A 54594-nucleotide genomic window follows, 5' to 3' on the forward strand; every position below is an offset into this window, starting at 1 on the left:
TTTTTTCATGCCCGCACCCGCCAGCACGAACGGGGCGCGAAGCCCCACCCGCCGGCACTCAGTGCAGAGCCGCCTCCCCACGGGACGTGACCATGCGGGTGAACAGGCGGTTCGCGTTGCCCAGGGACATCAGGTGGGCGTAGATCCAGCCGAGGAAGCCGGTCTTGTGCAGCTCCAGCACCTGGGCATCGTCCAGGGCGAGGAACTTCGCCTCGTCCACCGCCAGAAAGTCCGACAGCACGAAGGTCTCCCCGCTGGGGTGGGTCAGTTGCAGGGTGCGCTTGGCCAGCAGCCCCAGTTCCTCGAGCTTGAGGACGAACAGCCGGGTGCGCTCCATCTCGGCGGAGAAGTTCTGCAGGAAGTCGATCATCTCGTCGAGGAACGCGCTGTTGCCGCCCTCCTCCACGAACAGCTCACGGCCCTCGCCCTCGTTCCAGCCTTCATAGGCCGCGTCGAAGCACACGGTGAAATTGTGAGCATCGTCCTGGGCCAGCACGAACGGGTAGCGCCGCACGAAGGCCGGGATGTAGGTGTCCGCCTGCCAGCGCAGCTGCGCGTCGAGGTAGCTGTTGGTGCCCTCCTTCAAACCGAGCAGGGCGATGGGCACCAGACGCTCGCCTTCGCCGATGAACAGGATCGGGTAGTGCAGCGCCGCCTGGAAGAATTCCAGGCCGGCCAGGGGCACCAGGTGGGTGGAACCGGCAAAGCCGCAATGCTCCACGGCACGCAGCTTGAGCGCCTTGTGCTCATCGCGGTTGAGCGCCTGGATGTCCTTGTAGAGCAGCAGGGTGGTCATGGGTATCTCCGTTGCATCACTCAATGCAGTGTCAACCGGGCCAGCGACTGCCCGCAGCCAGGTCCGGCACCACGTCCTTGAAGGGTGGCGACCACAGGGCCGGCACTGAAAGACCGGCCCCGGTTGAAGCGGACAGCGACACGTTGCAGGCCAGCACCGGCAAGACCGAGCACCACGGCCCGGCCGTGATCGAACAACGCGAACGGTTCGCCGACGCCCACCCTAGCGCCGAAGCATTGCAAGATTGCACGCCAAAACCCGAAGCGAAATACCCGCTCGAAAACTCTGCCTCAGCAAACGGCCTTTCCCGTGTCTCCGCCAACAAGCAGTGGGAAACAAGGCCGCCTATACCCGCCAGGTAGGCTTCACACCGATTCAGCAGGAACAGATGGTGTTGAGCTATGTGCAACAACATGGGCAGATCAAACGCGCCAAGGTCATGGGGTTATGCCGTATATCGACCGACCAGGCTGCCAGGCTGCTGAAGAAGCTGAAAGATAGAGGCGCCATTATCCAAAGCGGCAAGAACCGGGGAGCGACGTACACAATCGGCACTTCCCTATAAGTCGGAATGAGCGGAAATGAACTCGTACAACACAGCGATGAAAGAGCGGCGGTCTTCGACTGGAGCCATCACCAGTCGAACCCCTCTACTACCGTCCGGCTAGAAGAGCGGAAGCGTCACCGGTCAGGAAAAAATGGTGGAGCCGCAGTCACCCAGTTGATCGCGCCGTAAGCAGCCCCGGCATTCAGCCCGTTCAGCTCCTGAGTGGTAAGCCAGACTCCGTGGGCATCCACACAAAAGCGCTCGCCGTTGCTCAGTGATACAGCGAGCGAGATGGCATGCAGGTCTCGCGCTTTCAGCAACCGATTCGGCACAACCTGTGTAAGCAGAATGTGCTCCTCAGGCAGCAGGGCCGCCTCCTGCTCATCTGCACGGAGCAACTTGAAATAACGACGTCCAAGCGCGTTCTGGCACAGCAGCAGTTGGTAAGACGCCGTGTCGTCAATGTCGGAAACAGACCAAATTTTCATGCGGAAATCCTCCGTTCCGCCCTACCTCAACTCCACCACCCTCGCCTCGCTATCCGGGTAGTAGATCGTCAGGGCGTTGTCGTTGGCGTCGGTGACCAGCCAGGGGTGGGTGAGGTAGGTGTCGAAGCGCTGGCGTTGGCCGGCGCGCAGTTCCTTGTAGAGGACACGTTGGCCTTCGTAGTTGAGCCAGTACAGCTTGCGAGTGGCGCGGCTGTGGTTGATGAAGGTAATGACGGTCGTCTGCTCGCCGCTGATGGAGTAGGCGAGGTTCTTGGTTTCGGCTTCGTGCAGGGTGGAGGCCAGCAGGGGATGGCTGGCCAGCATCAGCAGTGCGAGGCACCAGGCGCGTTTCATCGGGGCTGTCCTTGGGCGCGGGATGCGCCGGGTCGGGAGGGCAGCATATGCGCTGCCGAAGTCGCCCGGCGTGCAGGCCGCCACAAGTGCGTGGGGCGCCCGGCGCTTCAGTCGTGCGGGTTGAGGGGCAGCAGGGTGCGGATGGTGTCCCAGAAGATTTCGTCCGGGAAGTCGCCGCCGTTGACGGCGTCCATGACGAGGAAGTGGCCACTCTCATACACCCCGGCCATCGGCACGACGAGCCCGAGCACGTGGTAGATGCCCCAGGTGGACGTCGACTCGGCGGCCCAGCGCAGTTCCATGACCACGGTCTGACCGAGATAGTCCAGCGCGGCAGCGGCGTTGGACACGGGAAGTGCCTGCATCCGAGATCCCTCCTTGGGTACGCGCCCAGGCTGGCCTTCACCCGCAAGGGGCGGGTTTACCTCCACAGCCCTTGGCTTTTATTGCACTATGTTCAACTTTTCGGGGTACGCCGCTCCCGGTACACGCCAGGAATCTGCGTACATTACAACGGACAATACACTTTGTACGGTATTTTTGTACAGTACAAAAGTAACGCTATAGATCGATATGGAATCAATAGACGATCGGATCAGAGCTCTCGTCGACATCACCGGCCTGGATGAGCTGGTGAGAACGACGGAAATCAGCGGCACCCGCTGGAGAACGGTTCGCTACGACAAGCGCACCCGCATCAGTACCCAGGAAATGACGGCCCTCGTGCAGCTCTACCCGCAGTACGCGCTGTGGCTCGCCAGCGGCGAGATCATCCCCGAGAAGGGCCAGACCAGCCCGGCCTACGACGCCCAGCAACAACCCAACGTGCTCCATTGACCCGCTCCGCCGACCGGGCCCGTCTGCTCATCAAGCAGATCGGCCCCAAGAAACTCAGCGTGTTGAGCGGCACCGATCACAGCCGTTGGCTTAACGTCAGCAAAGGCGCGGTGCGCGTCAGCAGCGAAGAACTCGACGTGCTGGTGCAGCTCTACCCGCATTACGCCCTGTGGCTCGCCAGCGGCGAAATCATCCCCGAGAAGGGCCAGACCAGCCCGGCCCACGACGCCCAGGCCGCCGACCCCGCCGAGTAATCCCCCTCCTCCTCCTGCGCCGTTGCGCCATCCGACAGGCTGCGCGCGGCGCTGGGTTACCATGCGCGCCTTTTCGTTCTGCTGGCGGCTGGCCCCTATGTCTTCCAACGCGCTCTACACCGACCTTTCCGCCTACTACGACCTGATGTGCGCGGACATCGACTACCCGGCCCAGAGCCATTGCGTGCGGCGCCTGCACCAGTTGTTCGGCACCTCGGGGCGGCGGCACCTGGACCTGGCCTGCGGGACGGGGCCCCATGTGCGGCACTTTCTCGACTTCGGCTACGCCAGCGCCGGCCTGGACATCAACCAGCCGATGCTGGACCTGGCCCAACTGCGCTGCCCCGAGGCGCAGTTCAGCCGGCAGGACATGGCCAGCTTCACGGTGGACGCGCCCCAGGACCTGATCACCTGCTTCCTCTACTCCCTGCACTACAACCCCGGCCTGGCGCCGTTGCGGGCCTGCCTGGAGCGGGTGCACGGGGCGCTGGCGACGGGCGGGGTGTTCTGCTTCAACACGGTGGACAAGCGGCAGATCGACAACCAGTCCTTCGTGCGCCATTCGGTGCTGCACCAGGGCAGCGCCTTCACCTTCGGTTCCGGCTGGTTCTACCGGGGCGAGGGGGAGCAGCAGGCGCTGCGCCTGTGCATCGAGAAGACCACCGACGGCGTCACCGAACGCTGGGAAGACGAGCACCCGATGGTCGCCACCGGCTTCGACGAGTTGCAGCAGCTGTTGGCGCCGCACTTCGAGGTGCAGGTGTTCGAGCACGACTACGAGCGCATCACCCCCTGGGACGGCCGCTCCGGCAATGCACTGTTCGTCTGCGTGAAGCGCTGAGCGCGCCTCACGCTGCACGCCGGCTGGCCGGGCCGCAACCGGCCTGCCAGACTGCGCGCCTCTCCCCTCTCCCCTCTCCAGGCCCTGCCATGTCCACCACCGCGACCCGCCGCTGGTTCGGCGACCGTTTCAGTGAGCTGCATCCCCAACTCCAGCACCTACACAGCCACGGCGGGCGCCTGCTGGGCGAGGTGACCATCACCTATGGCCAGGGGCTGGCGGGGGTGCTGGGGCGGCGCCTGGCGAAGAAGATGCGCTTCCCCGGCCCCGGCCCGCACCGCCTGGAGGTGACCATCGCCCACCAGGACGCGGCGCTGCTGTGGTCCCGCAGCTTCGACGGGCAGGCGCCGCTCACCTCCCACTTCGCGCCGGTGGGCTGCCTGGCCGAGGGCGGCCATTGGGTGGAGTCCACCGGGCCGCTGAGCCTGCGGCTGACGGTGGACGTGATCGACGGCGGCTGGTTCTGGCGCTGCCTGGGCATCCGCCTGTGGGGCCTGCCGGTGCCCCGCGCGCTGCTGCCGCGCACCGATGCCTACAAGCGCATCGAGGGCGGCCGCTACCGCTTCCATGTGGCCTTCTCGCTGCCGCTGCTGGGGCCGCTGGTGACCTACGAGGGGTTGCTGGAAGCGGCGGGCTGAATCGCGGTTGAAGCGGCGGGCCGGCAGCGAGGGCCGGCCCACCGGGCTCAGCGGGCCGGCAGCGCCAGCACGTGGCCGATGCGCGGGTCGGCGCGGCCGGCGAGCACGTCGCGGTAGACCTGTTCCACCGCCTCGGCGCCGGCGCCTTCCTGCACCTGCAACCAGTGCCCAGCGAAGGTGAGGAACTGCGTCCAGCAATCCGCCAGGCGTGCCTGGAAGCCGGGGCCGCCCCATTCCTTGAGGCGCTTTTCGGCCTGGCTGGGGGCGAAGAACAGCGTCGGCCGGGGGCCGGGCAGGTCACGGGGCAGGCCGCCGCGCTGGTCCCAGTGGGCGGCGCCCACCAGGCAGCTGTAGCGCAACTGCTCGCCCAGCAGGCGGTGCAGGTGGCCGAGCAGTTCGCCGTTGCCGGCGAAGTCCACGGTCAGGGTCGGGACCTCGGCGCCCAGCTCGGCCACCTCGTCATAGCCGATCACCCGGTCGTAGCAGCCCAGGCCCTCGACGAAGGCGCGGTTGCCGGCGGAGGTCAGCCCCACCACTTCATACCCGCCACGGGCCTCGCGCTGGCGGTGCAGCCGTTCGGCCAGGCCGATGGCGGTCTTGCTGGAGGCGCTGGTGAGCACCACGCGGCGGGCGCCGAACAACTGGCTGTCGGCGAGGAAATCGTCCAGCAGGAAGGCCGTGGTGAACAGCGGGCGCAGCAGCATCTGCAGCGCTTCGCTGCCGGTGGCGTAGAGCGGGTCGCGGGCGCAGCGCAGGTACTGGTTGTAGATCACCGGCAGCGGCCGGCGGTGCTCGGCGCCGTCGAGGAAGCCGCCTTCGCGCACCTGGGCCGGCTGCACCACCAGGTGGCTGGACATGGGGAAGTAGCCGTAGACGCGCTCGCCCACGGCGATGCCGTCGCAGGCGCTGGCCTCCACCTCGGCGAAGCCCCACACCGGGACCTTGCCCCAGCCCTCGGGGGCGGGGAAGAAGCGCCAGTAGTGCAGGCTCTCGCCCATGGCGGCGTAGGTGACGTTGTTGGCGGTGAAGGCGAAGTGGTCGAGGCGCAGGCGCACCTGCCCCGGCGCCAGGGCTTCGGCCAGCGGGCTGGCCTGGCACTGGCAGCGGGTGAGGTCGTGGCGGTCGACGAGGAAGTCGAGTGGCTCGGCCATGCTCAGTCCTCGAGGCGGAAGGTGAGGCCGGCGTGGGCGGTGAGCCGCCGGATCAGCGCCTCGCCCATGGCCGGGGCGGTGGTCCAGATGCCGCCGGGGGTCTGGGTGGCGTCACGCAGCAGGCACAGGGCGCTCTCGGTGATCATCCGCGAGGTGGAGCCGTAGCCGGGGTCGCGCTGGCCGCTGACGCCGGCGCGCAGGGTGCGTCCGTCTGCCGTTTCGCCGACGAACAGCAGGTCGTAATGGCCGCTCTCGCGCTCTTCGCGGGTCGGGCCTTCGCCCGGTTTGGGGGCGCTGTCGCTGGCCAGGGAGCGGTCCGCCGCCACGGCTTCGGCGATGGCCTTGCCCTTGTCGCCGGGGCCGGTGAGGAGCATTTCGTCGTAGACGAAGTCGGCGCCGTAGGCGTGCCCGAGGAGGAAGTTGGAGCGGTGCACGTTGCGCGTGTTGATGGCCGCCATGATGAAGGGCGCGGCCCAACTGCCGAGGGCTTCGTCGTAGGCGGGGCGGTCCCCGGCCGGTTGCGCCGGGCCGTTGAAGCCGGGGGCCAGGGCGAAGGGGTTGACCAGCAGTTGCAGCACCGAGGGGTCGGCCTTGGCGGCGGCCAGGGTGGCCTTGAGGCTGGCGGCGGTGCCGCCGGAGAAGGTGCCCTTGAGCTGGCGCACGCGCCCCTTGATGCGTTGTAGCGGGACGCCGAAGCGCGCCTTGGCGGCCTGCTGGAGGAAGAACACGCCGAGGTCGAAGGGGATGGAGTCGAACCCGCAGGAGAACACGATGCGCGCCCCGCTCTGCTGCGCGGCGGCGCTGTGGGCGTCGATCATGTGGCGCATCCAGGCCGGCTCGCCGCAGAGGTCGACGTAGTCCACCCCGGCCTCGGCGCAGGCCGCCACCAGGGGCTCGCCGTAGAGCTGGTAGGGGCCGACGGTGGTGAGCACGGCGCGGGTGCGCGCCACCAGGGCGCGCAGGCTGGCGGCGTCAGTGGTGTCGGCCACCACCAGGGGGGTGTCCGCCGGGGCGCCGATCTCGTCGCGCACCGCCGCCAGCTTGGCCAGGTCACGCCCGGCCATGGCCCAGCGCAGGGCGCTGTCGTCGCCGTAGGCCTGCACGAGGTATTCGGCCACCAGCCGGCCGGTGTAGCCGGAGGCGCCGAAGACAATCAGGTCGAACTCAGCGGTCTTTTTCATCGCGGTGTCCTTGCACGGGAGGGAACCCCAGACGCTAGGCGCGACCCCGGGTGCCGTCAATTTCAAGGAACGGGCGGAATCACGGGGCATAAGCGCGGGCGAGTACGGTGGGTCTTGCGGTAAATATATGGACTTCCATATATTCGCCCTTCCATATATTCGGACCCTGCCGCCATGATCGCCCCACCCGACCTGTTCAAATGCCTGGCCGACCCGACGCGGGCCCGCGCGACGCTGCTCATCGCCCAGGAGGGCGAGCTGTGCGTGTGCGAGCTGGTGTGCGCGCTGGGGGACAGCCAGCCAAAGATCAGCCGCCACCTGGCGCAACTGCGCGCCGCCGGGCTGCTGCTGGATCGCCGCCAGGGCCAGTGGGTGTACTACCGGCTCAACCCGGCCCTCCCCGCCTGGGTGGGCGAGCTGCTGCAGGTGGCGCGGCGCGGCGCGGCCGAGTGGCTGGCGGCGGACGCGGCGCGGCTGCACGGCATGGAAGGGCGTCCGGGGCAGGCCGCCGCCTGCTGCCCGGCGTGCTGAGGGGCTGACCATGCTGATTGCCTTGGCGGTCTTCCTCTTCACCCTCGTACTGGTCATCTGGCAGCCGCGCGGGCTCGGCGTCGGCTGGAGCGCGAGCCTGGGGGCGCTGATCGCCCTGGCGGTGGGCGCGGTGTCGCTGCAGGACATTCCCACCGTGTGGGCCATCGTCTGGAATGCCACGGCCACCTTCATCGCGGTGATCGTCATCAGCCTGCTGCTGGACGAGGCCGGCTTCTTCGAGTGGGCGGCGCTGCACGTGGCGCGCTGGGCCAAGGGCAGCGGAGCGCGCCTGTTCGCCTACTGCATCCTGCTGGGGGCGGCGGTGTCGGCGCTGTTCGCCAACGACGGCGCGGCGCTGATCCTCACGCCCATCGTCATGTCGATGCTGCTGGCGCTGCGCTTCTCCCCGGCCACCACCCTGGCCTTCGTGATGGCGGCGGGCTTCATCGCCGACACCGCGAGCCTGCCGCTGGTGGTGTCGAACCTGGTGAACATCGTCTCGGCCGACTTCTTCGGCCTGGGCTTCGCCGAGTACGCCTCGGTGATGGTGCCGGTGAACCTGGCCAGCGTGGCGGCGACCCTGGCGGTGCTGTACCTGTTCTTCCGCCGCGACATCCCCGCGCGCTACCCGATGGAGGCGCTGAAGGCCCCGGAGGCGGCCATCCGCGACCGCGCCACCTTCGTCACCGGCGGCTGGATGCTGCTGGTGCTGCTGATCGGGCTGTTCGCCCTGGAGCCGCTCGGCGTGCCCATCAGCGCGGTGGCGGCGGCCTGTGCGCTGCTGCTGTTCATCGTCGCCGCGCGGGGCCATGTGATCGCCACGCGCAAGGTGCTGCGCGAGGCGCCGTGGCAGGTGGTGGTGTTCTCCCTGGGCATGTACCTGGTGGTCTACGGGCTGAAGAACGCCGGCCTCACCGACGGCGTCACCGCCCTGCTCGACCGCTTCGCCGACTACGGCGTGTGGGGCGCAGCGCTGGGCACCGGGCTGCTCTCGGCGGGCCTGTCGTCGGTGATGAACAACATGCCCAGCGTGCTGGTGGGGGCGCTGTCGATCCAGGCCAGCGCCAGCGAGGGCGTGGTGCGCGAGGCGATGATCTACGCCAACGTCATCGGCTGCGACCTGGGGCCGAAGATCACCCCCATCGGCAGCCTCGCCACCCTGCTCTGGCTCCATGTGCTGGCGCGCAAGGGCGTGCGCATCACCTGGGGCTACTACTTCCGCGTGGGCATCCTGCTGACCCTGCCGGTGCTGCTCATCACCCTCTCCGCCCTGGCCTTGCGCCTGGGGCTCTGACCTTGCGAGAACCCGCCATGCGTGTCCTGTTCATGTGCACCGCCAACAGTTGCCGCAGCATCCTCTCCGAGGCGCTGTTCAACCACCTCGCGCCGGAAGGCTTCGAGGCAGTGAGCGCCGGCAGCCACCCCAAAGGCCAGGTGCTGCCGCGCAGCCTGACCACCCTCGCCCGCGCCGGCATCGCCACCGACGGTTTGAGCAGCAAGGGCAACGACGCCTTCGAACACAGCCCGCCGGACATCGTGGTGACGGTGTGCGACAACGCCGCCGGCGAAGCCTGCCCGGTGTACTTCGGCCCCGCGCTGAAGACCCACTGGGGCCTGGCCGACCCATCCGACGTTCAGGGCAGCGACGCCGAGGTGGACGCCGCCTTCGACGCCACCCTGCAACGCATCGAAGCCCGCTGCCGCGCCTTCTTCGCCCTGCCCTTCACCCAACTCGACCGCCCCGCCCTGCAAGCCGAACTCGACCGCATCGGCCGGCTTTGAAGCCGGCCGGGTGGATGGAAAAAACGTCATCCCCAAATCGCATCCCCCGGGCCCGCGTAGGGTGGATCACGCTTCATCGATCCACCGCCTCCCTGGGCTGAAGCCCAGGCTACGGGGTGCTACCACGGGGCTTGGGGAGCACGGACTCAGCCGCGATTGGTGGATGGAAAGAGCGCCAGCCACCCTACGCACTACGAAGGCATTGCCGCGCAGTTCGTAGGATGTGCTGAGGTACGAAGCGCATCGCGCCGAGGCATGAAAACGCCCCGTGGTGGCCCAGGGGCGTTGCGGTGGGGCGGTGTCAGAGCCGGCCCAGTTCGTAGGATGTGCTGAGGCCACGAAGCGCATCACGCCGAGGTACGGGTCGCGGATCACGCTTCACCGATACCGCGATGACCGCCGGGCTTCAGCTCACGAGGAGCTGGGTTGGCATCAGCGCGCAAACACCGCCGGCTCGCCAGAACCGCAGGTAACGGGTCAGGTCGATGTCCAGGTCGAAAAGGGGTTGGGCGATGTACCAGGTCAGGTAGTAATCGGCGGCCAGCCCATAAAGCGCTTCATGCAGCCCATAGGCTGCATCGGTATGCAGCGTCTTTCGTGAACGGATTTCGTCCCCGAGCCGGTCGAACACCCAAAGCTCGGGAATGTCCTGCATTCGTGCGGCATGAACCTCGTCGCGGGTGGCGGCAACAACCTTCGCGGCACGGCAGATCGCCGCCAGCTCCTCGTCTCCAACGGCCTCGCATACCCGTGCCAGCTCGCGCAACCAAGCCTCTCCGAGTGACAGACGTTCGGCCAGACTGCTCTCCTTTCGGGGCAGCAGGTAGAGCGCATTCTCCAGCGTCCCTGACGAGATGACGTCCCAGGCTCTTCGGCTCATTTCGTCCGCGTCGGGGAAGTAGCGAAATACCTGGCGAATGGCTTCGGGGTCACGGCATGCCTTGAGCAAGCCGAGAAAGTGGCTCTTGTCGAACGACGCCCGCCCTTCGCAGAAGACGCACCAGTCCTCCAGTAAGGAAGTCATGGGCGGCACCCTGCGAGCCTGCGCACAGGCCGCTCACTCCTGATCGAGGTAGGCAATCCGTGTAGCGCCTCCGCTTTGCAGGATGAGGCCCGCGCGAACGTCCGGAAGCAGGACTGCGCGGGAGCGTTCAGTGTTGGCCTTGTAGCGCCAGGCGACGCCGTTGCGGAGGTCTACCAGTTCGATGCGACCCCGTGTCGACTCGGTTCCTGCAAGCACCATCCAGGGCTCACCAGGGGTATGAGAGGCCCAGTTGAGGGTCTGCAGGGAAATGGGGAACCGACGCAGCGGCTTCAGCTCCTGAGGGTCCCATTCCACCACCTCACCCAATACGTCACGCCCGGCACCTTCCGGGATACGGTTCGCTGCCACCAGGCGCCGGTCGTCATCGAACCACGCCAGGCCGAGTACATCGCTGCGAGGCGCACTGTTGTAGGGGTCAGCCTGCTTGATGATTTCCAGCCTGGGCACTTCGTCTTCACCCACGACCAGACGCAAGGTGAATACCTTGCCGTCGCCACCACCCACCGCGATCAAGCCGTTTGTGGCGTTGACGGCCAGTGCCGTGATCAGGCTGGTTTTCAACGGCAAGCGGGTACCCACTCCTTTCCGCTGAGCGAAGTCATAGAGCAGCAGGTCGGACGTGTCGCTGATCAGGAAGAGGTGTTTCTGCGGCAGCGCAGCCAACGGGCCTGGCGCCCATAAGCCCGACACGGTAGCTCGCAGCTCTCCGGTGGCGGCATCCCAGATGCGAACGCCGGAGCTTGGGTCAAGGACATGGTTATCAAAGCGCGAGGCACTCAGCACGATGCCATCGTCATGGCCAAAGGCCAGGAACTCCGGACGCGCCGGATGCCCCTGAACGGCCATGCGGCGACCGGATTCGCGAGTACTCCAGATTTCCACACGCCCGCTCTCACGCCCTACAGCCAACACGCCGAGCTGCGCATCGAACTGAGCGGTCGAGGCAGAGTCATCTCCACGCTTGTTCACATCGATGAATGTCTGGATGAAGGCCGGGTCCACGGGTTGGCTGCAGGCCAGTAGCCCTGCGCCCAACAGACCTCCCAGGACCAGCCGCCATGACAGGCGCGCGACACGTCGACACCAGGTCTTACATTGCATATCCCTTGCTCCACGCTTTCCCTGAAGGTCGCGACACTATCACGCTCGCTGGCCGTCACAGCGGAACCTTTACACCTTTCCGCGCCATCGCTGATCCGCCCTCCACAACACGTCTCCGGGCTTGGGTATCGCGGGGACCGATGCGGTTCGCCGAGCCCACCGCATCCTACGGATTCGCCTGTGCCTGGGGTGTGACGACGGTGTTCCGTCCACCTGCCTGCTGTGGAACAGCCGATCAACAGCCTGCCCTGCGGGGCAACAGGCCGGTGACCACGGCGGAGCTGTGGAAAACATCCTGAACGCCACGGAACACGGGGCTCTGGAGCCTGCGGCACGGCCCCTGCAAAAGGGAGGTGGACGACCGCTACGGTCCCTTGTCACCCCAGGAGCCCTTCCATGACTGCCCAGCAAAAGACCCTTCCCGCCGCCCTGTCTACCGGTACCGACTACGAGGCGCTGGCCCAGCGCTTCCGCCCGATCTTCGCGCGCATCGCCGAGGGCGCGGTGGCCCGCGAGCGCGAGCGCACCCTGCCCTACGAACCCATCCGCTGGCTGAAGGAGGCCGGCTTCGGCGCGGTGCGCATCCCGGTGGCCTTCGGCGGTGCGGGGGCTTCGCTGCCGCAGCTGTTCCAGTTGCTGATCGAGCTGGCCGAGGCGGACTCCAACGTGCCCCAGGCGCTGCGTGGCCACTTCGCCTTCGTCGAGGACCGCCTCAACGCCCAGGCCCACGCGCCCCAGGCCGTGTGGTTCGAGCGCTTCGTCGCCGGTGATCTGGTGGGCTGCGCCTGGACCGAGGTGGGCGCGGTGAAGATCGGCGACGTGATCACCCGGGTCAGCCGCAAGGGCGACCAGTGGGTGGTCAACGGCACCAAGTACTACAGCACCGGCAGCCTGTTCTCCGACTGGATCGACCTGTTCGCCCGCCGCGACGACAACGGCCGCGACGTGATCGCCGCCATCAGCACCCACCAGGCCGGCGTGCAGCAGCAGGACGACTGGGACGGCTTCGGCCAGCGCACCACCGGCAGCGGCACCTCGGTGTTCACGGATGCGGTGGTGGAGGAAGCCAACCTGATCGACTTCGCCGAGCGCTTCCGCTACCAGACGGCGTTCTACCAGCTGGTGCTGCTGGCGGTGCTGGCCGGTTCCGGGCGTGGCGCCCTGCGGGACTTCGCCGGCGAGGTGAGCCGCCGTACCCGGGTGTTCAGCCACGGCAACGCCTCGGCGGTGAGCGAGGACCCGCAGGTGCAGCAGGTGATCGGCAAGGCCTCCGGCCAGGTCTACGCCGCCGAGGCGGCCACCCTGCGCGCGGCCGAGGCCGCCCAGCGGGCCTACCTGGCGCACTTCGCCGGGGACGACGAGGCCGAGCGCCTGGCCAACGTGCATGCCGAACTGGAGTCGGCCCAGGCCCAGGTGGCCGCTGTGGAGCTGGTGCTGCGCGCCACCAGCGACCTGTTCAACGCCCTCGGCGCCTCGGCCACCAGCGTCAGCCGTCAGCTCGACCGCCACTGGCGCAACGCCCGCACGGCGGCCTCCCACAACCCGGTGATCTACAAGGAGCGCATCGTCGGCGACTGGCACGTCAACGGCACCGAACCGCCCTACGTGTGGCAGATCGGTGGCGGCAGCCGCCAGGGGTGAGCACGCCGGGCGTCGCCGTGCCTGGAGTTGGTCGCTGGCCACGCTGCGGCGCTTCGCCTGTAAACCACTGCCTGGGCGTGATGGGCTTTGCATGGCGAAGCCCATCCTACGGTTCTAAACATCCAGCTCGAACCGGGTGGCCAGGCGGTCGATGCACTGGCGCTGGAACGCTCGGGCTTCGGCGCTGGGTTGCTGCCCTTCGAGCATCGGCAGGAAGGGGTCGCTGACGGCGGTGCGCACGCCGGCCAGCACTTCGATCACCGCATGCCCGCAGAACGGTACGTAGGCTTCGGCATACCCGCCTTCGTGAACCATCACCAAGCGCCCGTTGCACAACCGATCGGCCGCGTCACGGACCAGGGTGGTCAGGCTGCGGAAGGATTCGCTGTGCAGCAGCATCCTCGCCAGCGGGTCGACGCCGTTGGCATCAAGGCCGCAGGCCACCACGATCAGCTCCGGGCGGAAACGCTCCAGCGCCGGGAGGATGAGGCGCTCCATGGCATAGCGGTAGGCGTCGTCACCCGATCCCGGTAGCAGCGGGATGTTCAGGTTGTAGCCCAGGCCACGGCCCTGGCCACGTTCGTCGGGGTGGCCCTGCCCGAGCGGGAAGCAGTTTTCCTGGTGGATGGAAAGGGTCAGAACGTCGTCGCGTTCGTAGAAGATGGTCTGGGTGCCGTTGCCGTGGTGCACGTCCCAGTCCAGTACCGCGACCCGTTTCACGCCGTGGCGGGCGCGGGCGGTTTCCACGGCGATGGCAATGTTGGCCAGGTAGCAGAAGCCCAGCCCACGGTCCGGCAGGCAATGGTGCCCCGGCGGGCGCGACAGGGCGTAGGCGTTATCCAGTTCGCCGCGCAGCACGGCATCGACAGCGGCGACGGCCAGGCCGGCGGACAACCGGGCGATCTCGTAGGTGCCCGGCCCCACCTGGGCCTCTTCGCCCAATTCACCGTGGCCGGCATCGCTCATGGCCTTGAAACGCTGCAGGTAATCGGCCGGATGGACCCGCAACAGGTCCTCCTCGGCGGCCATGGGGGCACTGCTCAGGCGCAGGCGCTGGCTGAGGCCGGACACGTCCATCAGGCTTTTCAAGCGCCGTTTGCTCTCGGGTGATTCGGCATGGCCGGCGCTGCTCGGTGGTTGCAGCCAGCCCCCGAACGGCAGCACCAGGGCATGCAGGCCGGCAGCGTGCCAGAAGCAGTGTTCATCGAAGAAGAAACCGGTGCGACGGCTCATTGGGCACCTCCATCACGGGCGGCGGGTTGCAGCCGCAAGGCACCGCTGCGCCGGCTGAACAGGTAGTAGACCGGCGAAACCACGGCCAGGCCCACCAGCCAGGCAATGTCGGCACCGCCCATGGCATCGGCGGCAGGGCCGGTGTAGAGCCCGCTGGACATGAACGGCACCTGGATCAGAATGCCCAGTACGTAGCAGTTCACCGCGACCCAGTTGAAGCGGCCATAGACTCCGCCATCGCGGCGGAAGAAGGACGGCATGTCATAGCGGCCATGGGCGATCAGGTAGTAATCCACCAGATTGATCGCGCTCCAGGGCACCAGCACGTAGAGCAGCAGCAGGATGAAGCTGGTGTAGTGGCCGAGAAAATCGTCCTGCCCGAACAGGGCGATGCCCAGAGCCAGGCTGAACAGCAGGCTGGCGATCACCACCCGCGCGCCAGCCCCGGCGGACCAGCGCGGCACCAGGGTCTGCCCGACGGTGATGGTGGACAAGGCGCCGCAATAGAGATTGAGCGAGTTGGTGGCAGCAATACCGATGGACAGCACCGCCACCAGCAGGGTGCTCAGCCCACCGGTCATGGTGACCAGGCCGGCCACCAGGTCGGTGCCTTCGATGCTCAGGCCGACCACCACCCCCATCAGCATCGGCAGCAGGGTGCCCAGGCAGCAGCCGAGGTAGCTGGCCCAGAAGGCACGACGCGGTCCGGTGTCGGCCGGGAGGTAGCGCGAGTAGTCGGACACGTAGGGGGCATAGGCCAGTTGCCAGAGGGCGGCAATGGACAGGGTGCCGAGGAAGCCTGCGGGGCTGGTCTGGTTGCGCTGCAGGAAGTCGTCCGGCAAGCCGTGGACGAACAGGATCCAACCGAAGGCCAGCACCAGCACGCTGCCGGAGATGACGCTCATCAACCCCGTGTAGGCATGGATCAGGCGGTAGCCGAAGGCAGCGGCGGTGAGGCTGATGATGCCGATCAGGAGTATGCCCTGGCTGGGGGAGACCAGCGGGAAGCGACTGCTCAGCGACTGGCCGCCCAGCACCAGGTTGGAGGCGAAGAAGCCCAGGTACATCACCACCATCAGGCCGACCACCAGCAGCGAGCCGAAGGAGCCGAACTGGCTGCGAGTCTGGACCATCTGCGGGATGCCCAGTTGCGGGCCCTGGGCGGCATGCAGGGCCATGAACACCCCACCGATGAAGGTGCCGATCACCAGGGCCGCCACGGCGGAAAAGAACGGCAGCCCGAACACGGTCACGGCCAGCCCGCCAGTCACCACGGTCAGCAGGATGAGGTTGCAGCCGAACCATAGGGTGAACAGGCTGCCGGCACTACCATGGCGCTGGTTCTCGGGGATGGGTTGGATGGTGCTGGACTCCAGGGTATCCAGCGGTTTGCTCGAATCGGTCATGCCATGTCTCCAGGCGCGGGGAGGCCTGCTGCCGGCGCCGCATGGAAGGTCGGTACGTGGAGTAGGTGGGGCTGTAAGCGGAAGGTATCCGCCAGCCGGGTCATTCAATGAGCTGGGGCCCGACGGCTGGCCCGTGCGACCGCCGGGTGGCGGTGCGCGGACCAGCCCCATCAGGGCGGTGGCATCAGAGCCGGCCCAGTTCCTGGGCGGTGCGGTCGAGGGCTTTGCGGGTCTTGTCCACCAGTTCGTCCAGTTCGGCGCGGGTGGCCACCAGGGCGGGGGCCATGATCATGCGGCCGAGGGTGGAGCGGATGATGACGCCTTCTTCGAAGCCGAGGGTGCGGCAGCGCCAGGCGATGTCGTTCTCGTTGTCGAAGCGCTTGCGGGTGGCCTTGTCTTCGGCGAGCTGCAGGGCGGCGACCAGGCCGGTGCCCTGGATGTCGCCCACCAGCGGGTGGTTGCCGAATACTTCGCGCAGGCACTGCTGCAGGTAGGGGCCGGTGTCGGCCTTGACCTGGCGGACCACCCCTTCGTCACGCAGGGCCTTGAGGTTGGCGATGGCCACGGCGGCGGCCACCGGGTGGCCGGAGTAGGTCAGGCCGTGGGCGAAAACGCCGCCCCGCTCCACCAGGACTTCGGCCATGCGCTTGCTCAGCACCAGGCCACCCATGGGGATGTAGCCGCTGGTGAGGCCCTTGGCGATGGAGAGGGTGTCCGGCTGGAAGCCGAAGTGCTGGTGGGCGAACCATTCGCCGGTGCGGCCGAAGCCACCGATCACTTCGTCGGCGCACAGCAGCACGTCGTACTTCCGGCAGATGCGCTGGATCTCGGGCCAGTAGGACTCGGGCGGAAAGATCATGCCGCCGGCGCCCTGGAAGGGTTCGGCGACGAAGGCAGCGACCTTGTCGGCACCCAGTTCGAGGATCTTCTCTTCCAGTTGGCGGGCGGCGCGCAGGCCGAATTCCTCGGGGCTGAGGTCGCCGCCCTGGGCGTACCAGTAGGGTTCGTCGATGTGTTCGAAGTCCGGCAGCATGCCGCCCATTTCGTGCATGAACTTCATGCCGCCGAGGGCGGTGGAGCCGAGGGTGGAGCCGTGGTAGCCGTTCCAGCGGCCGATCATGATGCGCTTCTCGGGCTTGCCGAGGATCTGCCAGTAGCGGCGCACGGTGCGGATCAGCACCTCGTTGGCCTCGGAGCCGGAGTTGGTGTAGACGGCGTGGCTGTAGTGGCCGGGCAGCAGGCTGAAGAGCAGTTCGGAGAGTTCGATCACCGCCGGGTGGGTGGTGTGGAAGAACATGTTGTAGTACGGCAACTGCTCCAGTTGCTGCGAGGCGGCGGCGGCGAGGTCCTTGCGGCCGTAGCCGAGGTTGGTGCACCACAGGCCGGACATGCCATCCAGGTAGCGCTTGCCGTCGTTGTCCCAGAGGTGCAGGCGGTCGCCGCCGACGATCACGCGCGGCCCTTCGGCGTTGAGCGCCTTCTGGTCGAGGAAGGCGTGGATGTGGTGGGCCGCGTCAGCCGCCTGGTAGTCGCGGGTGTCACGTTGGGCCTGGAATGGGGCGTTCATGTCGGTGTCTCCTTTCTCCCCTTGCGGGGGCGTTGCGGGTTCTTGTTGTGCGGGACGGCTCACTGGGCCGCCGGCAGGGGCTCGGGGCGGAACAGCGGCTTGCCCATCACCCATTTGATCCAGGCCACGGCGATCAGCGACACCAGGCCCAGCACCACGCCGGCGATGCCGAAGATCTTCCCGGTCATGTCCGGGCTCGGCGAGGCGTAGGCGATGGCATAGAGCATGCCGCCGATGCCGAACAGCTGCGGCAGCGGGTAGAACGGCGTGCGGAACGGCCGGGCGATGGCCGGGTAGCGGCGGCGCAGGGCGATCACGTCGAGGTGGACGATGATGTACGCCAGCAGCCAGGCCAGTGCGGCGGCCAGCAGCAGGAGGTTGATGGAGGCGGCGTCCTGGCCCATGGCGAGGATCGGCAGGCCGGTGATGGCGGCGACGAACAGCACCGCCACCCAGGGGGTGCGGGCACGCGGGCTGAGCCGCTTGAACTGCGGGAACGCCTGGCCGTTCTGGGCCATGCCGTAGAGCATGCGCGGGATGGCCGCCAGCGAGGTGTTGAGGGTGCTGCAGGTGGCGGTGACGGCGGCGATCACCAGGAACACCTCGCCGGACTCGCCGAACACCGTGGTGGCGAACAGGTAGTGCGGCAGGGCGTCGGTGGTCAGCGCTTCGGCCGGCAGCATGAACAGCGCGCCCAGGCAGTACAGGGCGATGGTGAGGAAGATGACGGTGAGGCCGATGATCATCGAGCGCGGGATGTTGCGTTCGGGGCGCTTGGTCTCCTCCACCAGCGGGCAGACGAACTCGGCACCGACGAAGCCCCACACCGCCAGGGCGGTGAGGGTCAGCACGCCGGCGCCCATGGGGTTCCAGTCACCGTGCAGCACGCTGCTGGCGGTGGTGCCCGGGGCGCCCTTGGCGATCGCGGCGATGCCCAGCACCAGCAGGACGATGACCATCACCACCGCCAGGGCGGTCTGCAGCCTGGCGAAGATGTCGATGCCCAGAAGGTTGAGCACGGTGAACAGGCCGAGCACGCCGAAGGCGACGCTGAAGGGCGGGAACACGCCGGGGTAGACCTTGCCGATGATCAGGTCGAGCAGCAGCAGCTCGGCGGAGAGGGCGAACATCGCCACCACCACGTAGCCGGAGAAGGTGGCGAGGATGGCCGGGAAGTGCCCCAGGGCCACTTCGGTGTAGCTGGACAGGCCGCCGGCGCGGGGGATCATCAGCGCCAGTTCGGAGAACGAGAAGGCGTAGCTCAGCGCCAGCAGCCAGGCCAGCCCCAGCGGTATCAGGAAGCCCAGGCCGGAGAGCCCGGCGCCCTGCAGCATCAGCACCATCACGCCCTGGGACACCACCAGGCCGATGGCCACGGCGAGCAACGCGCCGAGCCCCAGCACCCGACGGAACCCGCCGACTTCCTCCTGCCCCTGCACGGGTATGGACACACTTGCACTCATGACACCCTCCGATCTTGTCGTTGTTATGCGCCCGCCGGCCGGCGGGTCGGTGATGCAGGGCGCGGGCCGGCCGCGCCCTTGTGATCTCAGCGCGCGGCCCAGGCGTTGAAGCGCTCCTCCAGCTCCTCGCCGTGGTTGACCCAGAACTCGGCGCTGACCAGTTGGGCGTCGGCCAGGTTGGCCGGGGCGGTGGGCAACTGGGCGCGGGTGGCCTCCGGCAGGGCATCCAGGGCGGCCTTGTTCACCGGGCCGTAGGGGATGCGGGTGGAGAACGCCTGCTGGTTCGGTGCCTGGCTGGCGAAGGCGATGAAGCGCTCGGCGGCGGCCTTGTTCGGGCTGCCACGGACGATGGCCCAGTGGTCCGGGTCGTAGAGGTTGCCGGCCCAGACGATGGCAAGCGCGGAGCCTTCCTGCTGGGCGGCGGCGATGCGCCCGTTGTAGGCAGCGGACATCACCACGTCGCCGGCCACCAGCCACTGCGGCGGCTGGGCGCCGGCTTCCCACCACTGGATGCTGGGCTTGATCTGGTCGAGCTTGCGGAAGGCGCGGGCGACGCCTTCGGGGGTCTCCAGCACGCGGTAGAGGTCGGCGGGCTTGACGCCGTCGGCCAGCAGTGCGGCTTCCAGGGTGTACTTGGCGCCCTTGCGCAGGCCGCGCTTGCCGGGGAAGCGCTGCAGGTCCCAGAAGTCGGCCCAGGAGGTGGGGGCGCTGCTCAGCCGGCTGGCGTCGTAGGCCAGCACCATGGACCAGACGTAGCTGGCCACGCCGCACTCGCTGACGGTGTTGGGGATGTACTGGCCGGGATCGCCGATCACCGCCGGGTCGAGGCGCTCGAACAGGCCTTCCTCGCAGCCGCGCAGCAGTTCGGGGGACTCCACTTCGACCACGTCCCAGGTGACCTGGCCGATGTCGACCATGGCCTTCACCCTGGACAGTTCGCCGTTGTATTCGCCGGCCACCACGCGCGCGGCGCCGCTGGCTTCGAAGGGGCGGAAGTAGGCCGCGTCCTGGGCGGCCTTGGTGGCGCCGCCGAAGGAGATGACGGTGAGGCTGGCCGGGGCGGCCAGCACGGAACCGCTGAGGCCGGCCAGGGCGCTCAGGGCAAAAGCGGTACGACGCAAGGACATGCGCATGGAAACTCCCTCACTGCTTGTTGGGTTGTTGTCAGTTACGGAGGCAGTCATGACCCCGCGCGAACGCGGGGTGGATCGGGGCCGGTCGTCTGGGGCGACCTTGGTCCCCGCGCGGGCGGGGCCTACGCGGGGCCGGGGCGCAGCTGGAACCAGGTGGTCTTCAGCTGGCAGTACTTGTCGAAGGCGTGCAGCGACAGGTCGCGGCCGAAGCCGGACTGGCGGCCGCCGCCGAAGGGCACGCTGACGTCGAGGGCGTCGACGGTGTTCACCGACACGGTGCCGGCCTTGAGGGCGCGGGCCACGCGGTGGGCGCGGTGCAGGTCGTCGCTCCAGACCGAGGCGGCGAGGCCGTAGACGCTGTCGTTGGCCAGGCGGATGGCGTCGTCTTCATGGTCGAAGGTGCTGATGGCCAGCACCGGGCCGAAGACTTCCTCGCGGGCGAGGACGGTGTCGGGGGCGACGTCGGCGAACAGGGTCGGTTCGATGAAGTTGCTGGAGCCGTTGAAGGTCAGTTGGCGGCCGCCGGCGAGCAGCCGGGCGCCCTGGCCCTGGGCCTGTTCGATGAAGCCCAGGATGCGACGGGTCTGGCTGCTGTCGACGATGGCGCCGGCGCGGCTGGCCGGGTCCAGCGGGTCGCCGGGCATCCAGTCGCGGGCCTTGGCCAGCAGGCGTTCGATGAATGCGTCGCGGATGCTGCGCTGCACGTAGAGGCGCGAGTTGGCCGAGCACACTTCGCCCTGGTTGAAGAAGATGCCGAAGGCGGCCTTCTCGGCGGCGAGGTCGAGGTCGCGGCAGTCGTCGAACACCAGGTTGGGGCTCTTGCCGCCGCACTCCAGCCAGACCTGCTTGAGGTTGGACTGGGCCGAATAGCCCATGAAGTACTTGCCCACCTGGGTGGAGCCGGTGAACACCAGGCAGTCCACGTCCGGGTGCAGGCCCAGGGCGCGGCCGGCCTGCTCGCCGAGGCCGGGCACCACGTTCAGCACGCCTTCGGGAATGCCCGCCTCCAGGGCCAGCTCGCCCAGGCGCAGGGCCGAGGCGGGGGACTGTTCAGCAGGCTTGAGCACCACGCTGTTGCCGGCGGCCAGGGCCGGGGCCAGCTTCCAGGCGGCCATGTCGAGGGGGAAGTTCCAGGGCACCACGGCGGCGACCACGCCCAGCGCTTCGCGGGTGATGGTGGCCAGGGCGGTGGGCGCGGTGGGCGCCACCTGGTCGTAGAGTTTGTCGAGGGATTCGGCGTACCAGGCGAAGACGTTGGCGGCGCCGGGCACGTCGATGCTGTAGGCGTCCATCACCGGCTTGCCCATGTCCAGCGAGTCCAGCAGGGCCAGCTCCTCGCGGTGGGCCAGCATCAGCTCGGCGAGGCGCAGCAGGACCTTCTTGCGCTCGGCCGGCGCCATGCGCGCCCAGGGGCCGTGCTCGAAGGCCTGGCGGGCGCTGCGCACGGCGAGGTCGACGTCCGCCGTGTCGCAGGCGGCGACGCGGGCCAGCAACTGGTTGGTCGCGGGGTTGATGGAATCGAAGGTGGCGCCGGAAGCGGCACTCACCAGGCGGCCGCCGATCAGGGCCTTGTCGATGATGGATTGCCGGGCCGCTCGCTGCTGCCAATAACCGAGGTCGTACACGCTGCACCCCCTGTCGACCGTCTTCGCGGTCTGGTTGTCGTTCGGGTCGGGGCAGATGGTGCGCCAGCGGGGGCATGAGGAAAATTATTAAAAATATGCTCGCTGGCCATGAAAAAGCTCACCAGCCGATCGGCCCACCCGCTGCGGCCTGGGGTATGGTGCTGGCCTTCCGCTCCACCGGCGAGACGCGGCCGGCCCAGGTGACACGGGCCGTCGAGATCGGGCTGTTGAAAACGAGGAGGAGTCACATGGCGACCTACACCCTGCGGCAACTGAGGTACTTCGTGACCACGGTGGAGTCCGGCAGCGTGGCCGAGGCGTCACGCAAGCTCTACATCGCCCAGCCGTCCATCTCCACGGCCATCAAGGGGCTGGAGGAGAGCTTCGGCGTGCAACTGTTCATCCGCCACCACGCCCAGGGCGTGTCGCTGACACCCAGCGGCTCGCGCTTCTACGAGAAGGCCCTGGAGCTGCTGCGGGTGGCGCGGGAATTCGAGCAGAACGCCCTGGCGGACAACGACATCGTCGCCGGGCAGATCGACATCGGCTGCTTCGAGACGGTGGCGCCGCTCTACCTGCCGCAACTGATCGCGGGGTTCCGCGCGCTGTACCCGGGGGTGGACATCCGCATCCGCGATGGCGAGCAGCAGGAACTGGTGCAGGGGCTCACCGCCGGCACCTTCGACCTGGCCCTCCTCTACGACCACGAGCTGGACAGCACCATCGCCACCGAGCCGCTGATGGCGCCGCAGAAGCCCTACGCGCTGCTGCCGGAGCACCACCGCTTCGCCTGCCAGGCCCAGGTGTCGCTGCGCGACCTGAGCCTGGAGCCGATGATCCTGCTGGACGTGCAGCCGAGCCGCACCTATTTCGTCAGCCTGTTCCACGAGCTGGGGCTGACGCCCAACATCGTCTTCAGCTCGCCTTCCATCGAGATGGTGCGCGGCATGGTGGGCCAGGGCTTCGGCTTCTCCCTGCTGGTCACCCGCCCCCATTCGGCATGCACCTACGACGGCCAGCGGGTGGTGTGCGTGGACATCACCGAACCGGTGGCCACCTCCGGCCTGGTGGCCGCGCGCCTCAAGCGCGCCCAGTTGACCAAGCCGGCCCAACTGTTCGTGGACTTCTGCCGCGAACGCCTGGGCCAACTGGCCCAGGCGCACGAGGCAACCGCGTCTCAGCCCTGATTGCCACGCCCACCGAAACGGGCGAAGCGCTTGTTGAAGTGGGCAATGCGCCCCTCCGCCGCCACCTGGCGCTGCTGGCCGGTGTAGACCGGGTGCGACGCGCTGGACACGTCCAGCGCCACGTAGGGGTACGTCTGGCCATCGCTGTGCACATAGGTGCGGTCGGTTTCCACGGTGGAACCGATGAGGAAGAACGCATTGGCCGAGGTGTCGTGGAACAGCACAGGCCGGTAGTCGGGATGAATGCCGGGTTTCATGGAGCCTCCGATGCAAATGTTATAAAGTTACTCATCCTGAACTTGTCGAGAATGATTTTCAATAGCCATGAAAGCGCATCGTGAGCACCCGCTGCGCCGATGCCCTGTCTGGAGTGATTCAGCGGAACTGGCGCATCGGCCAGGCTCCATGACAACCCGGCAACCCCCACCGAAGACGGCTTGATCAACAGTCATGAACATCCCGCGCCTCGCCTTCCTGACCAGCCTCCCCCTCTTCCTGCTGCCGACCCTGTCCCAAGCCGCCCTCCCCATCCCCCTGGGCCCCCTCCCCCACTGCACCCGCAGCGCCACCCTGATGCACTGCAACGATGGCCAGGGCGGCTTCTATGGCATGGCCATCCAGGGCGATGACCTCTACCTGCGCGGCCACGATGGCCTCACCGGCCTCGGCTGGGCGCAGACCAGCACACGTTTCGGCCGTCTGCTGCTGCTCAGCGGCATCAGCAGCGACGGCACCGTGTGGTTCGGCTTCGGCCGGCGCATGGGCTGGAACGTGCTGAACCGCCTCTCCACCTCTGCCGGTGACCGCATACGGCTCTCCTGCAACCGCCTGAAGGGCTGCGACTGAGCCCTGGGCCGTGCATCACCGCCGGGCCCCATGGACGCCCGCCACGCCGGCCGGTGCAGCAGCGACAAAACCGGCACCGATCCCGCCGTGCGGCTTGTCGGCGGGCCCGCGCTTGCGGTATCAGTGCATTCGCCCGCCCCTGAACTCCCTGGAAACACCATGACTGTCCTGGTTCCCGCCCACAGCCCCGCCGCCACCGGCAAACCTGCCGGCCGCATCCGCCAGAAGAACGAAGAGATCATCCTCGCCGCCGCCGAGGAGGAGTTCGCCAAGCACGGTTTCAAAGGCACCAGCATGAACGCCATCGCACTGCGCGCCGACCTGCCCAAGGCCAACCTGCACTACTACTTCAGCAACAAGCTGGGGCTCTACGTGGCGGTGCTGAGCAACATCCTCGAGCTGTGGGACAGCACCTTCAACACCCTCACCGCCGAGGACGACCCGGCCGAAGCGCTGGCCCGCTACATCCGCGCCAAGCTGGAGTTCTCCCGCCGCTACCCGCTGGCCTCGAAGATCTTCGCCATGGAAGTGATCAGCGGCGGCAACTGCCTCGACAAGTATTTCAACCAGGACTACCGCGACTGGTTCCGTGAGCGCGCCGCCGTGTTCGAGGCCTGGGTGGCCGCCGGCAAGCTGGACCCGGTGGACCCGATGCACCTGATCTTCCTGCTCTGGGGCAGCACCCAGCACTACGCCGACTTCGGCTCGCAGATCTGCCGCGTCAGCGGCCGCAAGCGCCTGACCAAGGACGACTACGAAGTCGCCGCCCAGACCCTCACCCACATCATCCTCAAGGGCTGCGGCCTGACGCCGCCGGCCAGCGCCTGATGCCCTTCACCCTGGCCGGGCCCTGCGAGTACCGCGAGGACATCCGCAAGAGCCGCTTCATCGCCCTCGCCGCGCCGGTCACCAGCGCGGCAGAGGCCCAGGCCTTCATCGCCACCCACAGCGACCCCGCCGCCAGCCACAACTGCTGGGCCTGGAAGGTGGGCGCGCAGTACCGCTTCAGCGACGACGGCGAACCCGGCGGCACCGCCGGGCGACCGATGCTCGCCGCCATCGAGGGCCAGGACATGGACCGCGTGGCGGTGCTGGTGATCCGCTGGTACGGCGGCATCCAGCTCGGCACCGGCGGCCTGGCGCGGGCCTACGGCGGCAGCGCCGCCAAGTGCCTGCAGGGCGGCGAACGCATCGAGCTGCTGGCGCTGCTGCGCCTGCGCGGGCACGTGGCCTTTGCCGAGCTGGCGCCGTTCAAGGCGCGCCTGGCCGAGCACCAGGCGCGGCTGGAAGACGAGGCCTACGACGCCGAAGGCGCCTGGCTGGAGCTGGCCCTGCCGGCGGAACGCCAGGCGGCCCTGCAGCAGGTGCTGGCCGACCTCAGCCGGGGCCGCAGCCAATTGCAACCGGTGGAGGAGGAGGCGCCGTGAGCGGCCGCCTGCGCATCCACTCCCCGGCCATCCTCTACTTCGACATGGTCCGGCGTTGCCACTCCATCCGCGAGGCGGCGCGCCGCCTCAACGTCGCCTCGTCGGCGGTGAACCGGCAGATCCTCAAGCTGGAGGACGAGCTGGGCACGCCGCTGTTCGAACGCCTGCCCGGCGGCCTGCGCCTGACCCCGGCCGGCGAGACCCTGTCGCGCCACGTCACCGTGGTGCTGCAGGACCTGGAACGGGTGCGCTCGGAACTGGACGCCATGCAGGGCCTGAGCACTGGCCACGTGGAGATCGCCACCGTCGAAGGCGTCACCCTCGACCTGCTGCCCCGCGTGCTCGACGCCATGCACACGCGCCATCCGCGCATCACCGTGGGCGTCACCACCCTGGGCTCCCAGGCCATCCCCGAGGCGGTGCTCAGCGGCGACGCCGACCTGGGCCTGGCCTTCGGCCTGCAACGCAGCGCCGAGCTGCAGCAGTTGTGCCTGGGGCACTTCCGCCTGGGCGCCATCGTCCCCGCCGGCCATCCCCTGGCCCGGAGCCAGGAGGTGGCCTTCGCCGCCTGTGCCGAACACCGGCTGATCCTCGCCAAACGCGAGCTGTCCCTGCACCACCAGATCGGCCCGCTGTTCCGCCGCCTGCGCCAGCCGGGCCTGCCGGTGCTGGAAAGCAGCTCCCTGGAGCTGGCCCGGCAGATGGTCAGGCGCGGACTGGGCATCGCCTTCCAGACCCGCATCGGCCTGGAGGCCGACCTCGCCAGCGGCGAGCTGCTGCACCTGCCGCTGACCGACCAGGGCGGCCTGCACAGCGACCTCGGCCTGTACATGCGCGCCGGGCGTCACCTGCCGGTGGCGGTGGACGCCTTCGCCCGGCTGATGGCCGAGGAGATCGCCCGCCGCGAGGGCGAGGAACCACCGCGCCTCTGAGCCGCCCCCGGTCAGCACCGCGTCGAACGGGTGCCGGCGCCGGCTTTCGGCGTCAGCCCATGCCCTCTGCCCACCCGCTCGACTTCTGCCCTTCACGCCAGCCTGCGCCCTTGAGCGCGCGGAACGCCCGCCGGGCTGGAGGCCGCGAAAATACTGACTTTCAGGTCAATTCAGCGCTGCCGTTCCGGCATCAGCCCGAGCGAAATACTGTTCTTTGGCGCACACCGGGCTTGTGCCGATACTGCGTCGCTCGGTGTCCGTACCGAACGGTCGATACCCACTCCACAGGAGCCACAACAATGAAAAAAGCACTGCAGGGAGCGTCGTTGGCACTGGCCTTCGTCATGGCCGGGGAGGCCAGCGCACTGGAATGGATGAACAACAGCCTGGGCTTCCGCTACGGCCAGCAGTTCACCAACCCCAACAACCCGGACAAGTTCGCCAAGCGCATCTACAGCTTCACCCACGCCAGCGGCTACCAGTACGGCAGCAACTTCTTCAACCTCGACGTGTTCCTCTCCGACAACCGCGACCCGCGCAAGGGCACCGACAACGGCGGCAGCGAGGTCTACGCCACTTACCGCCACCAACTGTTCGCCTCGCGGGTGTTCGACCAGCCCCTGGGCACCGGCCTGGTCAAGGACTACGCCTTCACCGCCGGCTTCGACGCCAGCCGCAACAACAACCGCGCCTCGGCGAAGAAGCGCGCCCTGGTGTTCGGCCCCACCCTCAAGTTCAACACCGTCGGTGTGCTCGACCTGAGCCTGCTCTACTACCGCGAGCGCAACCACAGCGGCATCCCCGGCGTGCGTCACGAGAACCTCACCTTCGACGGCACCTACAACCTCAACCTGACCTGGCTGCGGCCGTTCAAGGTGGGCGACCACGCGGCCAAGTTCCAGGGCTTCGTCAACCACATCGGGGAGAAGGGCGAGGACTACAACAACCGCGACACCGCCCCGGAAACCCTCATGCGCACCGCCCTGATGGTGGCCGCCCGCCCGGGCGACCGGGTGCAGCCCAACCTGTGGTTCGGCGTCGGCTACGAGTATTGGCACAACAAGTTCGGCGTGGACGGCGGGCGTGGCAGCCGCACCTCCACCCCGACCCTCAACCTCGAACTCAGCTTCTGAGCCCTCCCCGGCCCCGTGGTTCGGGTTTCAACCCGGGGCGCCTTCGCCGGCCATGCCCCGGGCTGAAGCCCGGGCTACGGGTGCCACCCGCAACGCCGTGGCGCAGACCGTAGCCCGGACTGTAGCCCGGACTTCAGTCCGGGGATTCCACACACCAGGCCCTGGGCCTCAACCTGAAAAACCTTCGCCAGCCCACCCCGGGCTGAAGCCCGGGCTACAGGTGCCACCCGCAACGCCGAGGCCCGGACTGTAGCCCGGACTTCAGTCCGGGGATTCCACACACCAGGCCCTGGGCTTCAACCTGATAACCCTTCGCCAGCCCACCCCCGGGCTGAAGCCCGGGCTACGGGTGCCACCCGCAACGCCGAGGCCCGGACCGTAGCCCGGACTTCAGTCCGGGGATTCCACACTCCGGGCCTTGAGCTTCAACCTGAAAACCCTTCGCCAGCCCATCCCTGGGCTGAAGCCCGGGCTACGGGTGCCACCCGCAACGCCGAGGCATAGGCCGTAGCCCGGACTTCAGTCCGGGGATTCCACACTCCGGGCCCTGGGGGCTTCAACCTGGAAATCCTTCGCCAGCCCATCCCTGGGCTGAAGCCCAGGCTACGGGTGCCACCCGCAACGCCGTGGCATAGGCCGTAGCCCGGACTTCAGTCCGGGGATTCCACACACCGAGCCTTGAGCTTCAACCTGGAAATCCTGCGCCAGCCAGTCCCTGGGCTGAAGCCCAGGCTACGGGTGCCGCCTGCCGCTTCCGGTGATCCGGAACCGCCCACAAAAGCCGGGGACAAGCCTGTGGATAACCTTTGCAAAGGTGGCGCCGGGCTATGTGCCGTGGTGCCTGCCGCCGGCTGATCAAATAACGACCACCCTGCCCTGCGCCCAAATGGCGCACGCAAGGGCTTGACAGGCATGGATTAATTTCGCTTGGGAATAAGGCACCGCGCCAGCATCCCGTCGAGGTGCCCCGTGCTCGCCCACAATAACCGTGGACAGACCTGTGGATAACCTTGGGAATAACTGCGCCGGCCCTGCTGCGCCAAGGCCTGCGCCGCCCTGATCGAAAAACCGCCACAACGGTGCGCCAGCCCACCGTCCACGCCCCATTTGCGTGCAACCTCCGCGCGGCCCTGACACTCCGTCGTCACGCCGCCTCAAGGTCGGCGCGCTTTCTGACCCGGTGGCCAGCTTTTTGCTTTGGCAGGGCCAGCTGATTGATCGAGTGAAGCCCCCATGACCGCCTCCCCTCCCCGCCTGGAACTCCTGGGCATCACCAAGCGCTACCCCGGCTGCCTGGCCAACGACCGCGTCGACCTGGCCATCGCCCCCGGGGAGATCCATGCCCTGCTGGGCGAGAACGGTGCCGGCAAGAGCACACTGATGAAGATCATCTACGGCGTGGTGCAGCCCGATGCCGGCGAGATCCGCTGGCAGGGCGAGACGCGGCGGGTGCGCGACCCGGCCCAGGCCCGCGCCCTGGGCATCGGCATGGTGTTCCAGCACTTCTCGCTGTTCGAGACCCTCACCGTGGCCGAGAACATCGCCCTGGCGCTGGGCCGCGAGGCGGGCACGCCCAGGCAGCTGGAGGCGCGCATCCGCGAGGTGTCGCAGCGCTATGGCATGGCCCTGGAACCGGGGCGGCTGGTGCATGCGCTGTCCATCGGCGAGCGCCAGCGGGTGGAGATCGTCCGCTGCCTGATGCAGGACATCCGCCTGCTGATCCTCGATGAGCCCACCTCGGTGCTGACCCCGCAGGAAGCCGAGGAGCTGTTCGTCACCCTGCGCCGGCTGGCGGCCGAGGGCTGCAGCATCCTCTTCATCAGCCACAAGCTGGCCGAGGTGCGGGCGCTCTGCCACAGCGCCACGGTGCTGCGCGGTGGCCGTGTCTCCGGCCAGTGCATCCCGGCCGTGTGCAGCGACCTGGAACTGGCGCGGCTGATGGTGGGCGATGCCGAGGGGCTGGTGGCGCAGTACCCCAAGGTCAGCGGCGGCGCGCCCTTCCTGCACCTGGAGGGCCTCGACTGGCACAACCCCGACCCGTTCGGCGTGTCGCTGAAAGCCATCGGCCTGGAGGTGCGCAGCGGCGAGATCGTCGGCATCGCCGGGGTGGCCGGCAACGGCCAGGACGAGCTGCTGGCGCTGCTCTCCGGTGAGGCCCGGCTGCCGCCGGCCAAGGCGGCGGCGGTGCGTTTCGCCGGGCAGGCGGTGGGCCAGTTGCCGCCGGATGCGCGGCGCGCCCGGGGCCTGGCCTTCGTGCCCGCCGAGCGCCTGGGGCACGGCGCGGTGCCGGAACTGTCCCTGGCGGACAACGCGCTGCTCACCGCCTCGCGCCAGGGCCTGCTGCGCCACGGCCTGGTGCGCCGGGGCCGGGTGCTGGCCTTCGCCGAGGAAGTGATCCGCCGCTTCGCGGTGAAGACCCCGGACGCCCACAGCGCCGCCCGCAGCCTCTCCGGCGGCAACCTGCAGAAGTTCATCCTCGGCCGCGAGATCCTCCAGCAACCCAGGCTGCTGGTGGCCGCGCACCCCACCTGGGGCGTGGACGTGGGCGCGGCGGCGGCCATCCACCGCGCGCTGATCGCGCTGCGGGATGCCGGCGCGGCGATCCTGGTGATCTCCGAGGACCTGGACGAGCTGTTCCAGATCAGCGACCGCATCGGTGCGCTGTGCAGCGGCGAGCTGTCGGCGCTCAAGCCGGTGCCAGACACCACCGCCCAGGAGGTCGGCCGCTGGATGGCCGGCCGCTTCGATTCGCCCCAAGCCGCCTGACCCGGAGCCCCCATGCTGTTATCCCTCGTTCCCCGCACCCAGCCCTCGCGCGCGATGCTGGTGCTCTCCCCGGTGCTGGCCGGCCTGCTGACACTGGCCTGCGGCTCGCTGCTGTTCCTGGCCCTGGGCAAGGACCCGCTGGAAACCCTGCACACCCTGCTGATCGCCCCGGTGAGCGACCTCTACGGCGTCTCCGAGCTGCTGGTGAAGGCGCTGCCCATCCTGCTCTGCGCCCTGGGCCTGGCCGTGGCCTACCAGGCGCGTGTGTGGAACATCGGCGCCGAGGGCCAGTTGCTGGTCGGCGCCCTGGCCGGCAGCGCGCTGGCGGTCCACGTCATCGATTGGGAAAGCCGCTGGGCGCTGGTGCTGGTGCTGGCCGCCGGCACCCTCGCCGGGGCCGTCTGGGGCGCGCTGGCGGCCTGGCTGCGCACGCGCTTCAACGCCAACGAGATCCTCACCACCATCATGCTCAACTACGTGGCGCTGAACCTGCTGCTGTATGCGGTGCACGGGCCGCTGAAGGACCCGGGCGGCTTCAACTTCCCCGAGTCGGCCATGTTCGGCGACGCCACCCGCCTGCCGCCGGTGTTCGAGGACCTGCGCCTGCACATCGGCCTGTACTTCGCCCTGCTGGCGCTGGTGGCGGTGTGGGTGCTGCTGCACAGGAGCTTCCTTGGCTTCCAGATCAAGGTGCTGGGCCTGGACAGGCGCGCGGCCGGCTTCGTCGGCTTCCGCGAGCGGCGCCTGGTGTGGCTGGTGCTGCTGCTCAGCGGCGGCCTGGCGGGCCTGGCCGGGGTCGGCGAGGTCACCGGGCCCATCGGCCAGTTGGTGCCGCAGGTGTCGCCTGGCTACGGCTACGCGGCCATTACCGTGGCCTTCCTCGGTCGCCTGAACCCGTTCGGCATCCTCGCCGCCGGCCTGCTGATGGCGCTGCTCTATCTGGGTGGCGAGAACGCGCAGATGGCCCTGAACCTGCCGCAGTCCCTCACCCAGCTGTTCCAGGGAATGATGCTGTTCTTCCTGCTCGCCTGCGACCTGCTGATCCTCTACCGCCCGCGCCTGACGGCCCGCTGGACGCTGCGCACGACGGCCCGCGCACGCGGAGCCCTGGCATGACCCTCTCCTCTCTTCCTGACGCGCGGCTCGCCGCCCGAGGCTTCTGACCCATGGATCTCGATCTGCTGACCAACATCCTCTTCGCCATGGTCCGCTGCGGCACGCCGCTGCTGCTGGTGGCCCTGGGCGAGCTGGTGTGTGAAAAGAGCGGTGTGCTCAACCTCGGCCAGGAGGGAATGATGCTGTTCGGCGCGGTGGTGGGCTTCATCGCCGCCATCGGCACCGGCAGCCTCTGGCTCGGGGTGCTCGCGGCGATGGCCGCCGGGGTGCTGCTGGCGGCGCTGTTCGCCCTGGTGGCGCTGGGCTGCAACGCCAACCAGGTGGCCACTGGGCTGGCGCTGACCATCTTCGGCATCGGCCTGTCGTCCTTCGTCGGCGCGGCCTGGGTGGGCAAGCCGCTGGCAGGCTTCGAGCCGCTGGCGATCCCGCTGCTGAGTGCGCTGCCGGTGCTGGGCAAGGTGCTGTTCAGCCAGGACCTGATGGTCTACCTGTCCTTCGTGCTGTTCGCGCTGATCGCCTGGGCCCTGCTGAAGAGCCGCATCGGTCTGGTGCTGCAGGCGGTGGGCGAGAACCCCGACGCGGCCAGCGCGATGGGCCTGCCGGTGCTGCGGGTGCGCACCCTGGCGGTGTTGTTCGGCGGGGCGATGGCGGGCATGGCCGGGGCCTACCTGTCCCTGGCGTACACGCCGATGTGGGCGGAGAACATGACCGCCGGGCGCGGCTGGATCGCCCTGGCGCTGGTGGTGTTCGCCAGTTGGCGGGTGTTCCGCGTGCTGCTGGGCGCCTACCTGTTCGGCCTGGCCAGCATCCTGCACCTGGTGGCCCAGGGCGTGGGGCTCGCCATCCCGGCCAACCTGCTGGCGATGCTGCCCTACGTGGCGACCATCCTGGTGCTGGTGCTGCTCTCCCGCGATGCGCTGCGCACCCGCCTGTTCGCCCCGGTGTCCCTCGGCCAGCCCTGGAAGGGCGGGCACTGAGGGCGCGGTGGTTCAGGCCCACAGGTGCTCGGCCAGGCGCAGCAGCATGGTGTCGCAGGCTTCCAGTTGGGCGAGGGTGACGAATTCGTCGGGCTTGTGGCCCTGGTCCATGCTGCCGGGGCCGCAGACCACGGTGGGGATGCCGGCCTCGTGGAACAGCCCGCCTTCGGTGCCGAAGGCCACGGTGCCGAAGTCCCGCGAGCCGCTGATCAGCGCCACCAGTTCGGCCGCTTCGCTGGCGGCGTCGGTGGCCAGGCCCGGGTAGCTGCCCAGGGGCTCGAAGCGGATGCCGGTGCCCGGCTGCACGGCCTGCATGCGCGGCACCAGCTCGGTCTGGGCGTAACGGTCCAGGCGCGTCGCCACCTGCTGGGCGTCGAAGCCCGGCAGGGCGCGCACCTCGAAGTCGAAGCGGCATTCGGCGGGGACGATGTTCAACGCCCGGCCGCCCTCGATCAGCCCGGTCTGCACGGTGGTATACGGCGGGTCGAAACGCGGGTCGTGGTGCTCGGGGCGGGCCAGCTCTTCGCCGATCTCGCCGAGGTGGCCGATCAGCCGCGCGGCGTATTCGATGGCATTCACCCCCTGCGGCGCGTAGGCGGAATGGCAGGCGGCGCCGTGCACCTGGCAGCGCATGGCCAGCTTGCCCTTGTGGCCGAGCACCGGGCGCAGTTCGGTGGGCTCGCCGATCAGGCACAGGCGCGGCCGGTTGGGCCGCTGGGCGAGGGCGTCGAGCATAGAACGCACGCCCAGGCAGCCCACTTCCTCGTCGTAGGAGAACGCCAGGTGCACCGGCAGGCGCAGCGGCTGGGCGAGGAAGGCCGGGACGGCGGCCAGCACCGAGGCGATGAAGCCCTTCATGTCGGCGGTGCCGCGCCCGTAGAGGCGGCCCTCGCTTTCGCTGAGGCGGAACGGGTCGCGGGTCCAGGCCTGGCCGTCCACCGGGACCACGTCGGTGTGCCCGGACAGCACCACCCCGCCCCGGTCGGTGGGGCCGAGGGTGGCGAAGAGGTTGGCCTTGGTGCCCTCGGCATTGAGGAACAGCTCGCTGGTCACGCCCTGGCCGGCGAGGTAGTCACGGATGAAGCCGATCAGCGCCAGGTTGGAGTCGCGGCTGACGGTGGGGAACGCCACCAGCCGCTCCAGCAGGTCGAGGCTGGTGGCGTCACTCATCCCCGGGCACTCCGTAGCTGGGCGCCGCCGTCGGGTCCAGGGCGCGGGTGATGTAGTCCTGCTGCTGCGGGGCATAGGCCTGCCAGAGCCCGGCGAGCACGCCGATGGGGTCGTGCTCGGCCCAGTCCACCCGCAGGTCGACGAGGGGCCAGGTGAGGTCGCCCATCACCTTGAGCGCTGCCGAGTGCACCGGGCCGGCTTCGCCCCCGGCGGCCATGGCCGCCTGCATGGCGCCGAGCAGGCGCTCGGCCAGTTGCCCTTCGGAGGTTTCGAAGGCGCGCACCATGGCGTCGATCACCGCCGGGTCGGACAGCAGGTTGCCGGCGGCCACGCACTGCTCGCCGGCCACGGCATTGTGCAGGCCGAGGGCTTCGCTGCCGCTGAACAGCGCGGTGCGGCCCTGGCCGTCGATGACCGTCACCTGGCGGTACTGGCTCCAGCCGTTGGCGCCCAGGGCCCGGTCGAGGGCGGCCTGGGGCGTGAGGTGCTGGGCGTCCAGCAGGTCGAGGATCTGCGGCCCCAGGGCCGGCAGGGTGACGTTCTGCGTGGCCACCGCCCCCACCCCGGCACGCACCCAGGGGCAGCGCGCGCCGACGGCGATGCTGGAGGAACTGATGGCGATGCCCAGTTGCCCGGTTTCCGCGCAACGGCCGACGATGGAAAAGGTCATGGGAGCTCCTTAGCGGGTGGCCTGCCAGTCATCGGGGATCACGGCGATCACGTCGATCTCCATCAGCCACTGGGGCTGGCCGAGGGCCGAGACCACCAGGCCGGTGGAGATGGGGAACACGCCCTTGAGCCACTTGCCCACCTCCTGGTAGACCGGCTCGCGGTAGCGCGGGTCGATCAGGTAGGTGGTGGTCTTGACGATGTGGGAGAGGTCGCTGCCGGCCTCTTCGAGCAGTTGCTTGACGTTCTTCATGGCCTGCTCGGCCTGGGCCCGGGGGTCGCCCAGGCCCACCAGGTTGCCGTCGAAATCGGTGCCCACCTGGCCGCGCACGTAGACGGTGTTGCCGGCGCGGACGGCCTGGCAGAGGTCGTTGTCCAGGGTCTGGTTGGGGTAGGTGTCGCGGGTGTTGAACATGCGGATGCGGGTATGGGTCGGCATGGCGGTGTCCTTGGCGTCGGGTTCGGGGCTCAGCCCTGACGGCGCTGGGCGGCGTCGTGGTAGGCGAGGTACTTGCGCTGGGTGGCGATCTGGTCGGCCACGTGCTTGGCATCGTGCCAGACGCCCCAGATGAACGAGGAACCCCGGCGCGACAGCCAAGGCAGGCCGAGGAAGTAGACCCCCGGTTCGCTGGACACGCCGCGCTGGTGGCGGGGCTTGCCCTGGGCGTCGAAGGCGTCCACCTGCAGCCAGCTGTAGTCGGTGGCGAAGCCAGTGGCCCAGATGATGGCGCCGATGCCGGCGGCGGCCAGGTCCAGTTCGAGGATCGGCTCGCGCACGCAGGCCGGGTCGGGGCGCATGCGGCGGGCTTCGGGCTCGGTCGGCAGGTCCAGGCCGTTGCGCTCGATGTAGGCATCGGCGGCGTCCAGCAGGGCCAGGTAGTTCTCGTCGCCCCGGGCGAGGTTGTCGGCCAGGTCGCTGGCGAAGCGGACGGTGCCGCCGTCGAAGGCCTGGGTCAGCCCCACCAGGGTGATGCCCTGTTCGGCGAGGGCGCGGAAGTCCACGGTGTGGCCGCCCCGGGCGCCGCTGACGGCGATGGTGACGTGTTCGCGGCCGGGCTTCATGGCCTGCTGGTCCCACTCGCCGAGCACCCCCAGCCACCAGCAGAAGTCGCGGCCACGGTAGCTGCGCGGCGGTCGGTCGTGGGCGCCGACGGAGAGGTAGACCTGCTTGCCGGCGCGCTGCAGCTCATCGGCGATCTGCACGCCGGAAGAGCCGGCGCCCACCACCAGCACGGCGCCTGCGGGCAGTTGGCCGGGGTTGCGGTAGTCGGCGGAGTGCAGTTGCACCAGGGTCTCGCTGCGCGGGGCGATGGCGGGGATCACCGGGCGCTGGAAGGGGCCGGTGGCGGCGACGACATGACGGGCCTGGATCACGCCGTCGGAGGTCTCCACGCGGAACCCCGGCTGGCCGGCATTACGCACCACGCGGGTGACTTCGACGCCGGTGCGCACCGGCACTTCGAAGCGCTGCACGTAGGCTTCGAAGTAGTCCGCCACCTGCTCCTTGGTGGCGAAGGCGTCGGGGGACATGCCCTCGAATTCCATGCCGGGGAAACGGTCGTGCCAGACCGGGCCGTTGGCCACCAGGGAATCCCAGCGCTGGGAGCGCCAGCGTTCGGTGATGCGGTCGCGCTCCAGCACCAGGTGGGGCACGCCGAGCCGGGTCAGGTGCTCGCTCATGGCGATGCCGGCCTGGCCCGCGCCGACGATCAGGGTGTCGATTTCAGTCTGTCCAACGGTCATGGTCGGTGTCCTTCTGCTGGGCGGTTTTCGGCTCTTGGAATTGCAGGCCGCTCAGGGCCGGCGGAGAACGATGGACAAGGCGCAGAGGGATGAACCGGGCAGGCGGGCACGAGGCCGTTGGAGGCTGGAATCACGCACGCTGCACCCCGGCTCGACCGTCTGTGCGGTCTGGCTTTCGTTCGGGTCGGGCAGATGGTGCGCCAGCTTCCAGGCCAGGAAAATTATTAAAAATATGCTCGCTGCCCATGAAAAAACTCGGCAACGGCGCGGGGTTGGGGCGGCGGTGTAGGCGCGTTTGATGCGGTTCGCGTAGCTCACCGCATCCTGCGGGTGAGGCACGGAGCGGCCGTGGGATGGGCTGCGCTGTGCGAAGCCCATCGGGGCGGGGGCGGCGTGGGGCGATGCGGTTCGCCGAGCTCACCGCATCCTACGGGGGCACGGAGCGGCCGTGGGATGGGCTGCGCTGTGCGAAGCCCATCGGGGCGGGGCACGGAGCGGGCGGGTCAACCTTCGTCGGCGACGGGGCGGCGCAGGGTGAAGGCGCCACGCAGCTCGCCTTCACGGAAGCCGGTGGCCTGGTCGTCGGGGTAGCGCTCGCGGATCAGGCGGGCCAGCTTCGGCTCGACCTGGGTGCCGTGGCAAGCGAGGCAGGGCACGCCGGTGGCGATGGGCTTCATCACCCGCACTTCACCATCGACCACCTCGGCGCGCTGCATGCCGGCCAGGGGTTCACCGGCCTGGGCGCGGCGGGCGAAGTCCTCCAGTACCTGGCGCTCCCAGGCGTCCGGGACGTTGGCCGGGTTGCGCACCTTGAGGGCGGTGCGGCCGACGCGCCAGCCGTCCTGCCCGTGGGCCTCGGCGATGCCGGGGGCGAGGGTCTGGCAGGCCGTCACGGCCTGGGCCGGGCCGCCCTGGCGCATGGCGCCCTGGACGGTCTCCAGCAGGTGCTTCTGGAACGCCGGGATCAGCGCGGCACCTTCGGCAATGCGGGCGTCGAGGCTCTCGGCCTGGGCGCTGGCGCACAGCCCCAGGCAGGCGGCGAACAGGGGGTAACGCATGACGAACTCCTTGGCCGCGTCGCAGCAGCGATCCTTAGCGGCGGTGGTGAAAGGACGCAAACGCTCAGCGGCGCGTGCAGGTGTTGATGCCCAGCAGCGGGTAGGCCGGGCAGAAACGGAACAGCCCGGTGAGCAGCGGGACGATGCCGATATACCCCCAGGTGCCGATCACGCCGAACACCGCGAGGGCGATCAGCAGCAGGCCAGCGACGAGGCGCAGGGTGCGGTCGAGGGTTCCAATGTTGGGGGTCATGGCGGGTCTCCTTCAGTGGCCGCGCGGGCGATCCAGCGCGGTGAACAGCGCCATGCCGGCGAGCATGGCGGCAACGAACAACAGCACCTGCCAGTGGCCGGTCAGCAGCAGCGCCACTGCCGGGCCGGGGCAGATGCCGGCGATGCCCCAGCCGATGCCGAACAGCAGGCTGCCGCCGATCAGGCGGCGGTCGAGGTCGCGGCGCTCGGGCAGGCGCATGGGCTCGCCCAGCAGCGAGCGGTCCTGCCGCCGGGCCCAGGTCATGGGCAGCAGGGCGGCGCCGATGGCACCGGCCATCACCAAGGCCAGGGACGGGTCCCAGGCGCCGGCCAGGTCGAGGAAGCCGAGTACCTTGGCCGGGTCGGCCATGCCGGCCAGCAGCAGGCCGAGGCCGAACACCAGGCCGGCGAGGAATGCGCTGAGGCGGTTCATCTCAGGCCCCCAGCACATGGCGGATGACGAAGACGCTGGCAAAGCCGCTGGCCATGAAGCAGGCCACTGCCACCAGGGAGCGCGGCGACAGCCGCGACAGGCCGCAGACGCCGTGGCCACTGGTGCAGCCGGCGCCATAGCGCGTGCCCACTCCCACCAGCAGGCCGGCCGCCACCAGGCCAAGGGCGCCCGTCTGGAACTGCGGTTGCGGCCACTGGCCCAGCAGGCCCCAGAGCAAGGGGGCGAGCAGCAGGCCGAGGAGGAACAGGGCCTTCTCGCCCCGCCCCTCGCTGCCCGTTTGCAGCAGCGCGCCCAGCAGGCCGCTGATGCCGGCGATGCGCCCGTTGAAGGCGGCGAAGGCGCCCGCCGCCAGGCCGATCAGCACGCCACCGGCCAAGGCGGAGCCGGGGGTGAAGGCCATCCAGTCGATGTGCATGGGGTCTCCTCGTTGACCATCAGGCGCAGCGTTCTCGCTCGCCAATATACCCATAGGGGTATTTAGCTACAGCGCAAACGTGCCGGCAAGCGGCCGTTTCGCCGCAGCGGATGAACGGTCAAGGAGAAAGGCGGAGCCCCGGAGGGCTCCCGAGGCAGGCTCAGCCGCGCTTGACGGCCTGGAGGGTGTAGCTGAGGGGCAGGCGGTCGGGGGCTTCGCTGAGGCGCCATTCGCCGCCGCTGACGCGGTGCATGCGCCCTGGCAGGGCCTCCCAGGGCAGGCTGCGGTGTTCTTCCAGCCCGGTGAGGGTCATGCCGTTCTCCAACAGTGCGGTGATGATCTCGCCGAGGCCGTGGTTCCACTCGTGGGTACGGGTGGCGGTGAGGGGGCGGTCGGTTTCGACGTAGCTGCTGGCGTCGTCCCAGATCATCGGTTCGGGGCGTTCGAAGTAGGGGTATTCGATCACCAGGCCGTCGGTACGCTCCTCGTTCACGGTCCACAACATGGGGTGCCCGTCGCGGATGAACAGCCAGCCGCCAGGCTTGAGCAAGGCTGCAACGGTACGCGCCCAGTCGCGGATGCTGGGCAGCCAGCAGAGGGCGCCGATGCCGGTGTAGACGAAGTCGAAGCTGGCACGGGGCAGCACGCTGTCGGCGGAGCAGACCTCGGCCTCGACGAACTCCAGCGGGGCATCGCAGCGCCGTGCCAGTTCGCGGGCCTGTTCGAGGGACATGGGGGAGAAGTCGAGGCCGGTCATGCGGGCGCCGAGGCGCGCCAGGGAAAGGGTGTCGGTGCCGATATGGCACTGCAGGTGCACGCCGCGCAGGCCGACGATGTCGCCGAGGCGCGGCTGGTCGAAGCGCACCACGTCGGAGAGGTGGCCGGGGTCTCTGACGAAGCGCTCCACCTGGTAGTCCGCCGAGGCGGCGTGCAGGGGGGCGCGGTCATCCCAGTTGGCGCGATTGAGGTCCAGGTATCCGTTCATGGGGTCTTCCTGTCTTCCGTGAAGGCTGTCGATGCTGCGCCTCGGGGGCGCCTCCGTCCATATACCGGCGACGGCGGGTACTGTCGGATTAAGCTGCAGTCGATGACGTGCGCGCTGTAAGGCTATAAGTGCGAGGCCGAGTAGGCGTCCCAGGGCAGCAGTACGGTATCCACGGCGGCGTCCACCGGAATGGAGACGACGGTGGCCACCGGGCAGATCACGCTGAGCCAGCAGGCCAGCGAGACATAGCCACCGTAGCCGGGGTACAGGTCGAAGCTGAGCAGCATGACGTCGGCCTTCACACCCTTGTAGTAGTCGTGGCCGATCAGCCCGCTCGGGGTGTGCCTGTCGGCGCGGCCGAGCAAGGTACCGCAGCCGCTCAGCACCAGGCAGGTGAGTAGGGTGATGAGGGTTCGCATGGTCCGTCACGTCAGGAGTGGATGGGGGCGCAGCCTACCCCATCGGCGCTGCTTCGGTCCGTGAACGGCTGCGACATCTCGACACGTCGAGGCGACCGGCGTTCGTCCTGACACCGTCTACAGGCCGCACCGCGCTTGACACTCGCCACGACTGGCCATGCCGGCACTGCGACATCCAGCCGCATTACCCACACCTTGTGCAGGGAGATGTTCGGGGTCAAGAATAGGGCGCATTCATACCCCAAGGGGTATCCGGCATGTACACACGTCGTACGCTCATGTCCTCGCGCACCCTGGTCAGGGAAATCACCTGCATCCTGCTGATCAAGCTCCTGCTGCTCTGGGGCATCAAGACGCTCTGGTTCGACGCCCCCACGGTCCCCCGTGACGGCGCATCACGCACGGCCGCCCGCCTGCTCGACGCGCCCACGCCCCCTTCCGCATCCCCCCACCCATCCACTGAGGAGAGCCCGAGATGATCACGGAAGCAGTCGTCGATCTATCGCGCCTGCAGTTCGCTCTGACTGCGATGTACCACTTCCTGTTCGTGCCCCTGACGCTCGGCCTGTCGTTCCTGCTGGCGATCATGGAGTCGGTGTACGTGATGACCGGCAAGCAGGTGTACAAGGACATGACGCAGTTCTGGGGCAAGCTGTTCGGCATCAACTTCGCCCTCGGCGTCACCACCGGGCTGACCATGGAGTTCCAGTTCGGCACCAACTGGGCCTACTACAGCCACTATGTGGGGGACATCTTCGGGGCGCCGCTGGCCATCGAGGGCCTGATGGCGTTCTTCCTCGAATCCACCTTCATCGGCCTGTTCTTCTTCGGCTGGGACCGCCTCACCCGCGTGCAGCACCTGACTGTGACCTGGCTGGTGGCGCTGGGCTCGAACCTTTCGGCGCTGTGGATCCTGATCGCCAACGGCTGGATGCAGAACCCGGTGGGCGCGGAGTTCAACTTCGAGACCATGCGCATGGAGCTGACCGACTTCGGCGCCCTGCTGTTCAACCCGGTGGCCCAGGTCAAGTTCGTCCACACCGTGGCGGCCGGCTACGTGACCGGTGCGATCTTCGTGCTGGCGATCTCCAGCTGGTACCTGCTGAAGAAGCGCGACCTGGGCTTCGCCCGCCGCTCCTTCGCCATCGCCTCGGCCTTCGGCCTGGCGTCGATCCTCTCGGTGATCGTGCTGGGCGACGAGTCCGGCTACGAGATCGGCGACGTGCAGAAGACCAAGCTGGCGGCCATCGAGGCCGAGTGGGATACCCACCCGGCACCGGCAGGCTTCACCCTGTTCGGCATTCCCGACCAGGAGGCCATGCGCACCGACTACGCCATCCGGATTCCCTATGCGCTGGGGCTGATCGCCACCCGTTCGCTGGACAAGGAGGTCACCGGCATCAAGGACCTGCTGGTGCAGCACGAGGCACGCATCCGCAATGGCATGAAGGCTTACGCGCTGCTGGAGCAACTGCGCGGCGGTGACCGCAGCGAGGCCACCCTGGCGGCCTTCAACGCGGTGAAGCTGGACCTGGGCTACGGCCTGCTGCTGAAGAAGTACACCGACAAGGTGGTGGACGCGACCGACGAGCAGGTGCGCCAGGCCAGCCTGGACACCATCCCCGATGTGCTTTCGCTGTTCTTCAGCTTCCGCATCATGGTGGCTGCCGGCTTCCTCATGCTGGCGCTGTTCGCCTGTGCCTTCTGGGCCTCGGCGCGCAAGAACGAGGAGCGCAAACCCTGGCTGCTGAAGTGGGCGCTGTGGAGCCTGCCGCTGCCATGGATCGCCGCGCAGACCGGCTGGTACGTGGCCGAGCACGGCCGCCAGCCGTGGTCCATCGGCGAGGTGCTGCCGACGCACCTGTCGGCGTCGAGCCTGAGTGCCGGCGATGTGTGGGGCTCGCTGACCGCGCTGATCGCCTTCTACAGCCTGCTGCTGGTGGTGGAGATGTACCTGATGATCCGCTTCGCGCGGCTCGGGCCCTCCAGCCTGCACACCGGGCGCTACCACTTCGAGCAACAACCGGCCGCTGCCTGAGGAGACCGTCATGCTGGATTACGAAAGCCTCAAGCTGATCTGGTGGGTCCTGGTGGGCGTGCTGCTGATCGGCTTCGCCCTGACGGATGGCTTCGACCTGGGGGCGGCGGCGCTGCTGCCGATCGTCGGCCGCACCGACACTGAGCGCCGGGTGGTGATCAACACCATCGCGCCGCACTGGGACGGCAACCAGGTCTGGCTGATCACCGCCGGCGGTGCGCTGTTCGCCGCCTGGCCGCTGGTCTACGCCGCCGCCTTCTCGGGTTTCTACTGGGCGATGCTGCTGGTGCTGTTCGCCCTGTTCGTGCGCCCGGTGGGCTTCGACTACCGCAGCAAGCTGGCCAACACCCGCTGGCGGCAGACCTGGGACTGGGGGCTGTTCGCCGGGGCGCTGGTGCCTTCGCTGGTGTTCGGGGTGGCCTTCGGCAACCTGCTGCTGGGCGTGCCCTTCCAGTTCGACGCGGACCTGCGGGTGAGCTACCACGGCAGCTTCTGGCAACTGCTCAACCCCTTCGGCCTGGTGGCCGGGGTGACCAGCCTGTCGATGCTGATGCTGCACGGGGCCACCTGGCTGATGATGCGCACCGAGGGCGATGTCGCGGTCCGCAGCCGGCGCGCGGCGCAGGTGGCGGCGCTGGTGTACCTGGCGGCCTTCCTCGCTGCGGGGGCCTGGCTGTGGCTGGGCGGCATCGGCGGGCAGGTGATCGTCGCGCCGCTGGAGACCGGCAAGGCGCTGAGCCCGCTGGCCAAACAGGTGGCCGCCGGCAACCCCGGCTGGCTGGGCAACTATGCGACCTACCCGTGGACCCTCCTGGCGCCGGTGCTCGGCGTGCTCGGCGCGCTGCTGGCCCTGGCCGGTGCCTCGACCCGGCGCGGCGGCCTGGCCTTCCTCGGGTCGAGCCTGGCCATCGTCGGCACCCTGTGCACCGCCGGCTTCGCGCTGTTCCCCTTCGTCATGCCGTCCTCGCTGGACCCGATGTCGAGCCTGACGGTGTGGGACGCGGTGTCCAGCCACAAGACCCTGGGGATCATGTTCGTGGTGGCCTGCCTCTTCGTGCCGCTGATCCTGATCTACACCCTCTGGAGCTACGCGAAGATGTGGGGCCGGGTGACCACCGCGCACATCGACGAAAACACCCATCGCCTCTATTGAAGGAGCCCGACCATGTGGTACTTCGCCTGGATACTCGGTGTGCTGCTGGCCTGCAGCTTCGGGATCATCAATGCGCTGTGGCTGGAAACCACGCAGAACCTGGATGAGGACGCCAGTGACTGAGCCCCGCGCCCTGAGCGCCGCCCCGCTGGGGCGTGCGCTCTCGCTGCTGCTGGCGACGCCGCTGGCGCTGCTGTTGCTGATCCACCCCGGCGCCTTCGTCGATGACGCAGGCACTTACTCCCACGGGCTGCTGATGCTGACCATGCTCGGCATCAGCGGCGGCTTCGTCCACGGCGTGGGCTTCGTTCCGCGTGCCCTGCCCTGGCGTCTGCTGTTCAGCCCCTGGTGCGCCTGGCCGTTGCTGCTGCTGGGCTATGCGCTACTGGCCCGGGCGCAGGGTTTCTGAACGCTCCCGCGCAAGGCGGGGGGGTATCTGCAGTTGTGAAGTTGTCGAACTGGTCAACTTCCAATTGCACTTCGTCCCTGTTCGAAAGTGTTATCACCGCCACGCCAGTGCATTCATCAGACGGTTAAGCTGCACAACTCCCGTGCATGCCCATCAGAACTTCAACGAACCGTTGCCTGGTATATCCGGGTGATCGACACGCGGCATTCCGAACAAGAAGCCTTGCAGCCACTCGGCATTTACCGCGCAGGCAAGTTGATGGTCGGCCAGGGTTTCGATGCCTTCGAGAACCACCACCGGGGATATGTCCCGGCAGGTTTCGACGACCTGTTCCAGACGCCTGAGTGCCGCACCGCCCTCCCGCGCTTCCACCAGGTAGCTGCGGTCGATCTTGATGATGCCGGGGCGCGCTTCGGCAACGAAATCCAGGGTGAAGCAGCCGGCACCGAGGTCGTCCACCGCCACCTTGCAGCCCAGGTGGGTGAAGTGACGGAAGAACGCCAGAGCATCGGCGTGGCTGCCGAAACGGGCGCTCTCGGTGATCTCGATGACCAGCCGCCCGGCGAGTTCCGGACGGTCCTGGAACAGGCTGGTCAGCGCCTCCCAGCCGGGGTCGAGGGCCGCGCTCAGGGCCGAGATGTTGCAGCCGAGGGTCAGCGCCGGGCTGCGATCCAGCAGGCGCACGACGTTGGACACCACCGAAGCGTCCAGCAGGCGGATGCGCCCCAGGCGCTCCAGCAAGGCGATGGGGTTGCAGGGAAACGGCTCGGCCAGGCTGCGCAACAGGCCCTCGTAATAGAGAACACGATGGGGGTTCCGGGAATGAACCACAGGTTGAAAGGCCAGGCCCAACTTCCCATCGTTCAATGCATCGTAGAACTCGCAGGCAAGATCACTGGATTGGGACATGCACGCACACAAGGACGACCTCGATGAATGTTTTAAATCCACAAAGAACCGGCACGTGCGAGTGCCTGCACGCATATAGGACTTTGTGAAGTTTTTCACGGAAATTATCCTATTGCGAAGAAATGCGCGGTAAGTGTCCGGGGACACCTTTTCCTTGTCCTGAAGTACAGGGCGACCCCACTTCCAAGAACTTGATGACCCGTCCTGGATAGATTCATGTACGCGATTACCGCCGCCTGTTCGAAGGTCCTGTGGAAGGCCCTGGTCAAGTCAGGAGTCGACCCGGACAGCCTGGCGATCCCCGCGCAGGAGATCGAGGCCGCGCTGGCCAGCGGCGCGCCGATCCGGACGGCAGTGATCTACGGCCTGTTCGACGAGGCGTTGCGGCAGACCGGCAACCCCGACCTGGGCCTGCTGGCCTACCACTACGCTCACCCCTCGGTGTGGAGCCCGTTCACCTACAGCATCATGTCCGCCCCGACCCTGGGCGACGCACTGGAACGGATGGTGGAGTACCACCCGCTGATCAGCAGCGGCTCGCAACTGTTCCTCGATCGGGACAGCGCCGGCAACCTGGTGTTGCAGGGGCGCGAGCTGGGCCAGCAGGGCGCCCCCAGAGCCTTCCTCGACGCCGGCGCAGCGCTGGTCCTGGCCTTGATCCACTGGCTGGAGCCCTATCACCGGCCGATGCCGCTCCGCGTGGAGTTCGCCTACCCCGAGCCGGAGAACACCGCCCGCCTGGCACGCCTGTTCGGCCCGGACCTGGTGTTCTCTGCGCGCACCAACGCCCTGGTGTTCTGCCCGTCCATCGCCGAGCTGCCGTTGCCCACCGCCGACGAGGCGCTGGACGCGCTGCACGCCGAGCGCGCCCAGCACATGGCCCACGAGATCCTCAAGGGTTCGGTGGCGGCCCGGGTTCGTCGCCTGCTGATGGAGCTGATGGCCGCCCAGGCGCGCCCTACCCTGCCGGACATCGCCGAGCGCCTGGGCATCAGCCCGCGCAGCCTGCAGAACGCGCTGGACCGCGAAGGCACCCACTTCAAGGTGATCGCCGACGATTGCCGCCTGCGCCTGGCCCACGATTACCTGCGGCGCTCCACGCGGAGCATCAAGTACATCGCCACCACCCTCGGCTTCAACGACCCGAGCAGCTTCCACAAGGCCTGCCTGCGCTGGTTCGGCATGTCACCCAACCGCTATCGCGCCGACCTCGGCTGAATACCCGAAGGTTTCAGCGCGCCGCCGCATATATCAAAAAAATATAAATATATAACCGGATGGCAGCTATGCTCAGCGTCATAAAAATACCCCAAGGGGTATTTAAGGAGAGCTGAACCATGAATGCCCACGTTGAACCCTTCTTCGATCCCGCCACCTTCACCTACAGCTACGTGGTGAGCGACCCAACGTCCCGGCGCTGCGCCGTGGTCGACTCGGTGCTCGACTACGACCCCGCCGCCGGTCGCACCTCCACCGCCAGCGCCGACCGCCTGATCGCCTACGTGCGCGAGCAGGGGCTGACCCTGGAGTGGATCCTGGAGACCCACGTCCATGCCGACCACCTGTCCGCCGCGCCCTACATCCAGCGCCAACTGGGCGGCAGGCTGGCCATCGGTGAGCACATCACCGTGGTGCAGCGGACCTTCGGCACGCTGTTCAACGCCGAGAGCGGTTTCGCCACCGACGGCAGCCAGTTCGACCACCTGCTCAAGGACGGCGACCGTTTCAGCGTTGGCGGCATCGAGGCCCAGGCACTGCACACCCCCGGCCACACCCCGGCCTGCATGACCTACCTGATCGGCGATGCCGCATTCGTCGGCGACACCCTGTTCATGCCCGACTACGGCACCGCCCGCTGCGACTTCCCCGGTGGCAACGCCCGTACCCTGTACCGCTCCATCCGCCGGCTGTTCACCCTGCCGGACGCCACCCGCCTGTTCATGTGCCACGACTACAAGGCGCCGGGGCGCGAGCACTTCCTCTACCAGACCAGCGTAGGCGAGGAACGTGCCCACAACGTGCACGTACACGAAGGCATCAGCGAAGACGACTTCGTCGCCATGCGCCAGGCCCGCGACGCCACCCTCGGCATGCCTGCCCTGATCCTGCCCTCGGTGCAGGTCAACATGCGCGCCGGGCAGTTGCCGCCGGCCGAGGACAACGGCACCCGCTACCTGAAGATTCCCTTGAACGCACTCTGAGGGACCGACCATGGACAGCATCAAGCGCCTCACCCCCTTCATCGCCGTCTCCACCCAACTGCAGCCGACGGACATGGGCACCCTGGCCGCCGCGGGCTACCGCTGCGTGATCAACAACCGGCCGGACAACGAGGGCGAGCAGCAGCCCAGCTCCGCCGAAATGCAGGCCGCCGCCCTGGCCAACGGCCTGGACTACCATCACCTGCCGGTGGTGTCCGGGCAGATCCGCGAGGCCGACGTCGAAGCCTTCAACGCCCTGCTCGCCCAGGTGCGTGGCCCGGTTCTGGCCTACTGCCGGACCGGCACCCGCTCCTGCAGCCTGTGGGCCCTCAGCGAGGCGCATCACCTCGACCCACAGGCCCTGCTGGCCACCGCCCGCGAGGCCGGCTACGACCTCAGCGGCCTGGCCCCGCGACTGGAACAGCGCTGGCAGGACGCACCGCGCGCCGAGCCCAGCCACGCCAGCCCCGGCCAGCGCTACGACGTGGTGGTGGTGGGCGGCGGTGCCGCCGGCTGCGCCGTGACCGCCAGCCTGCTCAAGCGTGAGCCCGGCCTGCACATCGCCGTGGTGGAGCCGCGTGACCAGCACCACTACCAGCCCGGCTGGACCCTGGTGGGCGCCGGCGTGTTCGACCGCGCGCGCACCGAGCGCCCCATGGCCCAGTGCATCCCGCCCCAGGCGCAGTGGGTGCATGCCGCCGTGGCCGCCTTCGAGCCGGACCAGCAGTGCGTGGTGCTGGAAGACGGCACCCGCCTCGCCTACCGGGCCCTGGTGGTATGCCCCGGGCTGAGCCTGGACTGGGGCGCCATCGACGGCCTGGAGGAAACCCTCGGCCGCAACGGCGTCACCTCCAACTACCGCTTCGAGCTGGCGCCCTACACCTGGCGTCTGGTGCAGGAGCTGCGCAAAGGGCGCGCCCTGTTCACCCAGCCGCCGATGCCGATCAAGTGCGCTGGCGCGCCGCAGAAGGCGCTCTATCTGTCCTGCGACTGGTGGCAGCGCGAGGGCCGGCTGGGCGCCATCCAGCCCGAGTTCTGCAGCGCCGGTGCCGCGCTGTTCGGCGTGGCCGACTTCGTGCCGACGCTGATGAGCTACATCGAGCGCTACGGCGTGAACCTGCAGTTGACCACGCAACTGGTGAAGGTGGACGGCCCGGCCCGACGCGCCTGGTTCCGCCAGACCGACAAGGACGGCCAGGTCCATGAGCTGGAGAAGACCTTCGACCTGCTCCACGTGGTGCCGCCGCAGAAAGCCCCGCGCTTCATCCGCGACAGCGTGCTGGCCAACGCCGAGGGCTGGGTCGAGGCCGACCACGAGACCCTGCGCCACCCTCGCTTCGGCAACATCTTCAGCCTCGGTGACGTCTGCGCCGCGCCCAACGCCAAGACTGCCGCCGCTGTGCGCAAGCAGGCCCCGGTGGTGGCGGAGAATCTCCTGGCGGTACTGGCCGGCCGTGGGCCACGGGCGCTCTACGACGGCTACGGTGCCTGCCCGCTGACCGTGGAACGCGGCAAGGTGGTGCTGGCCGAGTTCGGCTATGGCGGCAAGCTGCTGCCCACCTTCCCGCTCGACCCGCGGGTGCCGCGCCGCCTGGCCTGGGACCTGAAGGTGCGGGCCATGCCCGGCATCTACTTCGACATGATGCTGCGGGGCCGCGAGTGGCTGGCCGAGCCCAAACACCTGCCCCACGAACCCCTGGCGGTGGAGGCCCCGGCCGCCTGCAACTTCGAACGGGAGCAGAAGTGAGCCTCAAGCACTGGCTGCCCTGCACCGACTGGCTGCGTGGCTACGACCGCGCCGCCGCCGGCCAGGACGCCCTCGCCGCAGTGATCGTGACCCTGATGCTGGTGCCCCAGAGCCTGGCCTACGCCATGCTCGCCGGGCTGCCGCCCATCGCCGGGCTCTATGCCAGCATCCTGCCGTTGCTGGCCTATGCGCTGTTCGGCTCCAGCCGCACCCTGGCGGTGGGGCCGGTGGCGGTGGTGTCGCTGATGACCGCCAGCACCCTGCAGCCGCTGTTCCCCGCCGGCGGTGCCGAGTACGCCAGCGCCGCCCTGCTGCTGGCGCTGCTCAGCGGCCTGCTGCTGGCGGGCATGGCGGTGCTGCGCCTGGGGTTTCTCGCCAACTTCCTCAGCCACCCGGTGATCTCCGGCTTCATCAGCGCCTCAGGGTTGCTGATCGCCTGCGGCCAGCTCAAGCATCTCCTCGGTGTACAGGCCGGCGGCGACACCCTGCCGGAGCTGCTGCCCTCGCTGGTGCAGCACCTGCCCTCGCTGAACCCCACCACGCTGCTGATCGGCGGGCTCAGCCTGCTGTGGCTGTGGTGGGCGCGCAGCCGGGCCAAGGCCACCCTGCTGCGCCTCGGCCTGCCCGCCGGCCTGGCCAGCGCCCTGGCACGGGCGGCGCCGGCCCTGGCCATCGTGGTGGCGATCCTCGCCGTCAGCCTGCTGGGCCTCGGTGCCCACGGGGTGAAGGTGGTGGGGGACATTCCCTCGGGGTTGCCCGGCTTCACCCTGCCCAGCCTGGACCCGGCGCTGGCGGCCAAGCTGCTGCCTTCCGCCCTGCTCATCAGCCTGGTGGGCTTCGTCGAATCGGTGTCGGTGGCGCAGACCCTGGCCGCCACCCGGCGCCAGCGCATCGGCCCGGACAACGAGCTGCTCGGCCTCGGTGCGGCCAACGTGGCGGCGGCCTTCAGCGGTGGCTTCCCGGTCACCGGCGGCTTCGCCCGCTCGGTGGTGAACCATGACGCCGGCGCGCAGACGCCCCTGGCCGGGGTGATGACCGCCGGCGGCATCGCCCTCGGCACCCTGCTGCTGACGCCGCTGCTGCACGAACTGCCCCAGGCGGTGCTGGCCGCCACCATCATCGTCGCGGTGCTCAGCCTGGTGGACCTGGGCTCGCTGCTGCGCACCTGGCGCTACGCCTGGCAGGACGGCGCCGCGCAACTGGCCACCATGGCCGGCGTGCTGCTGATGGGGGTGGAGAGCGGCATCCTGCTGGGCGTGGGCCTGTCGCTGCTGCTGTTCCTCTGGCGCACCAGCCGGCCGCACATGGCGGTGGTGGGCCAGGTGCCGGGCAGCGAGCACTTCCGCAATGTCGAGCGCCATGCGGTCAACGAGAGCCCGACGGTGCTGTCCCTGCGGGTGGACGAGAGCCTGTACTTCCCCAATGCCCGCTACCTGGAAGAGCGCATCGTCGAGCTGATCGCCCAGCGGCCCCAGGTGCGCCACCTGGTGCTGATGTGTTCGGGGGTGAACCTGATCGACGCCAGCGCGCTGGACTCTCTGGAGGCCATCGTCGAACGCCTGCGGGCCAGCGACGTGCAACTGCACCTGTCCGAGGTGAAGGGCCCGGTGATGGACCAGCTCGGTCGCAGCACCTTCCTGAGCACCTTCGGCGGGCAGGTGTTCCTCAGCCAGTACCAGGCGCTGAAAGCCCTGGCGCCGGAGAGCCTGCAGGAGCCGGCACCGCACCACCCGTGCGTGGCACACCTGCCCCGGCGCACGTCCTGACGACCGCTCATTCGTGCCCACAGGGGCGCTATGCTTGCCCGGCATTTGCGCCCCGTTCACGAATGAGCTGCCATGAAAGCCACTTCCGATGAGCTCCTGCACTTCGTCGCAGTCGTCGACTGCGGCTCCATCAGTGCCGCTGCCGAACAGTTGCACCTGACGCCCTCGGCCATCAGCCGCAGCCTCGCGCGGCTGGAAGACAAGCTCGCCACCACCCTGCTCAACCGCACGACACGACGCATGGAACTGACCGAGGAGGGGCGCTTCTTCCTCGACCAGGCGCGGGACATCCTGCAGCGCATGGACAGCCTCGAAGAGCGCCTGGCCCTGCGCCGCCAGCGCCCCGCCGGGCGCCTGCGGGTCAACGCCGCCTCGCCGTTCATGCTGCACGCGGTGGTGCCCCACGTCGGCGCCTTCCGCGCGTTGTACCCGGACATCCAACTGGAGCTGAACACCAACGACCAGATCATCGACCTGCTGGAGCAGCGCACCGACGTGGCCATCCGCATCGGCCCACTGGGGGACTCCAGCCTCCACGCCCGCCCGCTGGGGGCCAGCCATCTGCACCTGCTGGCCAGTCCCGACTACCTGGCCCGCCATGGCCGACCGGAACGGGTGGAGGACCTGGCCGGGCACAGCCTGCTGGGCTTCACCCAGCCGGAGAGCCTGAACCTGTGGCCGTTGCGGCACACAGGGGGCGAACAGTGGCGGATCACCCCAGACCTCAGCGCCTCCAGCGGCGAAACGCTGCGCCAACTGGCCCTGGCTGGCGAGGGCATCGCCTGCCTGGCGAGCTTCATGAGCGATCGGGACCTGGCCGAAGGCCGGCTGGTGAAGCTGCTGGGCGAGGCCATGAGCGACTATCGCCAGCCGATCCACGCGGTGTACTACCGCAACACCCAACTGGCGCTGCGCATCCAGTGCTTCCTCGACTTTCTCCAGGCGCGCCTGGCCGGCTGAGGTTCAGCGGCGCAGGGCGGGGCTGAAACGGAGCATGTCCAGCAGGGCATCCACCATGGCTTCTGCCTGGGCCTTGAGGTCGAGACCTTCCGGCACCAGCAGCCAGTTGGCCTGCAGCCCGTCGATGTAGGCATGCACCGCCACGGCGGCGCGCGGGCAGTCGAGGTCGGCCGGCAACTGGCCCTTGCCGACGGCATTGGACAGGGTGCGGGCGATGCGCTGGTCACATTCGCTGGCGAAGTCCTGCATCCGGCGCCGCAGGTCACCCAGGTCATCGGTGTATTCGCACTTGTGCTGGAGGATTTCGCTGATGCGCCGACTTTGCGGGTCATCCACCAGGCGCAGCAGCAGGCGCACCAGCAGTTGCCGCATGCGCCCGAGCGGGTCGCTCTCGCGCTCGCTCTCGCTGGCGCGGGCCAGCTCCTCCAGGGGGCTGCGCAGGCGCTCGCAGAGGGCCTGGAACAGGTCCACCTTGTTCTCGAAATGCCAATAGATGGCGCCCCGCGACACGCCCGCGTCCGAGGCGATCTCCGCCAGCGAGGCGCGGGAGACACCCTTGCCATAAAAAACGCGCTCGGCGGCATCCAGGATCTGGATGCGGGTCTCCTCGGCTTCTTCCTTGGTTCGTCTGGCCATGCCTACAGGTGCTTCACATAAAGGGACGAATCGGCGAAATCCCACATCTCTATCGACACATTCTCTGACAGAGATACAGGAAGAATCATTTACAAACGTTCACGCATGTAAGTATATTCGTTAGCAGCCTAAAGAATCTACCCTCACTCCCCGTGAGGGTTTCGCCCGCTCGGGCACGCGAATTCTCACAACGAGGTCTTACACAGATGCAGAAGAAGCCAGCCTTCGCCGCCATGGTTTCCGCCGTCGCTCTGGCTACGCTCACGCTCGTCGGGTGCCAGGAGGCCTCGGCCCCGCCGCCTCAGCAGGCGCCCCAGGTCGGGGTCGTCACCTTGCAGGCCGAGCCCTACACACTGACCACCGAACTGCCCGGCCGCACCAGCGCCTTCCGCATCGCCGAGGTGCGACCGCAGGTGAACGGCATCATCCAGAGGCGCCTGTTCCAGGAAGGCACCGAGGTGAAGGCCGGCCAGCAGCTGTATCAGATCGACCCAGCCGTCTATCAGGCGTCGCTGAAGAGCGCCGAGGCGACCCTCGCCTCCGCCCGTTCCCTGGCCGACCGCTACAAGGCGCTGGTGAGCGACCAGGCTGTCAGCCGCCAGTCCTACGACGAGGCCCGCGCCGCCCAGTTGACCGCCGAAGCGGCGCTGGAGAAGGCCCGCATCGACCTGCGCTACACCAAGGTGCTGGCGCCCATCAGCGGCCGCATCGGCCGTTCCGCCGTGACCGAAGGCGCCCTCGTCAGCAACGGCCAGACCGCCGCCATGGCCACCATCCAGCAGCTCGACCCGATCTACGTCGACGTCACCCAGTCCACCAAGGAACTGCTGCGCCTGCGCCGTGACCTGGAGAGCGGCCAGTTGCAGAAGGCCGGCGACAACGCCGCCAAGGTGCGCCTGACCCTGGAAGACGGCAGCACCTACGAGCACGAAGGCACCCTGGAGTTCTCCGAGGTGTCGGTGGACGAAGGCACCGGCTCGGTGACCCTGCGCGCCATGTTCCCCAACCCCGAGCACACCCTGCTGCCGGGCATGTTCGTGCACGCCCAGCTCAGCTCCGGCGTCAACCAGCAGGCCATCCTCGCGCCCCAGCAGGGCGTGACCCGCGACCTCAAGGGCCAGGCCATGGCCATGGTGGTGAACGCCGAGAACAAGGTGGAGATGCGCCAACTGGAAGCCGACCGCACCGTGGGTGACCGCTGGCTGGTGACCAAGGGCCTCAACCCGGGTGATCGCCTGATCACCGAAGGCCTGCAGTTCGTCCAGCCCGGTATCGAGGTCAAGACCGCCCCGGCGACCAACGTGGCCCAGGCCAAGCCCGCCGAAGCCGAGCCGGCCAAGCGCTCATAAGGAGCCCGATCCATGTCGAAATTCTTCATCGACCGGCCGATCTTCGCCTGGGTGATCGCGCTGGTGATCATGCTGGCCGGCGGCCTGTCCATCCTCAAGCTGCCGATCAACCAGTACCCGAGCATCGCCGCGCCCGCCGTGGCGATCCAGGTCAGCTACCCCGGCGCTTCGGCGCAGACGGTGCAGGACACCGTGGTGCAGGTCATCGAGCAGCAGCTCAACGGCATCGACGGCCTGCGCTACATCTCCTCGGAGAGCAACTCCGACGGCAGCATGAGCATCACCGCCACCTTCGAGCAGGGCACCAACCCCGACATCGCCCAGGTGCAGGTGCAGAACAAGCTGCAACTGGCCACCCCGCTGCTGCCCCAGGAGGTCCAGCAACAGGGCATCCGCGTCACCAAGGCGGTGAAGAACTTCCTGCTGGTGATCGGCGTCGTCTCCGAAGACGGCTCCATGGACAAGAACGACCTGGCCAACTACATCGTCTCCAACATCCAGGACCCGATCTCGCGGACCAAGGGCGTGGGCGACTTCCAGGTGTTCGGCGCCCAGTACGCCATGCGCATCTGGCTCGACCCGGCCAAGCTGAACAATTACCAACTGACCCCGGTGGACGTGAAGACCGCCATCCAGGCGCAGAACGTGCAGATCTCCTCCGGCCAGCTCGGCGGCCTGCCCGCGTCTCCCGGCCAGCAGCTCAACGCCACCATCATCGGCAAGACCCGCCTGCAGACCCCCGAGCAGTTCCGCGAGATCCTCCTCAAGGTCAACCGTGACGGCTCCCAGGTGCGCCTGCGTGACGTCGCCACCGTGGAACTGGGCGGCGAGAACTACAGCATCAGCGCCCAGTACAACGGCAACGCCGCTTCCGGCCTGGCCATCAAGCTGGCCACCGGCGCCAACGCGCTGGACACCGCCAAGGCCATCCGCCAGACCATCGCCGAGCTGGAGCCGTTCTTCCCGCCGGGCATGAAGGTGGTGTTCCCCTACGACACCACCCCGGTGGTCAGCGCCTCCATCGAAGGCGTGATCCACACCCTGGGCGAAGCCATCGTCCTGGTGTTCCTGGTGATGTTCCTGTTCCTGCAGAACTTCCGCGCCACCATCATCCCCACCCTCGCGGTGCCGGTGGTGCTGCTGGGCACCTTCGGCGTGCTCGCCGCGTTCGGCTTCACCATCAACACCCTGACCATGTTCGCCATGGTCCTGGCCATCGGCCTGCTGGTGGACGACGCCATCGTCGTGGTGGAGAACGTCGAGCGGGTCATGGCCGAGGAAGGCCTCTCACCACTGGAAGCCACCCGCAAGTCCATGGGCCAGATCCAGGGCGCCCTGGTGGGCATCGCCCTGGTGCTCTCGGCGGTGTTCCTGCCGATGGCCTTCTTCGGCGGCTCCACCGGCGTGATCTACCGGCAGTTCTCCATCACCATCGTCTCGGCCATGGCCCTGTCGGTGCTGGTGGCCCTGGTGTTCACCCCGGCGCTGTGCGCCACCCTGCTCAAGCCGGTGCACGGCGGCCACCACGAGAAGCGCGGCTTCTTCGGCTGGTTCAATCGCACCTTCGACCGCAGCGTGCGCGGCTACGAGCGCGGCGTGCGCAGCATCCTCACCCGCAAGCTGCCGTACCTGCTGATGTACGTGGTGATCCTCGGCGTCATGGCCTGGCTGTTCACCCGCATCCCCACCGCCTTCCTCCCCGAGGAAGACCAGGGCGTGCTCTTCGCCCAGGTGCAGACCCCGTCCGGCGCCAGCGCCGAACGCACCCAGGTGGTGGTCGACCAGATGCGCGAGTACCTGCTGACCCAGGAGAAGGACACGGTCAAGTCGGTGTTCACCGTCACCGGCTTCAACTTCGCCGGTCGCGGCCAGAGCTCGGGCATGGCCTTCATCATGCTCAAGCCGTGGAACGAGCGCCCCGGCGCCGAGCACAGCGTGTTCGCCCTGGCCAACCGCGCACAGATGCACTTCTTCAGCTTCCGCGACGCCATGGTGTTCGCCTTCGCACCGCCGGCGGTGATGGAGCTGGGCAACGCCACCGGCTTCAACTTCTTCCTCCAGGACCGCGCCGGCGTCGGCCATGAAACCCTCAACGCCGCCCGCGACCAGTTCCTCGCCCTCGCCGCGAAGGACCCGGTGCTGACCCGCGTGCGCGCCAACGGCCTGCGCGACGAGCCGCAGTACCAGTTGCTGATCGACGACGAGAAGGCCCGTGCCCACGGCGTCTCCCTCTCTGACATCAACAACACCGTGTCCATCGCCT

56 protein-coding genes (1 of these 56 only partly in view) are annotated in these 54594 nt (G+C 68.3%); 29 read left to right on the plus strand and 27 right to left on the minus strand.

Features of this window, described 5'->3' with window-relative positions; translation table 11 throughout:
- Positions 1–58: 58 nt before the first annotated feature.
- The 4 genes from A9G05_RS21175 to A9G05_RS21190 all read right to left on the minus strand — a co-directional run bounded on the left by A9G05_RS21175 (position 59) and on the right by A9G05_RS21190 (position 2550).
- Positions 59–796, minus strand: coding sequence for a SapC family protein (locus A9G05_RS21175; protein ID WP_069562826.1), 738 nt, complete (start codon positions 794–796; stop codon positions 59–61).
- Between the two features lie 681 nt (positions 797–1477).
- On the minus strand, positions 1478–1831 hold the full coding sequence (locus tag A9G05_RS21180; RefSeq protein WP_069562827.1) for a hypothetical protein: 354 nt from the start codon (positions 1829–1831) through the stop codon (positions 1478–1480).
- 21 nt (positions 1832–1852) lie between these two features.
- Complete coding sequence (locus A9G05_RS21185) at positions 1853–2185, minus strand: hypothetical protein (protein ID WP_083272630.1); 333 nt, start codon at positions 2183–2185, stop codon at positions 1853–1855.
- A 107-nt stretch (positions 2186–2292) separates the two neighbouring features.
- Positions 2293–2550: a hypothetical protein gene (locus A9G05_RS21190; RefSeq protein WP_069562828.1), complete on the minus strand. Its 258-nt coding sequence runs from the start codon at positions 2548–2550 to the stop codon at positions 2293–2295.
- Positions 2551–2818: 268 nt separating this feature from the next.
- Between A9G05_RS21190 and A9G05_RS21195 the strand changes: the two genes are divergently transcribed.
- The 4 genes from A9G05_RS21195 (at position 2819) to A9G05_RS21210 (ending at position 4755) form a co-directional block, all read left to right on the plus strand.
- Positions 2819–3022: a hypothetical protein gene (locus A9G05_RS21195; RefSeq protein WP_371850581.1), complete on the plus strand. Its 204-nt coding sequence runs from the start codon at positions 2819–2821 to the stop codon at positions 3020–3022.
- On the plus strand, positions 3019–3276 hold the full coding sequence (locus A9G05_RS21200; protein ID WP_069562830.1) for a DNA-binding protein: 258 nt from the start codon (positions 3019–3021) through the stop codon (positions 3274–3276). The genes A9G05_RS21195 and A9G05_RS21200 overlap by 4 nt, the downstream gene beginning before the upstream one ends.
- Before the next feature lie 97 nt (positions 3277–3373).
- Positions 3374–4117 (plus strand): class I SAM-dependent methyltransferase, encoded by a 744-nt coding sequence (locus tag A9G05_RS21205; RefSeq protein ID WP_069562831.1) that lies wholly within the window; start codon positions 3374–3376, stop codon positions 4115–4117.
- Between the two features lie 89 nt (positions 4118–4206).
- Entirely contained in the window at positions 4207–4755 is a 549-nt protein-coding gene (locus tag A9G05_RS21210; protein ID WP_069562832.1) for a DUF4166 domain-containing protein, read from the plus strand.
- 47 nt (positions 4756–4802) lie between these two features.
- On the opposite strand, the gene A9G05_RS21215 is transcribed toward A9G05_RS21210, so the two are convergent.
- Both A9G05_RS21215 and A9G05_RS21220 read right to left on the minus strand, forming a co-directional pair.
- A complete protein-coding gene (locus A9G05_RS21215; RefSeq protein WP_069562833.1) occupies positions 4803–5906 on the minus strand; it encodes a DUF2855 family protein in 1104 nt (367 codons plus the stop codon).
- Positions 5907–5908: 2 nt separating this feature from the next.
- Positions 5909–7087, minus strand: a complete 1179-nt coding sequence (locus tag A9G05_RS21220; RefSeq protein ID WP_069562834.1) for a trans-acting enoyl reductase family protein — start codon at positions 7085–7087, stop codon at positions 5909–5911.
- Positions 7088–7261: 174 nt separating this feature from the next.
- Between A9G05_RS21220 and A9G05_RS21225 the strand changes: the two genes are divergently transcribed.
- Genes A9G05_RS21225 through A9G05_RS21235 form a run of 3 tightly spaced genes read left to right on the plus strand, consistent with a single transcriptional unit; the run spans position 7262 to position 9400 of the window.
- Complete coding sequence (locus tag A9G05_RS21225; protein WP_069562835.1) at positions 7262–7618, plus strand: metalloregulator ArsR/SmtB family transcription factor; 357 nt, start codon at positions 7262–7264, stop codon at positions 7616–7618.
- A gap of 10 nt (positions 7619–7628) precedes the next feature.
- Positions 7629–8912 (plus strand): arsenic transporter, encoded by a 1284-nt coding sequence (locus tag A9G05_RS21230; RefSeq protein ID WP_069562836.1) that lies wholly within the window; start codon positions 7629–7631, stop codon positions 8910–8912.
- Between the two features lie 17 nt (positions 8913–8929).
- The gene (locus A9G05_RS21235) at positions 8930–9400 is read left to right on the plus strand and encodes an arsenate reductase ArsC (RefSeq protein ID WP_069562837.1); all 471 of its coding nucleotides are present in this window, start codon (positions 8930–8932) and stop codon (positions 9398–9400) included.
- 406 nt (positions 9401–9806) lie between these two features.
- Here the strand turns inward: A9G05_RS21235 and A9G05_RS21240 are convergent, their stop codons facing one another.
- Together A9G05_RS21240 and A9G05_RS21245 are read right to left on the minus strand one after the other, a co-directional pair.
- Positions 9807–10424 carry a hypothetical protein gene (locus A9G05_RS21240; RefSeq protein ID WP_069562838.1) on the minus strand — a complete coding sequence of 206 codons (618 nt, stop codon included), beginning with the start codon at positions 10422–10424 and terminating at the stop codon, positions 9807–9809.
- A 33-nt stretch (positions 10425–10457) separates the two neighbouring features.
- Positions 10458–11447 (minus strand): hypothetical protein, encoded by a 990-nt coding sequence (locus tag A9G05_RS21245; protein WP_139131214.1) that lies wholly within the window; start codon positions 11445–11447, stop codon positions 10458–10460.
- Positions 11448–11942: 495 nt separating this feature from the next.
- Here A9G05_RS21245 and A9G05_RS21255 point away from each other — a divergent pair, with 495 nt between their 5' ends.
- Positions 11943–13187, plus strand: coding sequence for an acyl-CoA dehydrogenase family protein (locus A9G05_RS21255; protein WP_069562841.1), 1245 nt, complete (start codon positions 11943–11945; stop codon positions 13185–13187).
- 114 nt (positions 13188–13301) lie between these two features.
- Here the strand turns inward: A9G05_RS21255 and A9G05_RS21260 are convergent, their stop codons facing one another.
- From A9G05_RS21260 to A9G05_RS21285, 6 genes are all read right to left on the minus strand, one after another.
- Positions 13302–14420 (minus strand): class II histone deacetylase, encoded by a 1119-nt coding sequence (locus tag A9G05_RS21260; RefSeq protein WP_069562842.1) that lies wholly within the window; start codon positions 14418–14420, stop codon positions 13302–13304.
- Positions 14417–15826 carry a cytosine permease gene (locus tag A9G05_RS21265; protein ID WP_069562843.1) on the minus strand — a complete coding sequence of 470 codons (1410 nt, stop codon included), beginning with the start codon at positions 15824–15826 and terminating at the stop codon, positions 14417–14419. The genes A9G05_RS21260 and A9G05_RS21265 overlap by 4 nt, the downstream gene beginning before the upstream one ends.
- A 184-nt stretch (positions 15827–16010) precedes the next feature.
- A complete protein-coding gene (locus tag A9G05_RS21270; protein WP_069562844.1) occupies positions 16011–17393 on the minus strand; it encodes an aspartate aminotransferase family protein in 1383 nt (460 codons plus the stop codon).
- 59 nt (positions 17394–17452) lie between these two features.
- A complete protein-coding gene (locus A9G05_RS21275; protein WP_069562845.1) occupies positions 17453–18856 on the minus strand; it encodes an APC family permease in 1404 nt (467 codons plus the stop codon).
- 86 nt (positions 18857–18942) lie between these two features.
- The gene (locus tag A9G05_RS21280) at positions 18943–19989 is read right to left on the minus strand and encodes an ABC transporter substrate-binding protein (protein ID WP_069562846.1); all 1047 of its coding nucleotides are present in this window, start codon (positions 19987–19989) and stop codon (positions 18943–18945) included.
- 122 nt (positions 19990–20111) lie between these two features.
- Complete coding sequence (locus A9G05_RS21285; protein ID WP_069562847.1) at positions 20112–21614, minus strand: aldehyde dehydrogenase; 1503 nt, start codon at positions 21612–21614, stop codon at positions 20112–20114.
- 248 nt (positions 21615–21862) lie between these two features.
- On the opposite strand from A9G05_RS21285, the gene A9G05_RS21290 reads away from it, so the two are divergent.
- On the plus strand, positions 21863–22801 hold the full coding sequence (locus tag A9G05_RS21290; protein WP_069562848.1) for a LysR family transcriptional regulator: 939 nt from the start codon (positions 21863–21865) through the stop codon (positions 22799–22801).
- Here A9G05_RS21290 and A9G05_RS21295 read toward each other — a convergent pair.
- Positions 22792–23058 carry a type B 50S ribosomal protein L31 gene (locus A9G05_RS21295; RefSeq protein WP_069562849.1) on the minus strand — a complete coding sequence of 89 codons (267 nt, stop codon included), beginning with the start codon at positions 23056–23058 and terminating at the stop codon, positions 22792–22794. The genes A9G05_RS21290 and A9G05_RS21295 overlap by 10 nt on opposite strands.
- A gap of 193 nt (positions 23059–23251) precedes the next feature.
- Here A9G05_RS21295 and A9G05_RS21300 point away from each other — a divergent pair, with 193 nt between their 5' ends.
- From A9G05_RS21300 to A9G05_RS21335, 8 genes are all read left to right on the plus strand, one after another.
- A complete protein-coding gene (locus A9G05_RS21300; RefSeq protein WP_069562850.1) occupies positions 23252–23647 on the plus strand; it encodes a hypothetical protein in 396 nt (131 codons plus the stop codon).
- A gap of 159 nt (positions 23648–23806) precedes the next feature.
- On the plus strand, positions 23807–24475 hold the full coding sequence (locus A9G05_RS21305) for a TetR/AcrR family transcriptional regulator (protein WP_069562851.1): 669 nt from the start codon (positions 23807–23809) through the stop codon (positions 24473–24475).
- Positions 24475–25074, plus strand: coding sequence for a YigZ family protein (locus A9G05_RS21310; protein WP_069562852.1), 600 nt, complete (start codon positions 24475–24477; stop codon positions 25072–25074). The genes A9G05_RS21305 and A9G05_RS21310 overlap by 1 nt, the downstream gene beginning before the upstream one ends.
- Complete coding sequence (locus A9G05_RS21315) at positions 25071–26006, plus strand: LysR family transcriptional regulator (RefSeq protein ID WP_069562853.1); 936 nt, start codon at positions 25071–25073, stop codon at positions 26004–26006. Before A9G05_RS21310 ends, A9G05_RS21315 begins: the two co-directional genes overlap by 4 nt.
- Before the next feature lie 299 nt (positions 26007–26305).
- The gene (locus A9G05_RS21320) at positions 26306–27139 is read left to right on the plus strand and encodes a nucleoside-binding protein (protein WP_069562854.1); all 834 of its coding nucleotides are present in this window, start codon (positions 26306–26308) and stop codon (positions 27137–27139) included.
- 1233 nt (positions 27140–28372) lie between these two features.
- A complete protein-coding gene (locus A9G05_RS21325) occupies positions 28373–29905 on the plus strand; it encodes an ABC transporter ATP-binding protein (protein WP_069562855.1) in 1533 nt (510 codons plus the stop codon).
- Positions 29906–29917: 12 nt separating this feature from the next.
- Positions 29918–31021 (plus strand): ABC transporter permease, encoded by a 1104-nt coding sequence (locus A9G05_RS21330; protein ID WP_069562856.1) that lies wholly within the window; start codon positions 29918–29920, stop codon positions 31019–31021.
- Positions 31022–31071: 50 nt separating this feature from the next.
- Positions 31072–31998, plus strand: coding sequence for an ABC transporter permease (locus A9G05_RS21335; RefSeq protein ID WP_069562857.1), 927 nt, complete (start codon positions 31072–31074; stop codon positions 31996–31998).
- Positions 31999–32010: 12 nt separating this feature from the next.
- Here the strand turns inward: A9G05_RS21335 and argE are convergent, their stop codons facing one another.
- From argE to A9G05_RS21385, 10 genes are all read right to left on the minus strand, one after another.
- Positions 32011–33168: an acetylornithine deacetylase gene (argE, locus tag A9G05_RS21340; protein ID WP_069562858.1), complete on the minus strand. Its 1158-nt coding sequence runs from the start codon at positions 33166–33168 to the stop codon at positions 32011–32013.
- Entirely contained in the window at positions 33161–33838 is a 678-nt protein-coding gene (locus tag A9G05_RS21345) for a DUF1028 domain-containing protein (RefSeq protein WP_069562859.1), read from the minus strand. Before A9G05_RS21345 ends, argE begins: the two co-directional genes overlap by 8 nt.
- A 9-nt stretch (positions 33839–33847) precedes the next feature.
- The gene (locus A9G05_RS21350) at positions 33848–34276 is read right to left on the minus strand and encodes a RidA family protein (RefSeq protein WP_044412869.1); all 429 of its coding nucleotides are present in this window, start codon (positions 34274–34276) and stop codon (positions 33848–33850) included.
- Positions 34277–34305: 29 nt separating this feature from the next.
- On the minus strand, positions 34306–35580 hold the full coding sequence (locus A9G05_RS21355; protein ID WP_069562860.1) for an NAD(P)/FAD-dependent oxidoreductase: 1275 nt from the start codon (positions 35578–35580) through the stop codon (positions 34306–34308).
- A gap of 503 nt (positions 35581–36083) precedes the next feature.
- On the minus strand, positions 36084–36638 hold the full coding sequence (locus A9G05_RS21360) for a DUF3365 domain-containing protein (protein WP_069562861.1): 555 nt from the start codon (positions 36636–36638) through the stop codon (positions 36084–36086).
- Positions 36639–36702: 64 nt separating this feature from the next.
- The gene (locus tag A9G05_RS21365) at positions 36703–36891 is read right to left on the minus strand and encodes a DUF2892 domain-containing protein (RefSeq protein WP_069562862.1); all 189 of its coding nucleotides are present in this window, start codon (positions 36889–36891) and stop codon (positions 36703–36705) included.
- Positions 36892–36903: 12 nt separating this feature from the next.
- Complete coding sequence (locus A9G05_RS21370; protein WP_069562863.1) at positions 36904–37323, minus strand: YeeE/YedE family protein; 420 nt, start codon at positions 37321–37323, stop codon at positions 36904–36906.
- Position 37324: 1 nt separating this feature from the next.
- On the minus strand, positions 37325–37759 hold the full coding sequence (locus A9G05_RS21375; RefSeq protein ID WP_069562864.1) for a YeeE/YedE family protein: 435 nt from the start codon (positions 37757–37759) through the stop codon (positions 37325–37327).
- Between the two features lie 160 nt (positions 37760–37919).
- On the minus strand, positions 37920–38744 hold the full coding sequence (locus A9G05_RS21380) for a bifunctional 2-polyprenyl-6-hydroxyphenol methylase/3-demethylubiquinol 3-O-methyltransferase UbiG (RefSeq protein ID WP_069562865.1): 825 nt from the start codon (positions 38742–38744) through the stop codon (positions 37920–37922).
- A 122-nt stretch (positions 38745–38866) separates the two neighbouring features.
- On the minus strand, positions 38867–39163 hold the full coding sequence (locus tag A9G05_RS21385; protein ID WP_069562866.1) for a YceK/YidQ family lipoprotein: 297 nt from the start codon (positions 39161–39163) through the stop codon (positions 38867–38869).
- Positions 39164–39420: 257 nt separating this feature from the next.
- On the opposite strand from A9G05_RS21385, the gene cydP reads away from it, so the two are divergent.
- Genes cydP through A9G05_RS21410 form a run of 5 tightly spaced genes read left to right on the plus strand, consistent with a single transcriptional unit; the run spans position 39421 to position 42763 of the window.
- Entirely contained in the window at positions 39421–39642 is a 222-nt protein-coding gene (cydP, locus tag A9G05_RS21390) for a cytochrome oxidase putative small subunit CydP (protein ID WP_139131215.1), read from the plus strand.
- The gene (locus A9G05_RS21395; RefSeq protein WP_069562867.1) at positions 39639–41201 is read left to right on the plus strand and encodes a cytochrome ubiquinol oxidase subunit I; all 1563 of its coding nucleotides are present in this window, start codon (positions 39639–39641) and stop codon (positions 41199–41201) included. Before cydP ends, A9G05_RS21395 begins: the two co-directional genes overlap by 4 nt.
- A gap of 10 nt (positions 41202–41211) precedes the next feature.
- The gene (cydB, locus tag A9G05_RS21400; RefSeq protein WP_069562868.1) at positions 41212–42354 is read left to right on the plus strand and encodes a cytochrome d ubiquinol oxidase subunit II; all 1143 of its coding nucleotides are present in this window, start codon (positions 41212–41214) and stop codon (positions 42352–42354) included.
- 12 nt (positions 42355–42366) lie between these two features.
- Positions 42367–42477, plus strand: a complete 111-nt coding sequence (cydX, locus tag A9G05_RS21405) for a cytochrome bd-I oxidase subunit CydX (protein ID WP_044412898.1) — start codon at positions 42367–42369, stop codon at positions 42475–42477.
- Entirely contained in the window at positions 42458–42763 is a 306-nt protein-coding gene (locus A9G05_RS21410) for a cyd operon YbgE family protein (RefSeq protein WP_069562869.1), read from the plus strand. The genes cydX and A9G05_RS21410 overlap by 20 nt, the downstream gene beginning before the upstream one ends.
- A 153-nt stretch (positions 42764–42916) precedes the next feature.
- Here the strand turns inward: A9G05_RS21410 and A9G05_RS21415 are convergent, their stop codons facing one another.
- The gene (locus A9G05_RS21415; protein WP_083265784.1) at positions 42917–43747 is read right to left on the minus strand and encodes an EAL domain-containing protein; all 831 of its coding nucleotides are present in this window, start codon (positions 43745–43747) and stop codon (positions 42917–42919) included.
- 141 nt (positions 43748–43888) lie between these two features.
- Between A9G05_RS21415 and A9G05_RS21420 the strand changes: the two genes are divergently transcribed.
- The 5 genes from A9G05_RS21420 to A9G05_RS21440 all read left to right on the plus strand — a co-directional run bounded on the left by A9G05_RS21420 (position 43889) and on the right by A9G05_RS21440 (position 50346).
- Positions 43889–44890 carry an AraC family transcriptional regulator gene (locus tag A9G05_RS21420; protein WP_069562871.1) on the plus strand — a complete coding sequence of 334 codons (1002 nt, stop codon included), beginning with the start codon at positions 43889–43891 and terminating at the stop codon, positions 44888–44890.
- A 119-nt stretch (positions 44891–45009) separates the two neighbouring features.
- Positions 45010–45873 carry an MBL fold metallo-hydrolase gene (locus A9G05_RS21425; RefSeq protein ID WP_069562872.1) on the plus strand — a complete coding sequence of 288 codons (864 nt, stop codon included), beginning with the start codon at positions 45010–45012 and terminating at the stop codon, positions 45871–45873.
- A gap of 10 nt (positions 45874–45883) precedes the next feature.
- Positions 45884–47620 carry a bifunctional protein tyrosine phosphatase family protein/NAD(P)/FAD-dependent oxidoreductase gene (locus A9G05_RS21430; protein WP_069562873.1) on the plus strand — a complete coding sequence of 579 codons (1737 nt, stop codon included), beginning with the start codon at positions 45884–45886 and terminating at the stop codon, positions 47618–47620.
- Positions 47617–49386 (plus strand): SulP family inorganic anion transporter, encoded by a 1770-nt coding sequence (locus tag A9G05_RS21435; protein ID WP_069562874.1) that lies wholly within the window; start codon positions 47617–47619, stop codon positions 49384–49386. The genes A9G05_RS21430 and A9G05_RS21435 overlap by 4 nt, the downstream gene beginning before the upstream one ends.
- A 72-nt stretch (positions 49387–49458) precedes the next feature.
- Positions 49459–50346 (plus strand): LysR family transcriptional regulator, encoded by an 888-nt coding sequence (locus tag A9G05_RS21440; RefSeq protein WP_069562875.1) that lies wholly within the window; start codon positions 49459–49461, stop codon positions 50344–50346.
- Positions 50347–50349: 3 nt separating this feature from the next.
- Here A9G05_RS21440 and A9G05_RS21445 read toward each other — a convergent pair whose 3' ends face one another.
- Positions 50350–50982, minus strand: coding sequence for a TetR family transcriptional regulator (locus A9G05_RS21445; protein WP_069562876.1), 633 nt, complete (start codon positions 50980–50982; stop codon positions 50350–50352).
- A 206-nt stretch (positions 50983–51188) separates the two neighbouring features.
- Between A9G05_RS21445 and A9G05_RS21450 the strand changes: the two genes are divergently transcribed.
- Entirely contained in the window at positions 51189–52331 is a 1143-nt protein-coding gene (locus A9G05_RS21450) for an efflux RND transporter periplasmic adaptor subunit (RefSeq protein ID WP_069562877.1), read from the plus strand.
- 12 nt (positions 52332–52343) lie between these two features.
- On the plus strand, positions 52344–54594 hold the 5' portion of the coding sequence (locus tag A9G05_RS21455) for an efflux RND transporter permease subunit (protein WP_069562878.1). The gene runs 884 nt beyond the window's last position; only the first 2251 of its 3135 coding nucleotides appear in the window; the start codon lies at positions 52344–52346; its stop codon lies beyond the right edge, outside the window.

The organism is Pseudomonas sp. ENNP23, from assembly GCF_001728945.1.
Lineage (GTDB): Bacteria > Pseudomonadota > Gammaproteobacteria > Pseudomonadales > Pseudomonadaceae > Metapseudomonas > Metapseudomonas otitidis.

Excerpts from the sequence above, each read along its gene's own strand:
- A9G05_RS21175 (WP_069562826.1), bottom strand. The coding sequence starts at position 796 with ATGACCACCCTGCTGCTCTACAAGGACATCCAGGCGCTCAACCGCGAT.
- A9G05_RS21180 (WP_069562827.1), bottom strand. The coding sequence starts at position 1,831 with ATGAAAATTTGGTCTGTTTCCGACATTGACGACACGGCGTCTTACCAA.
- A9G05_RS21185 (WP_083272630.1), bottom strand. The coding sequence starts at position 2,185 with ATGAAACGCGCCTGGTGCCTCGCACTGCTGATGCTGGCCAGCCATCCC.
- A9G05_RS21190 (WP_069562828.1), bottom strand. The coding sequence starts at position 2,550 with ATGCAGGCACTTCCCGTGTCCAACGCCGCTGCCGCGCTGGACTATCTC.
- A9G05_RS21205 (WP_069562831.1), top strand. The coding sequence starts at position 3,374 with ATGTCTTCCAACGCGCTCTACACCGACCTTTCCGCCTACTACGACCTG.
- A9G05_RS21210 (WP_069562832.1), top strand. The coding sequence starts at position 4,207 with ATGTCCACCACCGCGACCCGCCGCTGGTTCGGCGACCGTTTCAGTGAG.
- A9G05_RS21215 (WP_069562833.1), bottom strand. The coding sequence starts at position 5,906 with ATGGCCGAGCCACTCGACTTCCTCGTCGACCGCCACGACCTCACCCGC.
- A9G05_RS21220 (WP_069562834.1), bottom strand. The coding sequence starts at position 7,087 with ATGAAAAAGACCGCTGAGTTCGACCTGATTGTCTTCGGCGCCTCCGGC.
- A9G05_RS21225 (WP_069562835.1), top strand. The coding sequence starts at position 7,262 with ATGATCGCCCCACCCGACCTGTTCAAATGCCTGGCCGACCCGACGCGG.
- A9G05_RS21230 (WP_069562836.1), top strand. The coding sequence starts at position 7,629 with ATGCTGATTGCCTTGGCGGTCTTCCTCTTCACCCTCGTACTGGTCATC.
- A9G05_RS21235 (WP_069562837.1), top strand. The coding sequence starts at position 8,930 with ATGCGTGTCCTGTTCATGTGCACCGCCAACAGTTGCCGCAGCATCCTC.
- A9G05_RS21240 (WP_069562838.1), bottom strand. The coding sequence starts at position 10,424 with ATGACTTCCTTACTGGAGGACTGGTGCGTCTTCTGCGAAGGGCGGGCG.
- A9G05_RS21255 (WP_069562841.1), top strand. The coding sequence starts at position 11,943 with ATGACTGCCCAGCAAAAGACCCTTCCCGCCGCCCTGTCTACCGGTACC.
- A9G05_RS21260 (WP_069562842.1), bottom strand. The coding sequence starts at position 14,420 with ATGAGCCGTCGCACCGGTTTCTTCTTCGATGAACACTGCTTCTGGCAC.
- A9G05_RS21265 (WP_069562843.1), bottom strand. The coding sequence starts at position 15,826 with ATGACCGATTCGAGCAAACCGCTGGATACCCTGGAGTCCAGCACCATC.
- A9G05_RS21270 (WP_069562844.1), bottom strand. The coding sequence starts at position 17,393 with ATGAACGCCCCATTCCAGGCCCAACGTGACACCCGCGACTACCAGGCG.
- A9G05_RS21275 (WP_069562845.1), bottom strand. The coding sequence starts at position 18,856 with ATGAGTGCAAGTGTGTCCATACCCGTGCAGGGGCAGGAGGAAGTCGGC.
- A9G05_RS21280 (WP_069562846.1), bottom strand. The coding sequence starts at position 19,989 with ATGCGCATGTCCTTGCGTCGTACCGCTTTTGCCCTGAGCGCCCTGGCC.
- A9G05_RS21290 (WP_069562848.1), top strand. The coding sequence starts at position 21,863 with ATGGCGACCTACACCCTGCGGCAACTGAGGTACTTCGTGACCACGGTG.
- A9G05_RS21295 (WP_069562849.1), bottom strand. The coding sequence starts at position 23,058 with ATGAAACCCGGCATTCATCCCGACTACCGGCCTGTGCTGTTCCACGAC.
- A9G05_RS21300 (WP_069562850.1), top strand. The coding sequence starts at position 23,252 with ATGAACATCCCGCGCCTCGCCTTCCTGACCAGCCTCCCCCTCTTCCTG.
- A9G05_RS21305 (WP_069562851.1), top strand. The coding sequence starts at position 23,807 with ATGACTGTCCTGGTTCCCGCCCACAGCCCCGCCGCCACCGGCAAACCT.
- A9G05_RS21310 (WP_069562852.1), top strand. The coding sequence starts at position 24,475 with ATGCCCTTCACCCTGGCCGGGCCCTGCGAGTACCGCGAGGACATCCGC.
- A9G05_RS21320 (WP_069562854.1), top strand. The coding sequence starts at position 26,306 with ATGAAAAAAGCACTGCAGGGAGCGTCGTTGGCACTGGCCTTCGTCATG.
- A9G05_RS21325 (WP_069562855.1), top strand. The coding sequence starts at position 28,373 with ATGACCGCCTCCCCTCCCCGCCTGGAACTCCTGGGCATCACCAAGCGC.
- A9G05_RS21330 (WP_069562856.1), top strand. The coding sequence starts at position 29,918 with ATGCTGTTATCCCTCGTTCCCCGCACCCAGCCCTCGCGCGCGATGCTG.
- A9G05_RS21335 (WP_069562857.1), top strand. The coding sequence starts at position 31,072 with ATGGATCTCGATCTGCTGACCAACATCCTCTTCGCCATGGTCCGCTGC.
- argE (WP_069562858.1), bottom strand. The coding sequence starts at position 33,168 with ATGAGTGACGCCACCAGCCTCGACCTGCTGGAGCGGCTGGTGGCGTTC.
- A9G05_RS21345 (WP_069562859.1), bottom strand. The coding sequence starts at position 33,838 with ATGACCTTTTCCATCGTCGGCCGTTGCGCGGAAACCGGGCAACTGGGC.
- A9G05_RS21350 (WP_044412869.1), bottom strand. The coding sequence starts at position 34,276 with ATGCCGACCCATACCCGCATCCGCATGTTCAACACCCGCGACACCTAC.
- A9G05_RS21355 (WP_069562860.1), bottom strand. The coding sequence starts at position 35,580 with ATGACCGTTGGACAGACTGAAATCGACACCCTGATCGTCGGCGCGGGC.
- A9G05_RS21360 (WP_069562861.1), bottom strand. The coding sequence starts at position 36,638 with ATGCGTTACCCCCTGTTCGCCGCCTGCCTGGGGCTGTGCGCCAGCGCC.
- A9G05_RS21365 (WP_069562862.1), bottom strand. The coding sequence starts at position 36,891 with ATGACCCCCAACATTGGAACCCTCGACCGCACCCTGCGCCTCGTCGCT.
- A9G05_RS21370 (WP_069562863.1), bottom strand. The coding sequence starts at position 37,323 with ATGAACCGCCTCAGCGCATTCCTCGCCGGCCTGGTGTTCGGCCTCGGC.
- A9G05_RS21375 (WP_069562864.1), bottom strand. The coding sequence starts at position 37,759 with ATGCACATCGACTGGATGGCCTTCACCCCCGGCTCCGCCTTGGCCGGT.
- A9G05_RS21380 (WP_069562865.1), bottom strand. The coding sequence starts at position 38,744 with ATGAACGGATACCTGGACCTCAATCGCGCCAACTGGGATGACCGCGCC.
- A9G05_RS21385 (WP_069562866.1), bottom strand. The coding sequence starts at position 39,163 with ATGCGAACCCTCATCACCCTACTCACCTGCCTGGTGCTGAGCGGCTGC.
- cydP (WP_139131215.1), top strand. The coding sequence starts at position 39,421 with ATGTACACACGTCGTACGCTCATGTCCTCGCGCACCCTGGTCAGGGAA.
- A9G05_RS21395 (WP_069562867.1), top strand. The coding sequence starts at position 39,639 with ATGATCACGGAAGCAGTCGTCGATCTATCGCGCCTGCAGTTCGCTCTG.
- cydB (WP_069562868.1), top strand. The coding sequence starts at position 41,212 with ATGCTGGATTACGAAAGCCTCAAGCTGATCTGGTGGGTCCTGGTGGGC.
- cydX (WP_044412898.1), top strand. The coding sequence starts at position 42,367 with ATGTGGTACTTCGCCTGGATACTCGGTGTGCTGCTGGCCTGCAGCTTC.
- A9G05_RS21410 (WP_069562869.1), top strand. The coding sequence starts at position 42,458 with ATGAGGACGCCAGTGACTGAGCCCCGCGCCCTGAGCGCCGCCCCGCTG.
- A9G05_RS21415 (WP_083265784.1), bottom strand. The coding sequence starts at position 43,747 with ATGCGTGCAGGCACTCGCACGTGCCGGTTCTTTGTGGATTTAAAACAT.
- A9G05_RS21420 (WP_069562871.1), top strand. The coding sequence starts at position 43,889 with ATGTACGCGATTACCGCCGCCTGTTCGAAGGTCCTGTGGAAGGCCCTG.
- A9G05_RS21425 (WP_069562872.1), top strand. The coding sequence starts at position 45,010 with ATGAATGCCCACGTTGAACCCTTCTTCGATCCCGCCACCTTCACCTAC.
- A9G05_RS21430 (WP_069562873.1), top strand. The coding sequence starts at position 45,884 with ATGGACAGCATCAAGCGCCTCACCCCCTTCATCGCCGTCTCCACCCAA.
- A9G05_RS21440 (WP_069562875.1), top strand. The coding sequence starts at position 49,459 with ATGAAAGCCACTTCCGATGAGCTCCTGCACTTCGTCGCAGTCGTCGAC.
- A9G05_RS21445 (WP_069562876.1), bottom strand. The coding sequence starts at position 50,982 with ATGGCCAGACGAACCAAGGAAGAAGCCGAGGAGACCCGCATCCAGATC.
- A9G05_RS21450 (WP_069562877.1), top strand. The coding sequence starts at position 51,189 with ATGCAGAAGAAGCCAGCCTTCGCCGCCATGGTTTCCGCCGTCGCTCTG.